General features: G+C 43.1%; 46 protein-coding genes and 1 tRNA gene (1 of these 47 running past the window's edge). 32 read left to right on the forward strand and 15 right to left on the reverse strand.

Translation table 11 applies throughout. From position 1 onward, the window contains the following. Positions 1-708: 708 nt before the first annotated feature. The 7 genes from AX660_RS12095 to AX660_RS12125 all read right to left on the reverse strand — a co-directional run bounded on the left by AX660_RS12095 (position 709) and on the right by AX660_RS12125 (position 12,060). Complete coding sequence (locus AX660_RS12095; protein ID WP_068377186.1) at positions 709-1,443, reverse strand: DUF6090 family protein; 735 nt, start codon at positions 1,441-1,443, stop codon at positions 709-711. 753 nt (positions 1,444-2,196) lie between these two features. Next, positions 2,197-2,871 (reverse strand): hypothetical protein, encoded by a 675-nt coding sequence (locus AX660_RS12100; RefSeq protein WP_068377189.1) that lies wholly within the window; start codon positions 2,869-2,871, stop codon positions 2,197-2,199. A 119-nt stretch (positions 2,872-2,990) separates the two neighbouring features. Continuing rightward, the gene (locus AX660_RS12105) at positions 2,991-4,373 is read right to left on the reverse strand and encodes a metallophosphoesterase (protein WP_068377192.1); all 1,383 of its coding nucleotides are present in this window, start codon (positions 4,371-4,373) and stop codon (positions 2,991-2,993) included. 293 nt (positions 4,374-4,666) lie between these two features. Further along, the gene (locus AX660_RS12110; protein ID WP_068377195.1) at positions 4,667-6,535 is read right to left on the reverse strand and encodes a TonB-dependent receptor plug domain-containing protein; all 1,869 of its coding nucleotides are present in this window, start codon (positions 6,533-6,535) and stop codon (positions 4,667-4,669) included. A 62-nt stretch (positions 6,536-6,597) separates the two neighbouring features. After that, positions 6,598-9,825 (reverse strand): c-type cytochrome, encoded by a 3,228-nt coding sequence (locus AX660_RS12115; RefSeq protein WP_068377198.1) that lies wholly within the window; start codon positions 9,823-9,825, stop codon positions 6,598-6,600. Between the two features lie 404 nt (positions 9,826-10,229). Beyond that, on the reverse strand, positions 10,230-11,189 hold the full coding sequence (locus tag AX660_RS12120) for a GGDEF domain-containing protein (protein ID WP_068377885.1): 960 nt from the start codon (positions 11,187-11,189) through the stop codon (positions 10,230-10,232). Between the two features lie 217 nt (positions 11,190-11,406). Next, positions 11,407-12,060 (reverse strand): carbonic anhydrase, encoded by a 654-nt coding sequence (locus AX660_RS12125; RefSeq protein WP_068377201.1) that lies wholly within the window; start codon positions 12,058-12,060, stop codon positions 11,407-11,409. Between the two features lie 211 nt (positions 12,061-12,271). On the opposite strand from AX660_RS12125, the gene AX660_RS12130 reads away from it, so the two are divergent. The 8 genes from AX660_RS12130 to AX660_RS12165 all read left to right on the forward strand — a co-directional run bounded on the left by AX660_RS12130 (position 12,272) and on the right by AX660_RS12165 (position 23,172). Beyond that, complete coding sequence (locus tag AX660_RS12130; protein ID WP_068377203.1) at positions 12,272-12,679, forward strand: hypothetical protein; 408 nt, start codon at positions 12,272-12,274, stop codon at positions 12,677-12,679. 202 nt (positions 12,680-12,881) lie between these two features. Then, complete coding sequence (locus AX660_RS12135) at positions 12,882-14,378, forward strand: efflux RND transporter periplasmic adaptor subunit (protein WP_068377207.1); 1,497 nt, start codon at positions 12,882-12,884, stop codon at positions 14,376-14,378. Then, entirely contained in the window at positions 14,378-15,097 is a 720-nt protein-coding gene (locus tag AX660_RS12140) for an ABC transporter ATP-binding protein (RefSeq protein ID WP_068377210.1), read from the forward strand. The genes AX660_RS12135 and AX660_RS12140 overlap by 1 nt, the downstream gene beginning before the upstream one ends. After that, a complete protein-coding gene (locus tag AX660_RS12145; RefSeq protein WP_068377213.1) occupies positions 15,094-16,323 on the forward strand; it encodes an ABC transporter permease in 1,230 nt (409 codons plus the stop codon). The genes AX660_RS12140 and AX660_RS12145 overlap by 4 nt, the downstream gene beginning before the upstream one ends. Before the next feature lie 240 nt (positions 16,324-16,563). Next, complete coding sequence (locus tag AX660_RS12150; protein WP_068377216.1) at positions 16,564-17,445, forward strand: hypothetical protein; 882 nt, start codon at positions 16,564-16,566, stop codon at positions 17,443-17,445. Continuing rightward, positions 17,442-18,359: a hypothetical protein gene (locus AX660_RS12155; RefSeq protein WP_068377220.1), complete on the forward strand. Its 918-nt coding sequence runs from the start codon at positions 17,442-17,444 to the stop codon at positions 18,357-18,359. Before AX660_RS12150 ends, AX660_RS12155 begins: the two co-directional genes overlap by 4 nt. Before the next feature lie 96 nt (positions 18,360-18,455). Further along, positions 18,456-20,225: a cell envelope integrity protein TolA gene (locus AX660_RS12160; RefSeq protein ID WP_068377222.1), complete on the forward strand. Its 1,770-nt coding sequence runs from the start codon at positions 18,456-18,458 to the stop codon at positions 20,223-20,225. Positions 20,226-20,454: 229 nt separating this feature from the next. Continuing rightward, positions 20,455-23,172 carry a M14 family zinc carboxypeptidase gene (locus AX660_RS12165; protein ID WP_068377225.1) on the forward strand — a complete coding sequence of 906 codons (2,718 nt, stop codon included), beginning with the start codon at positions 20,455-20,457 and terminating at the stop codon, positions 23,170-23,172. Between the two features lie 207 nt (positions 23,173-23,379). Here the strand turns inward: AX660_RS12165 and AX660_RS12170 are convergent, their stop codons facing one another. Next, positions 23,380-25,209, reverse strand: coding sequence for a hypothetical protein (locus AX660_RS12170; RefSeq protein WP_068377235.1), 1,830 nt, complete (start codon positions 25,207-25,209; stop codon positions 23,380-23,382). 608 nt (positions 25,210-25,817) lie between these two features. On the opposite strand from AX660_RS12170, the gene AX660_RS12175 reads away from it, so the two are divergent. The 14 genes from AX660_RS12175 to AX660_RS12240 all read left to right on the forward strand — a co-directional run bounded on the left by AX660_RS12175 (position 25,818) and on the right by AX660_RS12240 (position 41,439). After that, complete coding sequence (locus AX660_RS12175; protein WP_068377237.1) at positions 25,818-26,219, forward strand: hypothetical protein; 402 nt, start codon at positions 25,818-25,820, stop codon at positions 26,217-26,219. A 199-nt stretch (positions 26,220-26,418) separates the two neighbouring features. Beyond that, positions 26,419-27,495 carry a DUF5924 family protein gene (locus AX660_RS12180; protein ID WP_082768886.1) on the forward strand — a complete coding sequence of 359 codons (1,077 nt, stop codon included), beginning with the start codon at positions 26,419-26,421 and terminating at the stop codon, positions 27,493-27,495. A gap of 72 nt (positions 27,496-27,567) precedes the next feature. Then, positions 27,568-29,787, forward strand: a complete 2,220-nt coding sequence (locus tag AX660_RS12185) for a glycoside hydrolase (protein WP_106404078.1) — start codon at positions 27,568-27,570, stop codon at positions 29,785-29,787. A 323-nt stretch (positions 29,788-30,110) separates the two neighbouring features. After that, positions 30,111-31,154: a serine hydrolase domain-containing protein gene (locus AX660_RS12190; RefSeq protein WP_082768911.1), complete on the forward strand. Its 1,044-nt coding sequence runs from the start codon at positions 30,111-30,113 to the stop codon at positions 31,152-31,154. 216 nt (positions 31,155-31,370) lie between these two features. Beyond that, entirely contained in the window at positions 31,371-32,213 is an 843-nt protein-coding gene (locus AX660_RS12195; RefSeq protein WP_068377246.1) for a hypothetical protein, read from the forward strand. 243 nt (positions 32,214-32,456) lie between these two features. Then, complete coding sequence (locus tag AX660_RS12200) at positions 32,457-33,044, forward strand: glutathione S-transferase family protein (protein ID WP_068377253.1); 588 nt, start codon at positions 32,457-32,459, stop codon at positions 33,042-33,044. 22 nt (positions 33,045-33,066) lie between these two features. After that, the gene (locus AX660_RS12205) at positions 33,067-33,372 is read left to right on the forward strand and encodes a DUF1244 domain-containing protein (protein ID WP_068377256.1); all 306 of its coding nucleotides are present in this window, start codon (positions 33,067-33,069) and stop codon (positions 33,370-33,372) included. 186 nt (positions 33,373-33,558) lie between these two features. Continuing rightward, entirely contained in the window at positions 33,559-34,236 is a 678-nt protein-coding gene (locus AX660_RS12210) for an ABC transporter ATP-binding protein (protein WP_068377889.1), read from the forward strand. A 2-nt stretch (positions 34,237-34,238) separates the two neighbouring features. After that, the gene (locus AX660_RS12215) at positions 34,239-35,207 is read left to right on the forward strand and encodes an HlyD family efflux transporter periplasmic adaptor subunit (RefSeq protein ID WP_068377262.1); all 969 of its coding nucleotides are present in this window, start codon (positions 34,239-34,241) and stop codon (positions 35,205-35,207) included. A 10-nt stretch (positions 35,208-35,217) separates the two neighbouring features. After that, positions 35,218-36,207: an HlyD family secretion protein gene (locus AX660_RS12220; protein ID WP_068377266.1), complete on the forward strand. Its 990-nt coding sequence runs from the start codon at positions 35,218-35,220 to the stop codon at positions 36,205-36,207. Continuing rightward, on the forward strand, positions 36,204-37,388 hold the full coding sequence (locus tag AX660_RS12225; RefSeq protein ID WP_068377269.1) for an efflux RND transporter periplasmic adaptor subunit: 1,185 nt from the start codon (positions 36,204-36,206) through the stop codon (positions 37,386-37,388). The genes AX660_RS12220 and AX660_RS12225 overlap by 4 nt, the downstream gene beginning before the upstream one ends. A 5-nt stretch (positions 37,389-37,393) precedes the next feature. Next, a complete protein-coding gene (locus AX660_RS12230; RefSeq protein WP_068377271.1) occupies positions 37,394-38,635 on the forward strand; it encodes an ABC transporter permease in 1,242 nt (413 codons plus the stop codon). 114 nt (positions 38,636-38,749) lie between these two features. Then, positions 38,750-39,232: a (2Fe-2S)-binding protein gene (locus tag AX660_RS12235; protein WP_068377273.1), complete on the forward strand. Its 483-nt coding sequence runs from the start codon at positions 38,750-38,752 to the stop codon at positions 39,230-39,232. Further along, positions 39,232-41,439, forward strand: a complete 2,208-nt coding sequence (locus AX660_RS12240) for a xanthine dehydrogenase family protein molybdopterin-binding subunit (protein ID WP_068377281.1) — start codon at positions 39,232-39,234, stop codon at positions 41,437-41,439. The genes AX660_RS12235 and AX660_RS12240 overlap by 1 nt, the downstream gene beginning before the upstream one ends. Positions 41,440-41,545: 106 nt before the next feature. Here the strand turns inward: AX660_RS12240 and cdd are convergent, their stop codons facing one another. Continuing rightward, entirely contained in the window at positions 41,546-41,956 is a 411-nt protein-coding gene (gene cdd, locus AX660_RS12245) for a cytidine deaminase (RefSeq protein ID WP_068377891.1), read from the reverse strand. Between the two features lie 295 nt (positions 41,957-42,251). On the opposite strand from cdd, the gene nlpI reads away from it, so the two are divergent. The 5 genes from nlpI to AX660_RS12270 all read left to right on the forward strand — a co-directional run bounded on the left by nlpI (position 42,252) and on the right by AX660_RS12270 (position 46,686). Continuing rightward, complete coding sequence (gene nlpI / locus AX660_RS12250; protein ID WP_068377282.1) at positions 42,252-43,157, forward strand: lipoprotein NlpI; 906 nt, start codon at positions 42,252-42,254, stop codon at positions 43,155-43,157. 12 nt (positions 43,158-43,169) lie between these two features. Next, on the forward strand, positions 43,170-44,273 hold the full coding sequence (locus AX660_RS12255; RefSeq protein ID WP_068377283.1) for a hypothetical protein: 1,104 nt from the start codon (positions 43,170-43,172) through the stop codon (positions 44,271-44,273). 140 nt (positions 44,274-44,413) lie between these two features. Next, entirely contained in the window at positions 44,414-45,472 is a 1,059-nt protein-coding gene (gene nadA, locus AX660_RS12260; RefSeq protein WP_068377285.1) for a quinolinate synthase NadA, read from the forward strand. Positions 45,473-45,585: 113 nt separating this feature from the next. Next, a complete protein-coding gene (locus tag AX660_RS12265) occupies positions 45,586-46,185 on the forward strand; it encodes an HAD family hydrolase (RefSeq protein ID WP_068377286.1) in 600 nt (199 codons plus the stop codon). Between the two features lie 411 nt (positions 46,186-46,596). Then, positions 46,597-46,686: transfer RNA gene (locus AX660_RS12270), tRNA-Ser, on the forward strand. A 77-nt stretch (positions 46,687-46,763) separates the two neighbouring features. Here the strand turns inward: AX660_RS12270 and AX660_RS12275 are convergent. The 3 genes from AX660_RS12275 to AX660_RS12285 all read right to left on the reverse strand — a co-directional run bounded on the left by AX660_RS12275 (position 46,764) and on the right by AX660_RS12285 (position 50,290). Continuing rightward, positions 46,764-47,567 carry a hypothetical protein gene (locus AX660_RS12275; protein ID WP_068377287.1) on the reverse strand — a complete coding sequence of 268 codons (804 nt, stop codon included), beginning with the start codon at positions 47,565-47,567 and terminating at the stop codon, positions 46,764-46,766. Positions 47,568-48,229: 662 nt separating this feature from the next. Continuing rightward, positions 48,230-49,288, reverse strand: a complete 1,059-nt coding sequence (locus tag AX660_RS12280) for an alpha/beta hydrolase (protein ID WP_068377289.1) — start codon at positions 49,286-49,288, stop codon at positions 48,230-48,232. Between the two features lie 54 nt (positions 49,289-49,342). Beyond that, positions 49,343-50,290 carry a helix-turn-helix domain-containing protein gene (locus AX660_RS12285; protein ID WP_068377291.1) on the reverse strand — a complete coding sequence of 316 codons (948 nt, stop codon included), beginning with the start codon at positions 50,288-50,290 and terminating at the stop codon, positions 49,343-49,345. A gap of 39 nt (positions 50,291-50,329) precedes the next feature. Between AX660_RS12285 and AX660_RS23210 the strand changes: the two genes are divergently transcribed. Then, positions 50,330-50,470: a hypothetical protein gene (locus AX660_RS23210; protein ID WP_157884333.1), complete on the forward strand. Its 141-nt coding sequence runs from the start codon at positions 50,330-50,332 to the stop codon at positions 50,468-50,470. Between the two features lie 271 nt (positions 50,471-50,741). Here AX660_RS23210 and AX660_RS12290 read toward each other — a convergent pair whose 3' ends face one another. Beyond that, on the reverse strand, positions 50,742-51,242 hold the full coding sequence (locus AX660_RS12290; protein WP_068377294.1) for a hypothetical protein: 501 nt from the start codon (positions 51,240-51,242) through the stop codon (positions 50,742-50,744). A gap of 75 nt (positions 51,243-51,317) precedes the next feature. Beyond that, positions 51,318-51,947 carry a 3'-5' exonuclease gene (locus AX660_RS12295; protein ID WP_082768888.1) on the reverse strand — a complete coding sequence of 210 codons (630 nt, stop codon included), beginning with the start codon at positions 51,945-51,947 and terminating at the stop codon, positions 51,318-51,320. Between the two features lie 645 nt (positions 51,948-52,592). Between AX660_RS12295 and AX660_RS12300 the strand changes: the two genes are divergently transcribed. Then, positions 52,593-53,009: a hypothetical protein gene (locus AX660_RS12300; RefSeq protein WP_068377297.1), complete on the forward strand. Its 417-nt coding sequence runs from the start codon at positions 52,593-52,595 to the stop codon at positions 53,007-53,009. Between the two features lie 282 nt (positions 53,010-53,291). After that, a complete protein-coding gene (locus AX660_RS12305) occupies positions 53,292-53,771 on the forward strand; it encodes an FKBP-type peptidyl-prolyl cis-trans isomerase (RefSeq protein WP_068377299.1) in 480 nt (159 codons plus the stop codon). 157 nt (positions 53,772-53,928) lie between these two features. Here the strand turns inward: AX660_RS12305 and AX660_RS12310 are convergent, their stop codons facing one another. Beyond that, positions 53,929-54,285, reverse strand: coding sequence for an FHA domain-containing protein (locus AX660_RS12310; protein ID WP_068377301.1), 357 nt, complete (start codon positions 54,283-54,285; stop codon positions 53,929-53,931). A gap of 279 nt (positions 54,286-54,564) precedes the next feature. Here AX660_RS12310 and AX660_RS12315 point away from each other — a divergent pair, with 279 nt between their 5' ends. Further along, a complete protein-coding gene (locus AX660_RS12315; protein ID WP_068377304.1) occupies positions 54,565-56,814 on the forward strand; it encodes a cyclic nucleotide-binding domain-containing protein in 2,250 nt (749 codons plus the stop codon). A 1-nt stretch (position 56,815) separates the two neighbouring features. Continuing rightward, positions 56,816-57,671, forward strand: the 5' portion of a protein-coding gene (locus tag AX660_RS12320; RefSeq protein WP_068377309.1) for an efflux RND transporter periplasmic adaptor subunit. It continues 62 nt past the right edge of the window; only the first 856 of its 918 coding nucleotides appear in the window; its start codon is at positions 56,816-56,818; its stop codon lies off the right edge, out of view.

A 57,671-nucleotide genomic window follows, 5' to 3' on the forward strand; every position in this document is an offset into this window, starting at 1 on the left:
TTCCTCCCTCGGATATTATCCGCTAGCTGTCCCAGCCTAGCAGGGCGAAGGCAGTTTAGTGTGGCCGACAGCTAACTGATAATCTAAACATTTGCAGAAGTTGAAAAGGGCTGGGTTGACAGGTAGCTTCGAGCCTAAAAGCGGTCAGTCGAGCGCTAAACCTGATGGGGAAGTTTTTGCCAATTGGAGTCATTTGATATTGGATATGACACTATTGCTTTTGTCACTAAATAGTTGTTTATTCGAGTTGAATTCAACCCAATAATTGTTCCGCTTCGTCACCAAAGCGGACTAAATAACTTAACGGGTTGAACGGTAAACTTGGTGCAGAATGATACATTTCAGCGAACCTAACCCCGCAGATTGATTTATGGGCGCCAACCGCGTTGCCGTTCCAAATGAATCACTCCAACTTCCACTCAAATGGCATCCTTGCCATTCGCCCTTAAAATAAGCCTTTTTTGTGCTGAAACTATATATGCGGGAAAGGTATTGGCGGTGCCACCAAAGCAGTTTTAGGCAAAGTCCATTTTCTTGTTCTCTTACGATGTGTGTCTTGTCAGCTACTTTTTGAAATTATCTCTGGATTAACAGGAATAACCGTCTCTTCTCTCTCGTGCGGGTTTGGATATTTTGATCGTGCTGTTCAAAGTATATTTCAAGTATTTATGGGTGATACTTTCCATAAGTATCGCTTTACAAAACGACCTAAATACCTTGATCATATTCCATTATTGTTTTGTCCAGAATAGGAATAAGCTCTTGTATGTCCGACGCTCCTCTTTCCAAGGCTTGCACTGTGCTTTCTTGGTTCATACGGTTTATTTTTAAGGAAGTAAGAAAATAATGATCTTCCTTAATTTGTTCATAATTTGCTAAGTGCCCATACTTACCCCAACTCCAATCGAGAAAATGGTTGCGTACATAAGGGAGGAATACTGTCTGGAATTCGAGGTCATCGTCTAAGGTGTCGTCGTAGATTCCCTTTACTGAAACGGTGTAGTAGTTGATCAAAGCATTCCTAAACACTTCGTCCTTTATGCGCTCCAAGCCGAATTTCTTCATTAGTTGATAGCCGTTGTCCACAAGAACGATTCGTCTGACAATCATTACCCTTCCCATATGATACTCAATTGAGTCGTATGGAATATTTCCACTTTCTAGTGCTTCGATAAGCACCGACTGAATTCTGATATCCTCAGCTTTCAACTTATAGGTTTGTTGGATCTGCAGATTATCGGTGATCAAATTGGTGCGGATTTCCTTGAGCACCTTTACTATTTCTGTGTCGACCTTCCTCTGCTCGTTCCAATTGTTGATTTGCAAGGCGATCAGTATCCCGATAACCACAAGAACTATTTCGCCGATGGCATAAAACAGATATTTTGAAAACCTACTTTCTTTAATCATTCGTTGGCGGATACGGCGGAAGAACTTGATCATTTTCTCTTTTCAATTTCTCTGTTAGTCAGATGGAGTATAGGTAAAATAAAACGTCATTTTTCCTAAAATCAAAATACATGATGCCTCATGTTTTACATATTTACCTCTCTTTAATATACTTTAGGGAGTGAAAGTAGGCTATTTTTCGTCTATTACTCACCTGCTTCCACGTAATTCAGAATTCAAAACAAGCACCTCCCACTGTTGTGAAAACCAGCATTGCCGACTGGGCAGGAAAAAACACGGACACAAAAGCACTAGTCGATGACCTGGGCGCAAAGACTTAAACGGTTTTTTAACATCGACATTGAAACCTGTGAGTGATGCGGTGGTGTGGTTAAGGTTATAGCGAGCATCGAAGGCCCATTGGTGCTCCAAAAGATACTTAGTCACCTGAATACAAAGAATGATGATGTCATCGACTGGCAGCTATCTTGGGCATAGCTGGAGTTCGTCTACGATAACTTCAATGTCTCTTGATCGCTCAAAGCCGTCTATCTATATAGAAATTAGCTCAAGCATTAAGTTAAATAGCTCTGCCCATTGCCCATTTATATTACCTATCATATTTTCTCTGTGTTCTCTGTGTTCTCTGTGTTCTCTGTGTTCTCTGTGTTCTCTGTGTTCTCTGTGGTTAAAACGCTTCTGTCTTTTAGCTAGTCACTAGTCTCTATTTGCTAGCTGCTGCTTTGAAGGGCATATCTTTGCCTGGGCTGGCAATTTATTGACCAACTATTTAAGCTAGGTATGTGCTCAAACCGAACTGTTGTTATCACTCAAACCTAAAGTATTTTTCACTTCTGCAAAAAAGTTTTCTGCTTCGCCTTGGGAAGTCGGTGTTAGGTGTTTACTGGATAAACTAAAACTATCAATACTAAACAGATATTCACGGGCTTTGGTGAGGTAAGTGACTACATCTGGCTCACTTACATCGGCTTCTTGTAGTTGTTTGGCAAATTCTTGCGATTTACCTAACTCGAGCATTTCTGACAATTGGTTGATGGTGTCTAATTTACCCTGCAAAGCTTTATTGCGATCCAAATAGTTTTGCAATTGTTGCAGGGCTTTGTTGTTGCTGCCATCCTCGTTTGTAAGGCCCTGTACCTGCCATTTACCATCAACCTGAGCGAGATTAATCTCGCTGTTTATGCCCAGATCGTTGGCGACTTGTTGTAGATCCTTGGATACCGAAATCATATTGAAGTTGAGCATGTTGTCGATAGTTTGCAGGCTTAGGCTGCTGTCACCATTTTGTAAACGCTCTAGGGTGGCATCGACATTTTCTTGGGATATGTCGCTTTGCAAACTGCGAATTTCACTGGCGATATTAGAGTTTTGTCGCGCAATAGCTTTTTCAAAGCCTGTGTCAGTATTGCTTGAATTACCAATGTAATTGAATAGTGATAAAGGTGATTTTTCAACTTGCATGCTAGTTCTTAATATTGCTAGTCCGTAGGACGTACTAACAGCAAAACATGCGCCAAGTTGGTTTTTGCGCCTAACTAGCCACTATTTACTAGCCTCTATGTACAGCAACTTACTGGCATCTAGTTACTGTTTAACGCCTCTTTTAATAATGTTTTAACCGTTGTTCCTTCGAACTCAGTAAAGCTTAACTGTGTACCCAGATAGTTAAGTTGGTTATCTGGCAACGTTACCCAATCTGGGGTGACTATTTTATAAGTTTGGCTGTCTTGTACATCGATAGTATTGGCATATACAAAGTCACCACTGAGCAAGTTGATATCAGTTTGTAGATGTTGATTGGCTTTTGCCAGTATGGCTTTTAAGGTCATTCCATCTACTGTTGCGATCATCAATTTGTTTTCAAAACGCATAAACTGATTAAAACGGTAATTGGCGAGTGGCCCTTGGTGTAAACCTGAGCCAAAAGATGAATGGTTAAACAAGGCCGCGTCGGCGCCAGTTTTATCGCGCATGGTTTGAAGTGTCCAATCGACTACTTCGTTTAAGCCCATATCTTTAGGTACTGACCCTACAATAGCCAGATCGTCAGCGCTCAACACTTCTGCGCGCGTTACGGCAATTTCAGCGGCAAAGCTTGGTTCACCCACTTGGCTAAAGTCAGTCATCAGGTTTTCGATATCGAGTTGTGGCTTAGTTGCGTTAGTTAGCAAATTGACGACCACCAAACGTTGGCCTTTAAAGGTGGTATGCAAATAAGGCATGTTGCTGATTGTGGTCTGTAAATTCAGATGATCATGGGCCCCTAGGATGTACAAGGGTTTAGTATCTTGGCTGGCTAAAAACGTCAGTATGGCTTTGTCGGCCATTAAGCCAGCATGGGATAACACCACATTATAATCGCTGTTTTTGGCTAATTCGGCATAATGTTGTGTTAGCCAATCTTGCGGCACAGGGATGGTTAAACTGTCACGCATAGCCGCGGGAAACGTGCGGCTATGGTCGGTATCCACCCCAATAAAACGGAGTGTTTTATCGCCAAAATCAATATCTGTAAAAGTAGGCAGGGCAGTGCTTAATTCACTGCTGGCAAAAGTGCCTATCACCCTTACCCTTAAGGCTGTGGCCTGTGCGATAAAGTCATTCATATCGATAATATCAAAATCGTGATTACCAATATTAAACACCACTTCGCCACGGTGGGTTAGCTGCGCTAAAAACGCCATATCCAGTTTACCTTTAGACTTTTGTGCCACTACACTGCCGGCTTCAAAATAGTCACCGTTGATCACAAAAACGCTGGTGGCCTTAGGTTGTTGCGCCATACGTTGGTCAATATTACTCAGTAAAATAGGGTAGGCGTCATAGCCAGAGTGCATGTCGGCCATGTTGAATATCAGCAGCGAAGTTGACGTTTCAACTTGAACGACTGCAGGGGTTTGCGGCTGACAGGCGCTGATAAAACAGATAAAAACCAACAGCATGCTATTTAAGAATTTTTGCATAAAACAATGCCCAGATTAATTTATTGAAACGGCGTCAAGGTAGTGACAAAAGGTTATTACAGCAGATAGCAGAAGATAGCAAATAGATGATAGTAAAAGAAAAGGCTAAAGCAAAAAATCAAGATATAAGGGATTTACCACAGAATTTATCGAGCTTTTTAGGTGCAAAATCAATAGATAACCACAGAGCTGTATATCTCCCTCGGGTGAGGGAGTCCATACATCTCTGTGGTTAATGCTTTTGGCTTTTCCTAGCCACTATTTACTAGCAGCTAGTATCTGCTCTCTTATTATTACAGCGAATAAATCAGGTTGAGGTAAAACGCTCGTCCATTGGCGGCAAAACCGATGTCATTTTGATAATCAGCGTCGGTCAAGTTGGTTAGATTGAGCGAAGCTTGCCAATGTTGATCGTAGGTATAACGGACATTGGCATCAAAACGTAAGTAACTATCAAGCGCTTGTTGCACTGCTTCACCGGTATGTAAGCTGGTGGCATAACGCTCATCCACCCACAGGGCTTGTAGGTTGTAGCTTAAACTCGTGTTTTGCACATAGTTTACACTGCTACCCAAAGTCAATTTGGGACGACCATTTAAGAGGTTTTCTGAGTCGATATCGCTGTAATTAAACTGGCTGCTGACTTGCCATTGTTGGTTGAGCGATTGCCAGGCTAAATGACCGTCTAGGCCTTTAATATCAATTTTGGCACGGTTTACGTTAGTGAATAACTCAGCATCAAAGTCGATTAAGTCACGAAACTCATTAGCAAAATAGTTAAGACTGGCAGTCAGTTGGGAGTCTTGCCATTCAATACCCGTTTCAAGGGTAATTGAGGTTTCGGGTTGCAGTTCAGCGTTGCCTACTAAGGGATGACCGAGGGCAAAAAAGCTTGGCAATTTAAAGCCTTCACCACGGTTGATGAAGATATTTAGCTCGTTGCTTAACGCATAACGTAGACCAACAGAGGTACTTTGATTCGACGAGAAACCATCAGGATCGTCGTGACGTAAACTTGCTTGTAACAATAATTTTTCGGCCAATACGCCGTTAACATTTACAAAAGCACTGTTGACTGTGCGTGACAAACTAAAGTTAGTGGGCAGTAAAAAACCAATGTTGAGATAACCGTCACTGTCGCCATTCTCTTTTTTGGTTTCTAAACCAACGTTAGCCCACAGCTCTTTTTGCTCACCGAGGGTATTAACCCACGCCGCACTGGTGCGGGTAAAGTCACTCTTAGCACCATTAGCTGGTACCGCGTCATAAGGCACTATACCAGGTGATTGGCTATCATCTTGGCGATTAAACCAAGTTGAAGTTACCTTGCTCAACCACAGTGGAGTTACCTGCCATGCCCAACTGGCTGCTGCATGTTGGTCACGATAGTCGCTACTATCAAGCTCATCACTTTGGGCAAACTCAGGGCCACCACTTTGTTCTGGATAGGTGGTTTTATTGCCATCAAAATAACGATAAAACAAGTCAAGCTCATGCTCATCGCCCTGCCAATTAAGCTTAGCTAATAGGTCGGTGTTTTCTGCTGTGCTGCCTTTAAGTGGCTCTCCGGCGTCTTTTTTCTGGGCCTTGATGGCATAACCTAGCTTATCAATGGTGCCAGATGCCGAGGCGCCAAAAGTTAAATAGTCATCGCTGCCAATGGTCGTAAACCCATTAAACTCAGCTTTGCCACTGGGCTCCATGGTGATGATATGAATAACACCGGCTAAAGCATCAGAGCCATAAATCGAGGACTGTGCACCTCGAATAATCTCTATGCGTTTAATCGAATTAATATTAACGTTATTTAAATCAAACGAGCCACCACGGGTATTGGTGGGGTCGTTTAACTGCACACCATCCACCAGTACCAAAGTATGGTTACTTTCTGCACCACGCATCACGATGGAGGTTAATCCACCTGGGCCACCTTGGGATTCAACCCACAGGCCTGGCACTTGGCGCAGGGCATCTACTAAGCTGGTTGAGCTGAGATTTAATAGGGTTTCACTGTCGATGATCACGGAAGATGAGGTGATCTGAGATTTTTCTACGGCACTGTAACTGCCGGTTACCACGATGTTTTCAATGGAGTCTTGTGCGGCTAAGACAGGCGCAGAAATAGCCAACAACGTGGCTAAATAAAGGGGGTGTAATTTCAAACTTTACCTCTACAACTTGAATGCCTGCTTGCGCAGGCATGGATTTCACAGGAAAACGCTGATTATTTAAATGAATATAGGCTGTAATAGGCCGTCATTTTAGCTGGGCTAGCAACTGAAAATAAAGACTCCGACTGTAACACCATGTGATAAACCCGTGCAGTTTGCTGGGGATGGACAACAGGGTGCGTTAGGGTTTCCAACTCAATGCTAAAGGACAAACGATCGTCACTTATCTGAATCGATTTAGCGGCTTCTTGCTGATGACCTAATTCATCTGAGCCATAACTGGGTGAATCTTGATAAACCCATGAATCCAATGTTAGGGCATTTTTCAAGTCTGCAAGTGTCACTGACTCAGCCAAGGCTTGAGTAAGTTGTACCTCAAAACCTTTGTCGTTCACCACGATTTGTTTTATGCCCGGCGCTACGGTAAGGCCATCCCAACTCACTCGTTGTAAAGCCGCTACATAACCGCCTTTAGCCTGCCAACCACGACCGGTTTGGCCTAATAACAAACTCCCATCAGCCAAAAACAGTGGGCGCATTACGCCCGATTCCAAACCATCAAAAAAGGGCATAATGCTACCTTGGGTTTGCCCATTTACAACTTCAGTCGCCACGCGGAACACGTTAGATTTGGTTTGATCCCCCATTAACATTTGACCAGCAAAAGGACCAAATTTACCCTCTGAGGTATCCCATGCCGGATTACCCGGTGAGTTAGCCACTCGATTATGGGGTAACAAAATGGCGGGTTTAACCCGTGTATCCAGCACATTTTTCCATAAAATCTCTGGGGAATCGGGTGTCATACCGGGTAAATCGACCAAGCTTGAGGGGTGACCATAAAAACCGTCTTTTTCAAGAATGAATATTTTGGATGTGCCCATGTATTCACCTTGGTTGTCTGAATACCATATTTGGCCGTCGGGAGCTGTGCCCATACCGGCAGGGCTGCGCATGCCATTACCCCAAGCTTGGGCCTTACCTTGTGCATCGACGCGGAAATTCCAGCCAGCAAAACCACCAGCCGAGCCCATGTAAGGACCACCGGCATTATAAGCACCACCATCACCACCATCAGCTAGATTGATGTTGAGGTAATAAGCGCCATCAGCCCCACGCACTGGACCATGCATGTAAGAATGGTAATTACCGTGATAACTAAATTGATCAAAAAGGGTTTTATAACTATCCGCTATGCCGTCACCATTGGTATCGGAAATACGGGTTAATTCTGCTTTTTGCCCCACCACTAAAACTAAGCCCTGTTTATCTTCAATTTGCACACCTAGGCTATCAAAAGTGCCTTCAGCAAAACGTGTCCATTTATTGTCTTTTAAACGCCAAATACCTGCGGTACGAGTGGCCACGACAATGGTGCCATCTTCGGCCAGTGCCAAACCTAAGGCTTCAAATAATTGCTCACGGCCAAAATTATCGCGAGGCGAATAATAACTTTCTACACTGTAACCCGCTGGCATATTAGCTGTTGATGCTTTGACTTTTAAGTCTTGAGCATTAAATGCAAAATCGGCTTTGGGGGCATGCCATACATTGGCAGACAAAGGCATGGTGGCGCTAAGGGTGGCGTTAACCTTACCTTTAGCCAGTTGCCATAGGTTGTTTTGATAGCTACCCGCAGAGACTTTTAAAGCCTTGAGTAGTTCACCGTTGACTTTAAATGTTTGTGCTGTGCTTAAGTCACCACTTACACGAATACTGACTTTACCTGTTTTATCGATGTCAGTTTTTACCGAGAGTTGATTATCACCCACACGATAGTGAAACACTGGAGCCGCATCAGGTTTAGAAGAATCGAGATCATAGCCTTTAAACTGGGCGTTCACTTTTGCCAATTTTTCCGCATGATCTTCTAAGGTGTTTAATTCGGCGAGAATACGTTTTTTATCGCCAAACTTAGCGCTTTGAAAAGTGAAGTCAAGGGGCTCACCAGCGTGGTTGAGCGGTGCCATTAAAACACCCATGTCACCTAAGTTTATTTCCATACTTTGGTAACCGGTTTTTAAACCTTTGCCTCCACGATTTTGGAATTCACCGGCCATATCCAAATAGCCACCTTGCCAGATTTTACTGATGGCCAGTACGCGGGGATCAAAACTGTAGTTAACGCTGTTGGGCAGTCCAACATGGATGGCGCGACCGGACGTACCTTGCAACGGACCACGTTGAATGCGAGTACGCTGATCAACCAATAGTTGTAGATCATCTTTGAGCGGATCGTAATTTTCTTGGCCAGTTTGTGGCATCAGTTGCACCACGGGACCTTGTTGCCAAGGGGTATTAAGGCTTGCCAGATAAGCGCCAATGGCATCAACTTGTTGATCGCTGAGTACCTGTTTGCTAAAAGTCGGCATGATAGGCATATAGGTTTGACCTACGTTACTGCCGTTTTCAGCGATGGCCAGTTGCGCCGCAGGAGTACGAATACTACTGTGCAAATAGTTACGATCAGCTTTGATGGTAAAATGATGATTTTCGCCACCTTCAACTATGGTTCTATCGCGGGGAGTTAATGCAAATAAACCGAATAAATTGGGGCCAGTGGTAGTTTGGCTATTTGCCTCATCAACACTGTGGCACACATTGCAACCAACCGACTCAAAGCTGTCTTTACCCAAGGCGACAAAATCGATTAATTCAGCTTCGTTGGTTTCGCCGCCTGATTCTTGTGGGATCTTAATGGCAGAAAAATCTGCGCGTTTAACACTGACATTACGCAGGGCAATCCGCCCTTTAATTGACTTGATGGCCGTGCCATCCATGGGGTTATCCCAATTGGTTAAAGCGTGTTTACCCACTTCTGGAAACACGATGTTTTTGGCGACCACATCACCATTCACCTTAACCTCAATTATCGTAGCCGCTTCGGTTTTGTTGCTCGCTTCGTCATAACGACTGGTGCGGTATTTAACATCCATATGCTGCCATTCATTATTGTTGGCTGGCATGTCTACGTCATAACGACGTTGCACCAATAATACGGCTTGGCCGTCTTTTGCTAACAAATAATCGAGGCTGATGACCGCATCACCTATATATGAGTTGTGCTCTAAGGGGCTGGCGTTTTCGTCACTGACCACAATAGTATCTGTCGAGTCGGTAGTGCTATTAATTTGCAATTTGTTATCGATTGCGCTGACAGCGCCGGCGGTTTTCCAAGTAAGATTGTCTTTAAATTCGCTAAGTGGATTAGCGTTTGCCACTGGGCTAAAACACAAAATAGCTAATCCAATACCGCCATAAACTCGTTTAACTATGCTCATTTGTTCATTCTCGAAAGTGATTGGCTTAGGCAGCTTTAAAATTAAATGCTGAGGTATTAAAAGCCTAAGTCTAACATATTGTTAACATGCAATTAGTGTATAAGTTATTTGTGATTTAAGTGTACGAAAAATTCGGCAAACACTAAGAAGAACTAGGCGTTATTGTATTTGGTTAAATTGTTTTATTAGTAAAACAATTTAGAAGGTTTACTTTGTTTGCAAGCAATACATACCTATTGAACCAAGCCAAGGAACGAATGAGTTGGACTAAAATTGTGATTTTTTCAGCATATTGCACCCTTATTCAACCGCTATGTAAATTGCCATTTTTCATGGTGCAATAGGCTTAGTATTTCAGGCGTTCATTAATAAAAATGTAATGAAATTGTAAGCAGGCTAGGATGTTAATACACACAATTACGACCATTGGATTTAGCTTTATACAACAATTCATCCGCCTGATTGATCAATTGTTGTAGCGTCATGCCAAGTGACCATTGCACAACACCAATACTCACTGTGCAACCCTTTGGAATATCGGTGACAACGAGATTTTTTTCTATCGCCATACGACATCTTTCGGCCAAGGGTTTGGCTTCTTCATAGTTAGTATCTGGCAGAAGGATTAAAAACTCTTCACCACCCAATCGACCAATAAAATCGATATTCCGACTGGTCAGCCTAAATTGCTCTGCACAGGCAATTAACAACTTGTCACCTGCATGATGACCATAGGTATCGTTGATCTGTTTAAATTCATCTAGGTCTAACATCAATATGGATAATGGAATGTTGTGTCGTTCAGCGCGAGTGATCTCAAGACTAAGGATGCGCATTATTTCACGGCGGTTTAGCAAGCCTGTTAGATCGTCGGTGTTAGCCATTTTTTCTAACTGAGCGGTGCGCTTAGCGACTTCTTGTTCTAGTGTTTGGTTGGCATTAGCTAGGCGCTGTTCGGCCTGTTGCAACTGTAAAATTTTATCAGTTAATGCCTGCTTGCTGGGATGTGCAATGGCTTGGGGCAACAAGCGCCACAATAAAATCGCCGTAGCAATTGAGATAACACCGGTCAGGGTTTTTATCAGGCCATGGATGTAATAATAACCATGCCAGACATTGATTATGCCCAAGATGTGGGTTGCCCCACAAAAGAAAATAAAACCTGCAAATAGCATAATCATCCAATCTAAATGCAAATCCGTTCGGGCTTTAACCAGTTTGAGTAGAGCAAGGGGGATTAATAAATAAGCGATTGAGGTAAGTGCATCGCCACCGACATGTAAAAGCAGTAAATCTTCACGCCACAGCAGGCAATGTCCATGTGGCATAAAATCACCGTTTAAAAATTCCTTGAAAAAATCCATAGTTACCATTAATCCGACGGCTAATAGTTAATTATCTTAGTCAGGTTTATGGATATTTGGTAAAGATTGAAAATTAATTTGAAAAACGCAGGTTAATATTGCTGATTTAGGATGTTGACAAAAAACTAGCGATGAAAAGTGCTAGGTATATCGCCGTAAAATCCCTTCGATATACCTAGCATGGTATTACTTAATAGATAACATGAGCGTGATGTTTTTACTTCTTAGCCGGTGTTTGGCTGTTTTGTTTGGCATAGGCTTGTTTCATGGGCACAAACGCTTGTTTTTGTTCGTCGTAACATTCCACTGCACCCGTGCCTATGTTGTAGACCCAGCCATGTAGCTTAATGTTGCCCTCTTTTAATCCCGCAGCAACACTGGGATGAGAGCGCAAATGTTCTAGCTGTAATAGCACGTTTTCTCGAGTGACTTCTTCCATATGCTCATGGTTCAACTCACCACATTTCTGTCTGACTTTATCGACTGCTCCCCAGCAATAGCCTAACCATTGTTTAACATGTGGCATGCTATCAAGTGAGTCGGGATCAATTGCCCCCTTCATAGCACCACAATCAGTATGGCCGCATAACACTATATGACTGACACCAAGCGCCGCCACGGCAAATTCGATAGACGCCGTCATACCTCCTGTATGTTCAGTATGGGGTGGTATTACATTGCCTGCATTGCGACAAATAAACAGTTCGCCTGGTTCGGTTTGGGTGACTAAACAGGGATCAATACGTGAATCGGCACAGGTAATAAACAATACTTCTGGGTTTTGTTCGTTGGCGAGTTTTTTAAAAACCGCCCGTTTGTTAGGAAAGACTTCACGCTGAAATTTAGCAACCCCGGATATGACATGGTCCATCGTTTATTCTCATTTTAAAAAGTAATTATTGGCTTTATGTAAGCAGGCTTACAGTGATACCCGATAGCATTTTGTGCGTCAAGGTATAGTGGATGTTGGGGGCTTGAATGGGGATAAAATGTGCAATTTCAATTACCATTATAAATAGCTTGTAATGGCTGGCACATTATTTTAAAACACACACTATGAGTTGTGATTACAGTGAGAAAAAATGAATTTTAAACCGTTTTTAATTTTGGTTTTTGGCATGTTGATAGCGAGTCAATCTATTGCCGCCACAGCACTTGAAGGAACATGGCAGTTAATTTCAGGAGAATATATTGATGCTAACGGTGATACACTCAGTTATGCCAGCGCGGATATGCAGTCCTTAAAAGTTTTGTCGACTAAGCACTTTAGTTTTACCTCGATGAAAGGTGAACAATTTTGGGCTGCGGGCACAGGTACTTATGAGTTCAAAGACGGTCAGTATGTGGAGTCATTGTTGTTAAATTCGTTTGGTGAAAAAGTGGGCGCCACCTTTGCATTTCAAGCTCAATTGGATGGTGATAAGTGGTACAACTCCCGTTGGAAGGATGGCAAACGTGTTGAGTATGAAGTGTGGCAAAAGGTAAATTAAGTTTGCGACTTTCAATTCCATAAATCTTAGTGCCTTGTAAAAACCACTGCAGTTACTTTTTAAACCTGCAAGCTTAACAATCTCAATTTTTTGACACAGTCTGAGCTGTTTTCTTTACACAACGCTGACAGTTTTTTTATCGTTTTCATGCTTTAATTCTGCATCACATTCTTAAACAGATCTCACAGATATTAAGCCACTTATGAAAAATCTATCTTTTAGCAAAATCATTCTTGTATTACTGGTGATTGCCCTGGGGACTTGGTGGTTATTTAAACCAGCGGCCAACACTGAACAAATAAAGTATCACACCCAAGGGGTATCGCTGGGCAAAATTGAAAGTATGGTGAATTCGTCCGGCTCTATATCCCCCGTGCTCACTGTGGATGTGGGCTCTGAACTATCCGGCTTAATTTCTCAATTGAATGTGGATTTTAATGACGTTGTCACCAGTGGTCAGGTGATCGCCCGTATTGATGATCGTACTGTCCAGTCAAAATTACGCCAGAGTGAAGCCGATTTAGCCTCATCTAAGGCTTCATTGTCCCAGTTACAAGCGGCGTTAATTAAAGCGCAAGCCGAAGAATCCCTCGCTCAACGTGAATTTAAACGTACCCGTGAGTTGCGTAGCAAAAACTTACTCAGCGAATCCGAGTTGGATATCAGTGAAACTAAATATGAATTAAGCAAAATAGCCATTGATACCGCCAAGGCTGCGATTTTGGTAGGTGAGTCACGAGTATTGCAGTCCCAATCTAGCCTAGAACAGGCCAAATTAGACGTGGATCGCACTTTTATTCGCTCACCGGTCGATGGCGTGGTTATCGATCGCCAGGTAGATAAAGGCCAGGCGGTGTCGGCCAGTTTGTCGGCACCCACATTGTTTTCTATCGCCCAAGACTTAGTCAAAATGCAGATTGAAGCCGCCGTGGATGAGGCTGATATTGGTCGGATTAAACAAGGTCAGGATGTTAGGTTTACCGTTGATGCTTTTCCTGAGCGCAAGTTTAGTGGTGTGGTATCCCAAGTCAGAAAATCCGCCACGGTGACCAGTAATGTGGTGACCTATAAAGTGATTATCAGTTTAGAAAACCGTGACTTAATCCTGCTGCCAGGAATGACAGCCAATATTGATATTATTCTTGGTCAGCGTGACAAGGTATTAAGGGTGGCAAATTCAGCCTTACGATTTAGCTTGGATAATCAAACCACAGGCTCTGCGAGTCAGGGTAATGATGGCTCAGAACGAGCTAAACAAATGGCTGAGCAGTTAGGCTTAAATGACAAACAACAAAGCCAAATGGCCGATGCCATGAACAACATGCGTAAAGCGATGCAGGAGATGCGTAATGCTGGGCCAAGTATGGCAGGTGGTCCACCTCAGGGCGGTTCTTCATCAGGAGGCGATGCAATGAAAAAATTACGTAGTCAGATGGAAATTGAACTGTCGTCGTTTTTAAGCCCAGAGCAAATGGAAAAGTATAAAGGCCTTAATCAACAACAACGACGTAAACCCCAGGCCAGCGAAGGCGACGAAGTGCAATATCAGCGTGGCAGCGTGTGGGTATTACGTGATGGTGAGCCGCAAAAACTCAATATTCGGACGGGCATTAGTGATCTGGAATATACCGAGATTGTCACCCCCGATCTTAAAGATGGCGACCAAGTCATTGTGCGTGCACAAAAGGTCGGTGGCTAGTGTCGCAGGCATTAATCAAAGTCCGCCAGGCTAAAAAAGTCTATCAAATGGGCGAAGAACAGGTTTGGGCGCTCAAGGGCGTGGATCTTGACATTCAACAAGGTGAATTTGTCGCCATTATGGGCTCCTCTGGTTCAGGTAAATCTACCATGATGAACCTACTCGGCTGTTTGGATATCGCCAGCGAAGGTAGTATTTCCTTGGATGGCGTTGAGCTATCTAAGCTCAGTAAAAATGAGCTGGCGACTATTCGCAATCAACGTATTGGTTTTGTTTTCCAGCAGTTTAATTTGTTACCGCGTACCACGGCTTTGGACAATGTCACTTTGCCACTACTTTACAGCCAAGTGCCAGAGTCAGAATGGCCCGCCAGAGCGTCTTCCTGTTTGCAAAAAGTGGGTTTGGGCAGCCGTATGGATCACCATCCTTCGCAGTTGTCTGGTGGTCAGCAACAAAGGGTGGCCATTGCCCGTGCTTTGGTTAACGAGCCGGTGATGATCTTAGCCGATGAACCCACTGGTGCCTTAGATACCCAAACGGGCCTTGAAGTTATGACCTTGTTTCAAGAGCTAAACCAGCAAGGTAAAACCATTATTTTGGTTACCCATGAACCGGATATTGCGCAGTTTGCCAGCCGTAAGTTGATTTTTCGTGATGGTGAATTGGTGGCAGATGAAGTGAACCCTTCGCCCAAATTAGCGAGTCAGATGCAACTATGAAAATATTTATTCTGCTTAGAACCGCGATCACAGCTCTGAGAGTCAACTTATTACGCAGCTTTTTAACCATGCTTGGCATTATTATTGGCGTGTCAGCAGTGATCATCATGGTGGCCATGGGCGCCGGCGCTCAGCAACAAGTGGATGAACAAATTAAGTCCTTGGGTGGCAACGTCTTTTTTGTCACGGGCTCATTTCGTTCCAGTGGTGGGGCTCGTGCCTCGTCGGTGGTAAAAATTAACGAAGATGACGCCAACTTAATTGAAAAACAAGTAAGTGGTGTTGAAGCCGCAGCGCCTTATTTATCGGCCAATGGCCAAGTGGTCTATGGCAACCTTAATTGGTCAACCGAAATCGTAGGTATCGATAATCGTTATTTTGTGGTGCGTGATTGGGACATCAATAGTGGCCGTGAGTTTAGCACTCAAGAAATCAATAGTGGTGCCAAAGTCGCTATTATTGGCGAGCGTATTAAAACAGAATTGTTTGGTGCCAGTGAGCCAATTGGTCAAACCGTGAGGGTTAAAAACTTCAATGTCACTGTGGTGGGTGTATTAAGTGAAAAAGGTCAGGATGCCCGCGGTGAAGATCAAGACGACGTGATTTTGATGCCGATTAAAACCGTACGTAATAAAATCACCGGCATAGATTCAACGAATCCCAAATCGGTGCGATTTATTCAGGTCAGCGCCTATGATGGCGAAGATATGGATTATATCGAAGAAGAAATGACCTTGTTGTTACGTCAACGCATGCGCATACCGGTTGGCAGTGATGATTTGTTCCGCATTCGTAATGTCTCTGAAATGATCGCCACCCGCGCCGAGACCATGCAGGTATTTAATACTTTATTAGCGTGGGTTGCTTCAGTAAGTTTAGTGGTGGGCGGCATCGGCATTATGAACATTATGTTGGTCTCGGTAACCGAACGTACCCGTGAGATAGGTTTGCGCATGGCGGTGGGCGCTAAACCTGCTGACATCCTGCGCCAGTTTTTAATCGAATCCATCGTACTTTGTGGTTTGGGTGGGGCTATAGGCGTATTAATCGCATACGGCTTTGTCTACTTAGGTAACAACTACGGCATAGGCGCAGGCGGTGTAATCAATACTGATGTGGTACTACTGAGCATTGGTTTCTCGGCCCTGATCGGCATATTTTTTGGATATTACCCCGCACTAAAGGCCTCACGTTTAGAGCCGATTGATGCACTGAGGTACGAGTAAACTCATAAGCAGTAAAAAGAAAAAAGCATTTTCACTACAGAGATGTAAATCCCCCTCGGGCGAGGGAGTTCATACATCTCTTTGGTTAATCACTTGTATCTTGGCTTTGCTAGTTTCATCCTCTCAAAACATCACAACAGTGATGCCAAAAAAAGACATGTTTGTTTTGCGAAAACTCGGTAAACAGCAGCATAATGTGGACAAATTTCGCTCGTGTAGTTTGATCTCATAGGAGATGCTGTGCCACGTATTGTGTTTGGTTTATTTGCCCCGTTTATTATCACTGTGGTGGTATGGTTTATTGGCAGCCCACCGGCTTTATCGCTTTTGTGGGATACCGCGGATGCCGTTGTTGTTGGTCATGAGACTTATGAGGCTGAAACCGGCTATGGTCTTTTTCCGTTTAATGTGCCGCTGGTGAAAGTGGCAAGCTCTGGTCAAACCCTGCGCATGAATCTGCCAGATGTGCCCACCATGGATGAACTAAAAATCGCTTGGCCGCTGGGCAAGCTAGTCAGCGTCAAACTCAATCCCCTCAGTACAGCCGCCTTTGCCGTTGACGACCCACGCCGCAGCTACATTGCGCCAATAACTGTGTTAGTTATCGCATTCGTCGTAATGGGGCTCACTCTCGCATCTTATTTTATTGCATTAGATACCATATCCTTGGCCTGTGGGGCATTTGGTTTAATTTTTATAAGCCTTCCTTTGGTCGTTATGGGAGTTCGTTGGCAAATTGGTAATCCGCCTCCTACTGCCCACTTTTTTTGGCCTACTGAGATGGCCCAAATTGTGAGCCAAGAAATCATATCCAAACGCATCGGAAACGGCACAATCCGCCATACCCCTATTATTAAAGTCAAACGAGAGCATTTCATCGAACAATTCGAAGTGGCAGGATATCTGGGCGGTTTTAGAAATGACGCTGAGCAGGTCTTAGCCCGTGGCGGTGTGGGAACAATAATGGAAGTTAATATATCGCCGGCAGGCATACCGTTTGAAGCACGTTGGAATATTCAACAAATTCTCACTGTCATTTTTACCCTACTGCTCCCCATTTTTTTAATCATCGGCTTGTTATGCTTGCGTATAGCATGGCCTAGTAAGAGACAAAGATCATGATCAAATATCTGCTACGTGGCCTGTTCAGTTTAGTGGTAACGCCAGTCATCTGTGTTGCTTTATATACGGGGTGGTACATCGGCATGCCGCCTGCTGCTTCGCTGTTTTGGCCCGCAGTACAAGGAGAGATTATTGCTTATAGCAGCACACCATTAATCGACGACTCGGCTAATGTCTGGACTTATCCCATGGTGCAAGTACTTGGTGTAAGCGAGCCCGTGCGACTTATTACCTCACAGCAAGACGACGCTAAATTAATAGAGTCTTTGTGGCCAATCGGGCGCAGCGAATACTTTAAAGTCAGCACAAAATTACAAGAGGCATTTTGGGGGGATGATCCAGCAGGTGGCGATTATTTGGTCCCATTTGGACTAAGCCTTTTAGCAATAGGCTTGTTGGTCATGATAAATGCGTGGCTTGCCCCTTTTATCTTTGGCGCAATTGGCAGCATAAAGGTGGCGTATATGCTGGTCGGCCTTGGAATGCTAACATTGCCCACCTTGGTTACTTATGCGTTTTGGATATTAGATAGCCCGCCAGCGACGTCAATCTTCTGGCCCCATGAAACCGTTACTGTTAAGGGCTTCGATGCCGATATTCCGCTAGACGCTGACGACAAAACGTATGTACAACCTAGCGTTACCCTTATCCGTGACAACGGAGATTCAGTAAAACTAGCGGGCGTATTTAGCATGACGCTGGCTGAGATAAATGACCTGAGTCAAGAATTTCCAATAGGTGAAAAGGTGCAGGTCAAACGTGGCCCAGATGAGCAAATTTATCAGGCTAGCTTGTTGAATTATTGGGCGACGTTTATGGCTACATTATTCCTGCCGCTCTTTTTGTTTTCTGGGCTGGTGACCTTCTGGCGTGGTCTTACTGCCCCTTGGAGAGCGACGGATTCAGACAGCTAATTGCATGGCTTTTGGACTGTAACTCTATAGATTTGCTTGTGTCTTACTTTATTATCGTTACTATTTTGAGCTTCTATTTTTGGTGAGGGATACCCAATGAAAATATTAAGTGCATTAACCCGCGCGATACCCGTTTTAGCTATTGGTATTTTATCGGGCGGAGCTGCCCATGCCGATGGCCCTTTTGCCCCGCAATTCATTCCTCATGCAGAACCAGGTCAATGTATACCGATTAAGCGTAGTAAGGCTTGCCAACGCACTGATCAGAATTATTTGGTTAATAAAGCCGACGGTTCGGGCACTACTTATGTGTCGATTATCGACGACAATACCCTTTCATATTCAACTATTTCGAAAACGGCCAGCATGTTAGGCGAGCCTCTATATCCAAAAGATGATTCCTATACCAAAAAGACCCTTGCGGCGAGATTTTATCGCGGACTAATGTTGAAAGATGAGGCTAAGATCATCGAGCCGGCCATTTATTCTTATATTTTGCCAGTATCAGACAAGGTGGCTCTGGCAACAGCCAATGAATCCACCCGATTCTATGGTAAAAATAACCCCTACCGCACCGAAACCAACAAGTTTTACTTTGTTAATCTTGACGGTAAGTTGACCAAACCTGAGCGACCAGGCATGGTGCCAAACAGTTTTTATTATATTGGCGGCTATTATAGCGGCATGCCAGCGCACGTTTTCGAAAGGGTCCAGATTAATGAAGCCCGCGGTACCCTTACCGTCCGTCAATTTGATGGCTATGGCAACGAACGTGCGGTGTTTGACAATATCCTTATACACAAACGCAAAGATAATTATGATTCTTTTGAGCTGAGTTTCTACGTCAACAGTGACACTAAAACCTTTACTGTTTCTGCCCTTCACCCTGAAACCGGCGAACCGGCTTCGCTGTGGTTTGCATCTGATGGTTCGGTGATTGGTTACAGACCGCCGGTAGAACCTCGTAGCATATTAATAAATGATAAAGAATCGATTAATACTGGCTTAGTAAGTATTGTCGGCCAGCTTCCCGTGCTCACTGATCTGAAGGATGACAGGCTCTACCATCCTGTAGATGGCAACGGTGAAAAAATCCCTGCCCCCGATAATTTTATCGGTATGGCGCGTTTGTTTCATAAACAAGGCAAGGTAGGCAGTGTCTCTACAGCACATAACTATTACTCAAAATGGGTGCTGGTTTACGCCCTGCCAACGGGTTACGGTTTTAAGACTGACTATGGTTCAGATTTTGATTCGCAAGGCATCCGCAGCGCTTACGGTGTGCTTTCGGCGGAGAACAAACTAAAAATGTTCTCAGGTTTTGGTTACCGTAGGGTTGCGGATGGCTCTTTCGCTACTATCTTAAGGCCTTTTGATCAATACCAAGAAGATGGTGTAACACCTGTTGAACGTGCTTTGCCTACGGTATGGAGTCAAGTTTGGAGCTCTTCAGAGCACGGAATGAGTCTGGTGGCGACTACGGATGACAAGGATCCAGAAAAAACCTTCACGTCATCAACTGAGGCATTCGAAGCCATCGGTAGAGCTAGAGTCGCTCACGACCGAGCCTATGCTGCACGAGTAGCTGCTTCTCGCAAAGCACAGGCCGAACAGCAGGCATTTTACGAGGCCGAACGAGCCCGCCGTCAGGCCGAACTCCAAGCTCATTTTGCCAAAGAGGCACAACGAAAAGCAGAGTTAATGGCTAAAAATAAGTACCGACCTAAGACAGGCGCCGAAGAGTTTGAAGAGCGCATGAAACTGATGCAAAACCACTGGAGTCAAAAAAACAAACCTAATTTGGCCCCAGGTACCAAAATTTGTTATGACATGGGTGATGGTTCGGATTTTTGTTTTGCGTATTGATGCACTGAGCTAAAACAGCACTTGCTAGAGACTAGTCACTAGACGCTAGTAAAAATGCAGGAAAGACTGGAGTGGGGAAGCGTCGACTAACAAGCACTCCGGGTGTTGATAGGTGAGTAAGCTCAACTGCTCTATAACTGCGATGAATTAACTTTGAAAAATGCCGCGAGTCACTGATAGTATCAGGCTTTTATGTCACGACATTTAATCTGATAATTGGAAACCATGCATGTTTAAAGTTAAGTCAGCCCTGTTAGGCTTTGCAAGTTTGCTGGCTGTTGCCACCTTGGCACCAGTAAATGCCCAAACGGTCGCCCAAACTAATATCCAAAAAAGTGATAGCTATGATATGTGGCCGGGTGCCACGTATGATTCAGCAATTCCGACCCATGCTCAAGTATTAGGGTATGCAGTGGGAGAGCGCATCACCAATCATGGTGACATGTTAAGTTTTTTTGAGGCCCTTGAACGTGCCGCTCCCGATCGTATTAAAGTCTTTGAGTATGCCCGCTCTTGGGAAGGTCGCAAACTGATTTATGTGGCCATAGGCACCCCTGACAGAATTGCTCATTTAGATGACTTTGCTGTCAATATGCAAAAGCTATCCGATCCTCGCCAAACTAACGAAAAAGCCGCTAAACAAATCATCAACGATTTGCCGGTATCTGTATGGTTAGAGCATGGCGTGCACGGTAACGAAATTAGCAGCACCGATGCAGCCATGATGACAGCCTATCATTTACTCGCGGCGCCCAATGAGCCAACCAACAAAAAAATTCTCGCTAATACACTCGTGTTTATCGACCCTCTGCAAAATCCTGATGGTCGTACGCGTTTTACCAGTCGTTATTATGCCTCTGTGGGATTAGAGCATAGTGGTGACCGTTTAAGTGCTGAACAAAATGAACCCTGGCCCAATGGCCGTAGTAACCATTATTTGTTTGATATGAACCGCGATTGGTTGGCGATTACTCAGCCCGAAACAGCCGGCAGAATCAAAGTCTTAAATCACTTTAAACCCACTGTGGTGATTGATTTACATGAAATGGGCGGTGACGAAAGTTACTTTTTCTCGCCAGCGGCTGAGCCTATCAACCCTTTTATGAACAAAGCACAGATTGAAAATACTGGGCTAATTGGTAAAAATATTGGCAAAAATTTTGATGCTTTTGGTTTCGACTATTTTACTCGTGAAGTGTTTGATGCTTTTTATCCGGGTTATGGTGACAGTTGGCCGACATTTTACGGCGCATCGGCTTCGACTTATGAAGTGGCCTCTAGCCGAGGTGAAGTTTATCGCACCAAAACAGGTAAAATGCTGCAATACAAAGATACTGTAAAACGCCATTTTGTCGCTTCAATTGCCACAGCTGAAGGCGCTGCCGACAACCGTGAAAAAATCCTGCACGATTTTTATCGTTATCAAGAAGATGCGATCATCTCGGGTAAAAACGATAAAAATGAGCGAGTTTTCATCCTGCCTAATACTCGTGATAAAGCCGCGACTCATCGATTAGCCACCTTAATGGCACAACATGGTGCTGAGGTTAAACAGGCTGAAAAAGACTTTAAGGCCTGTGGTGTGAGCTATCAGGCAGGTGCTTATTTTATTGATACCGCCCAGCCGCGCGGTAAATTTGTAAAAACCACTTTTACTCAACAAGTCGATATGTCGGCCGCTTTTCTTAAAGAGCAAGAGCGTTTACGGGCACGCAACTTGAGTGATCAAATATACGACATCACGGGTTGGTCGCTACCTTTAATGTTTAATGTGGATACCGATAGCTGTGGTAAAGAAATAGATGTTGATAGCCTTAATGTTAAAGCAGACAGTCCGTTAGTAGGCTCCGTAACTAACCCACAAGCCAAAGTCGCTTATTTAGTGCCATGGGGCGACATGGCCGCAGGACGTTTTTTAAGCGCGGCTTTGCGAGCGGGACTCAGTATTAAAAGCGCGGATCAAGCTTTTGTGCTTGAGAAAAAAACCTCTTTTCCAGCAGGTACCTTAGTCATCGAAACCAAAGCTAATGGCGCAGATCTGGCCGCTGTGGTGCAAAAACTAGCCCAACAAAGTGGTGCTCAGGTAGTCGGCGTGGATAGCTCGTGGGTTACCGATGGCCCCAGTTTTGGCAGCGAGCATACCGCCCATATGCTAGCGCCTAAAATCGCCTTGGCTTGGGATGAGCCAGTAAGTTCACTGAGTGCAGGCAGCACTCGTTTTGTGATTGAACGCCAGTTTAACTATCCCGTTACTGCGATACGTTCTGACCGTTTAGCTCGCTCTGATTTAAGTGCTTATCAAGTGTTGATTTTACCGGCTGGTAACTATGCCGATGCCTTAGGCTCCAGCGGTATTAGCAATATTAAAGAATGGATTAAAAAAGGTGGAGTGTTGCTAACTCTAGGCAGTGCTACACGTTTTGCGGCAGATGCTGATTTGTTGGCGGTGCAACGTGAACTTGCTTACAAAGATGAAAAAGCCACAAAAGAAAGTGATAAAAAAGAGTCAAAAGTCGCAGGGCAATTATTTAAGGATAAAACCGCACTGGTAAAAGCCTCTATTGATGCCAAAGAAAGCCCAGACTACGTTGCAGGTGTATTAGCTAACGTGGAAGTCGACCAAGAGCATTGGTTAACGGCCGGCGTTAACCCTAACCTAGTGGCTATGGTGTCGGGTAACGATATTTATACACCGATTAAATTGTCTTCAGGTAAAAACCTTGCTTGGTTTGCGGATGCTAAAAACGTATTGGCCAGCGGCTATTTATGGCAAGAAAATAAACAGCAATTAGCGTATAAACCCTTTTTAATTCATCAACCTATGGGCAGAGGTATGATAGTGGCCTTTACTCAAGAGCCAACCAGTCGCGCTTATCTGGATGGTTTAAATGTGTTATTAATGAACAGCATTTTCAGAGCTGCCGCGCACGCTGAACCATTGCGCTAAAAGTTAAGCATGAGTCAAAAGCCACGGCATGTACCGTGGCTTGTTTATGGGCAAAAATTGTTAAATTCATGACTATATTTAGAAACTATTAATTACCTAAAATCACAAACAACATAGAAAATTATTGAATAAAAGTGGGCACTAAAATAATTAAGAAATACCATAAATTATATCAATCTCAGGTTTAAATTCCTTAGCTAGCAATTTTTAAGGTATGTAATTCCAACCAGACAAATTCATTACATCTTTATCAAAATAAACAGACTCGGTTTTTCTTTCACCGGATTTTTTATGTTTCATATAAAGGGTCATTTTTTCGTGTAGTTGATTATCGGCCCAGTTCATATCAACTTGTTCAATAACGTAAGGCATACATTCCATAAAGTCTTGTATTGAGCCTCGGCACTTTCCACCAACCATGTTCCAAATTTGTCTTGGGAAAAATTTATCTTCAAAATATTCTAGAAGTTTTAACCTAGATTTCATCAACTTGGCATATCGGTCAAATTTTACGACAGCATTACCAGAAAGCTGATTATTTTTTATCATTGCAGTAATCATAAAATCTTTTTTGTTACTCAGGAATGATTCCAAATTAGATAAATATAATTGGCTGGGAAGTTCATCTTTGGTTTCACTATCAAATTTAACTAGACTGACCTTGTCTTGTTCATCGTATTCAAAAGAATGTACTTGAAGCATAATTACTTTTAGCTGCGGATTAAATTCAGCATAGTAGTAATCAGTAAAACCCATTAAGTAACCGAAATTTCTAGTACTTGCCCAATATTCTGGTGTTTTATTACAAGTCAGACCGTTCTGAGACGGCAGAGACCTAGTGAATGGTGGCTTCTTAATCGCAACATCTTTTAAATTATCAGGTTCAACCGTCGCTCTGGCTGTCATTATTATTCTTGCTTGGGGATCGACTACCGCAACATCTACCCAGCACTTGGGATCATTTAAATTGGTACTACAACGCATAAACTGCGAACTGTTGTAACCACTTTCAGTGGGGATCATGTGATCAATTTCAATCCGACTATAAGTCATGCTATTTAATTGATTTTTACTTTCTTTATATATAAGTTCTTTGGGGGTGGTTGTCGAAAACCCAGCATATTTACGTAAAGCGAACTCCCGTTTATTTTGTCCTGCCCAAAATGGTTCCAACAAATTCTCTCGGTCAACGTAGGGTTGAAATACAAATGAATTTTCTTGCCCATAGGGCAGATTTTCACAGTTGGTCCGTGTAACTTCTTCTTTTACAGCACTTTTTGTGAGGTTAGTTAAAAGGATATCCATCGCTTGTAATGTCATGTCATTAGTGCCATTTTGTCCGATACCGTATTTGCCTAATTGTTGAATAAATTTTTCACAATAACAGTTGCTACCGCTAATAAAAGCATTAGGGAAAACCTCTTGGGCATATTGGGCGTAAACATCGTCAAGATACTCAGGTTTAAGCATATTACGTTGTTCGTTAACTTTATAACGGACATCAAATAAGTTTAAAAACTTGATTCGTTTAGTGTTCTGAGTAACCCAAAGTTTTAGCTGTTCTTTATTAAACTTCTCTCTTTTTATTTTATACGCAGCTTCTAGTTGATTGATTTTTTTACTTATTAGACTGCGTTGACTCATAGTAAGTGAAAGATGCTCAAGACCTTTTTCTTTACCATGAATTATTAAACGAATATATGGTAAGCTAAAAGCCTCATAATCTTCAGCACTCTCACAATTTTGACAAGTGACTCCTATAAGGTCTTTAAGAACGTTTGCTATGCTTTGTTGTAAAGGGAGATATGCTGAGTAAGGTAAATATCCGCCAGACTCAATATTAGCGATGTACCATAAGGCATTCATCATCCCTTTGTCGGTATCGAATACAACAGATTTATCCTTACTGTAATATTGATACGTTAAAGGATATGAGTCTTTTAAGCCATCGAGCAACTCTTGTACTTGATCCTTTCCGCCAGCATACGCAAATGGTGCGAACATTATTAATAATGTAAATAACTTCAACCAATTCATTTGTATTCCTCACAAACTTTTTATTTTTGGGTAGGTTAAATTTATTACATTTTTTAAGCAACTTAGGATTGAGTGTACGGGTCTAGGTAAATTAAATTTTGTTATTTTAGCTAAATGTTTTGGGAAACGTCATTAAGGTGGTATTTGTCGCTGATTTTTATACGTCTATCTTCGATGAATTTTATTAATAGTGGATTAATTATTAGGTTTAACAAGCTAACAATTAGTCACTCTTGTTCAACCGAATAATTCAAAAATCAAAATCCACAGTTAAAACGATGACTTAGTTGCGGCATTGGAATTGCTTTTAGTCAAAGAGTACAAGATGAGGGCAAGCCAAAGGAAAACGTCACATGTCGTGAGTTTCGTCGTCGCTGCAAAGGAGAGTATGTCGGGTCTTAGGCAGTGCAGGCATCAGCAATATTAAAGAGTGGGTAAAACAAGGTGGGGTATTACTGACAATTGGTAGTGCCACGCGTTTTGCGGCTGATAATGACTTACTCGCCGTACAACGTGAGCTGGCTTACAAAGATGAAAAAGCGGCTAAAGACAGTGATAGTCAAAAAGAACCAAGAGTTGCTGGGCAGTTATTTAAAGATAAGGCCGAGTTGGTCAGAGCCTCTATCGATGGCAAAGAAAGTCCTGACTATGTGGCCGGAGTATTAGCTAACGTGGAAGTCGACCAAGAACATTGGCTTACCGCAGGGGTTAATCCCGCGTTAATCGCCATGTTGGTGGGCAATGATATTTATTCGCCCATTCAACTCTCGTCGGGTAGTAACTTAGCGTGGTTTGCAGATGCTAAAAACGTCTTAGCCAGTGGTTATTTATGGCAAGAAAACAAAGAGCAATTGGCCTATAAACCCTTTTTAATACATCAACCATCTGGCAAAGGCATGATCGTCGCCTTTACTCAAGAGCCCACTAGCCGTGCTTATTTAGATGGTTTAAACGTGTTATTGATGAACAGTATCTTTAGAGCTGCTGCTCATGCCGAACCTTTGCGTTAATGTGTAAGATATAGCCAAAAGCCACGACATCTGTTCGTGGCTTTTTTATGAGAAGCAAAAACTCAATAGTGGCTCAAGTCAGTGTCTGTTATTCTACGTCGGCTGAGACGTAGTTTGCTCAAAAATATTTTTTACTACTGCTTATTATCCCGTTCTTAACCCGCCTTTTTTGTCAGTATTATCGTGGAGTCTAACCAGAATGCCCTTGCTTAAAAGACTGCTGCTGCAGTTTATCACCCTAATGCAGCGTTATCCTGGGGTCTTGGCCGTTCTGGCCTTTAGCTCCGGCATAGCCAGTTATATTTTGGTCGAGCGTAAGGAATCATTGGCGCAATTTATCGCCATATTGTTATTAGTTAGTTGGCTGTGGCTGTTAATGGATAATTGGCTGCGGGAGCGTATTGAACGGCACTTTGGCCTCGCCTTGTCACCCAACCTAATGCGTTTTGCCCTACAGTTAGTGCATCAGGAAAGCTTGTTTTTTGCACTGCCGTTTTTTCTGGCGGTAACCACATGGGATCATGGCCAGGCTGTGTTTACCCTACTGATTATGATCTGTGCATTGTTGTCGCTGATCGATCCACTGTATTACAAAAAACTAGCACCAAGACGCACCTTATTTGTGGTGTTTCATGCTTTTTCACTGTTTGTCGTATTGCTGGTGATCCTACCGATTTTACTCAATTTGACCACCAGTCAAAGCCTGGAAGCGGCGCTTTACGTCGCCGTGTTGCTTAGCATACCTAGCTTGAGTACCTTAATGCCAAATGGCCACTGGTGGCGCTTTCCTTTACTGGTGCTGCTGCTAAGTGGGCTTGGTGCAGGCTTGTGGCAACTGCGCAGTTATGTACCACCGGCTGCATTGCGTTTAACCGGCATTACCTTGTCACAAGAGGTTGATTATCAGCAGCGAAAACCAGGCAAAAGCATTGGTACACTAGATGTTAATCAGTTACGGCAAGGTCTCTTCAGCTGGACAGCGGTAAAAGCCCCGCGTGGACTGAATGAGAAGATTTTTCATGTGTGGCTACTTAATGGAAAAGAAGTCGATCGTATTACGCTAGATATAAAAGGTGGCAGTGAGCAAGGTTATCGCGCGTGGACACATAAGATGAATTTTCCGCCCAATCCAACAGGACGCTGGCAAGTAAAAGTGGTGACTGAATCTGAGCAACTAATTGGTCTAACTCGATTTACTGTTACTGCGGCTGCATCTAAACCAGAGCTTGAGTCATCGTCTGAGCCAGAGCTAAACGAGCAAGCGACTTATCCTTAATCGGCTGTTGGTAACGACCTTGCAATAAACAGTCTTACTCTGCATATTATTGTGCAAGGGGGATTACCAAACATGATGTCATTCGCAAAATTGAAAATAGTTGTTCTGCTTTATCTATTTGCCAGTACATGCCAAGTGTGGGCAGTTACCCTAGAATTCGAGGATCAGCAATATCAGATTGATCCCGCCACATTACAAATTAGTATGTTGCTTGACGATAAATTGGTAGAGATCAATGCTGGGGTTGCGGTTCAGCCAGTCGAAAATCTCAAGCACTCATCAAACGAGTTGCAATGGTATTGGCCGACATCAGGCAGTCACATCACCATCACTGTGCAGCACAATGACTTATATTTGCGCATAATTAACGAACAGGACGGAAATTTACATTGGTATAGCTTGCCAGCTAGCAGTCAATTTCTATTGATGCCACTTTCGGAAGGCATGCGCATCGATATTAACAATCCACAGTGGCTTGATTATTTGGTCAATAGCTTTGGTGAGGTGAATACCACCTATGATTTGAAAATGCCCTTTTGGAGCCAACAACAGGGTGACAAGGTTTTTAGTTGGGTAATTCCGCCTTATTATAACACCTTAGCTTTTAGTCAAGTTCAGCAGCGCCTAGTGTTAACGGCCTCTCACCAATTTAAAGCCAAGGAAAGCTATGAAGTCATATTGCATACTGGCACAGATGAACTCAGTGGGGCGCGGCGTTATCGCCAATATTTGCAAGATCACAAACAATTTATCCCCTTAAGTGAAAAATTTGCCGCCAACCCTCAAGGCAAAAAACTAATCGGTGCGCTACACACTTATCTTTTTGGTGATGCTTTGTTGGATAAAGATGACATTCAAGATTGGAGTGGGCTGATTACGTATTTAACTCAGCCAGAGGGTAAAACCTTGACTCAGTATTTTGATAAAGAGGCATCAACGGTATTAGTTGAGCTCAATCAACACAATACCAAGCCTTTTGGCTATCAGCAGTGGCAACTCACAAGCGCTATTAATCTTGCCATGGATAAACTTTACCCAGCCTATGGCGATGCCAATAGTCAGGCTGTGATTGAGCAACAATATCAGGCAATTCAACAGCAACAGCGTTGGCTAGAGCAACATCTTGGGCCATTTTTACAGGCGCAAAACCGCCGTGGACAAGGGGTATCTGTGCCGGTGATTGAGGCACTGACAAAAGCAGGATTAAACAATTTATGGTTAGGGGTGAATAAGTGGACGTCGGCTTTTGCCAATCCGCAAGCCATTGAAGCCGCTAAACACGCTGGTTATTTAATTGGCCCTTACGATTCTTACAATACCGCTATCCCCAAAGGTTTAAATGATACTTGGCTAAGCGCACGTTTACCCGATGACATGCGAGAACAATGCGCAGTAATCCTAGCCGATGGCAGCAAGCAAAAGGGTTTTCAAAAAAGTGGTCACTATTTAAATCCCAATTGCCATACCGCTACTATATATAAACGTATTGGTGACATTTTACGCTTAGGTAAATTTAATAGTTATTTTATTGATGTGGATGCGACCGGCATGGTGCGCGATGATTTTAATAGCAAAAATCCCAGTAGCGCCGAGCAAATGACAGAACATTACAATCAGCGTATGCAGTGGATTGCTGAAAAACAGCACAGTGTTTTAGGCTCGGAAGATGGTAACGCGATCACCCAACAGGGAGTTATGTTTGCTCATGGCATGGAAACGGTTGGCTTTGGCTGGGGTGACCAGGATATGCGTAAAAATCGCCAATCGCCCTATTATTTAGGCCCTTGGTATCCAGATCATAAACCGGAGTTTTTCTTTCGCCCTGCGCAGGTAAAAGCGCCCTATAAATACCTGCTGTTTGCGCCAGAAAATAGACTGCCACTTTACCAAAGCGTTTATCATGATTCGTTGATTAATAGCCATCACTGGACCATGGATAACCTGAAATTCAGCGATGTAAAAGCCCAACGGGATTTAATTGGCATGTTATACAACACCCCTCCAATGGTGAATTTAAGCCGCGATGATATGCAGCAACGTATAAAAGCACTACAGCATTACCAGCAAGGTTTTAGTCCTGCTCACCAGCAACTATGGGATAAAGCCTTAGTTAAATTGTTGTATTTAACCGAGGATAAACAAGTTCAGCAAACCCACTTCAGTGACGGGAGCAAAATTACCGGTAATTTTAGTCAGCATGCATTTGTAATTGGTGATGCTACCTTAGCAGCACAGAGCGCACTGGTTGAACTAGTCAATAAACCACCTTTTACTTGGTTTAGTGAGCCTTAACTGAAAAGTGATAGGTGGGGTAGAGCACACTAAAATTTGAGTTTTTGATACGCCTTACTTTTATAGAGTGGGTACCTTCGATCTTTAAAAGTGAACAAAATGGTAATTTAATAGGTTGATATGGCTAATTGTTGGCGTAGTTTACTTAAGGGCTTATTTTAGAAGGTGGTTTTTATATTAAAATCAGTGGCTTAGTTGTGGCATTTGAATTGCTTTTGGAAATTGCTATAGCATACGCGAAAGAAGTGCGTGAGCAAGATAAAGGTTTACCCATTTTGTGGGTTTCATCAAAGTTTCAAAGGAGAGTCACCATTAAAATTTCAATGTTCAGATCACTAATTATTACATGCATGTGCCTTATCGCTTCCGTTTCATTCGCTCAAGAAAATACTTTATTCGACCATGATGATGACATTGAGCGTTGGTTAAAATCTAACAATGTTCCTACTTTAGGCTTAGGCATAATCAAACAAGGTCAATTACAACAAATCAGAGTGTTTGGTGAATTTGAACCAGGTAAAAGCGCCCCTTATAATACTATTTTTAACGTTGCCTCTTTAGCCAAGCCAGTAACAGCCATGGTGGCGTTGAAACTAGTGAGTGCCGGCAAGTGGAATTTGAATGAGCCATTATTTAACTATTGGACAGATCCCGATGTTGCCCAAGATTCAAGAAGCAAACTACTCACTACTCGCCATGTATTAAGTCATCAAAGTGGTTTTCCAAATTGGCGTTATATGAATGAGTCTAACAAATTAGATTTTAAATTTTCCCCCGGTGAGCAGTATCATTATTCTGGCGAAGGCATGGAATATCTAAGGAAGGCCTTAGAAAATAAGTTTGATAAAACCTTAAATGAGTTGGCCAATGAACTCATCTTTGTGCCCTTGGCAATGACAGACACGCAGTTTGTGTTTAACTCGTCTATCGATTCAAGTCGTGTCATCCAAGGTTATGATAATCAGGGCAAGGCCTACGAAACCCACCAACATCAAAGCGCCAATGCAGCTGATGACTTACTCACCACTATTGAAGATTACGGCAGGTTTTTGGTTAGTGTGTTAAATGGAGGTGGATTGTCGGCAGAGGTCTACAAAGACATGAACTCTCATCAGGTCGCCAGCACCAAGGGCAAACATTTTGGCCTAGGTTTTGAGATATACGACTTTGAGCAAGGTGACTATGCATTATCTCATGGTGGTGCAGACAGAGGCGTACAAACTATCGTATTTATCTTTCCAAAAACTAAAGACGGTTTGCTTATCTTTACCAACGTAGACGATGGTTACAAAGTTTATGAAACACTTTTGTTACATTACTTAGGTAAAAAAGGACAGCAAATTATGCAAATCGAGATGTCTGAATAAGGGCTGATTCTTCCTATACGCTAGGTAAAAGTGATAGGCCTTACACTATGCAAAGTAGTGCTTTTTTGGCATGTGAGATAGGGTTTTAACTTTACAACTTGTTTGTCTCTATATCTTCTGCGATAAAACATGTTCTGATGGGGAGTTAATATTCTACACTCCCTTATTAATACAAATTGGTATAAACATATGAGTCAATGTTGTGAACAGTAACTTATGCAACTAGTTTATTTGTATGCAGTTAAATTTCTGCAATGGCCGATAACCCTGTTTGGTCTATTGGCGTTGGTTGTATTATTGCTAAACTCTTTGCTTGCACATGCTGGGCAAAATATCAAAGTCTATGTTTACCACAATCAGCCCCCCTTTGTTTTACAAAACGGCGATCAAATACAGGCAGGTTTGAGTGTCACATTAGTTGAACAATTAAATTTATTGTACTGGCCAGAATATTTATTTAAGCCCGAGATACGGCCCAGAATGCGTTTAAACCATGAGCTGCAACCTTGGATAGATGCTCAATGTCCAAATTCACAAACAAAGTGTGACGATAACTGGATTGTTTTGTGGGTAACCCCCCAATGGGGATGGGGAGCCGATGCCGAGAGTCGGTATTTGTGGGTCGATTTTTTTCAGGATCATGATTACCTGATTTCTGCACAACAAAAACCTATTGATGTTTGGTCAGCAGAAAATATGCAGGGCAAAATTTTTGCGAGCTTACGTGGGCATGTATACCCTCCCGAGATAAACCAGTTTTTTGACAGCGGCGTGATGCTGCGTGCCGATAGCGACAATGAGTTAACCTTATTGCAGCGTATCCACAGGGGCAGAGCCGATTTGAGCTTGATGCAGCTATCAACCTTAAATTATCTGTTTCAACATAATCACGAACTAAGTCTGATAAAAAACGAACTACATATTGCCAATGAGCCACTGAAAAGTTTTATGTTACAGGCCATGATACCCGCCGGTAGGCAAGATCTTAAAGACGCTTTAGAGCAGCTTAAATCTCAGCAAACTTGGATAGCATCGTTAAAAGAATTTGGTATTCAGTAATACTACCCTCAAGCAAACACAAATTTATACCCCTACCATTAGAGTGGTAGCTAGGCGGTAAAAGCACATTGCCCCACGAGCTGAGTTCACTAAGTGCCAAGCAAGTTACAAATCACGGTGAGTGAGAGCCGCCAATAAATTTGCAGTTTCAAGAGGGAAGGGGATAGCAGCATTTTTGCACCGTCAGATTAATTTGGTTTATGATGTTTTACGGTTTTTATTTCACTTAAAAAAGGCTTAATAATGCTCACACTTTATGGTTCAACCACTTCTCCCTACGTTCGCCGTTTGCGTATCTGGTTAGCCAATACACAACATGACTTTGTGAATTGGAAAATCTTTGAAAAACAAGATCGCGCAAAATTAATGGCAAAAAATCCCACGCTCAAAGTGCCTATGCTAGAAGACAGTACAGCAGATGAAGTACAAACCATATTCGACTCAAGAGTGATTTATCGCTATTTAAGCGAAAAACTCAAACATCCCGCCTTAACCTGGCAGCAAGAAAATCAGCTGACCATAATTGATGCGGCCAATGATTCGTTAGTGCAAATGTTTATTTTGGCACAATCAGGTATTAAGGCCGATGAAGATTTGTTATTTTTTAAATTACAAAAAGAGCGAGTTAATGGGGTTTTAGTCTATTTAAATGAGCTGGTGGCAGAGGGACAATTTGTTAATTGGAATTACCCCGCCATGAGTTTGTTTAGCTTGATTGACTGGGTTGAATTTCGCAGTTTACACAACTTAAAGGGTTTGACTGATTTATTGGCCTTTCATGAAGATAACGCCCAGCGTATTGAAGTGACCGCCACTGATCCTAGAACCTAATATTAAAAATATTGGAAATACCATGAACCAACAGCAACAAACTGAAGCACAAGCCGCGGCGTTTAGACAACTAGTGAAACATCTCGACGAAAACAAAGATGTGCAAAATATTGATCTGATGAATCTCGCCGATTTCTGCCGTAACTGCTTAGCTAAATGGTATATGGCAGGTGTGCAAGAACAAGGCCTTGAGATGGACTATGACCAAGCTCGTGAGGCCATTTACGGCATGCCTTTTGCGGATTGGAAAAAACAATATCAACAACCTGCTACAGAAGAACAACTGGCACTTTTTGCCGCCAGAGAAGCGCAAAAAAAACAAAAATAATATGAGGGTAACGCTAAAAAGTAATTGTTACTTTTTAGCGTATGACATCGTTAACATCACATTGTGCAAAATGACATATTTTGAAACAGATTATGTATTCGATATGGGATTGCATGATGCTGGATTTGTTGATCCAAGCTAGGCATCCAAGTAAGGTTGGGCTTACGCCATCTGTTAGTTAATCATATGTTAGAATTACGCCATATTTCCAAATCTTTTGTTAATGGCACTGAGCAAGTGCATGCCCTTAATGATATTTCCTTATCCATCCAAACCAATGAGTTTGTTGCCTTTATGGGCAGTTCTGGCTCGGGTAAATCGACCTTGATGAACATCATGGGCTGTTTGGATGCGCCTAATGGGGGGCAGTATTTATTAGATGGGCAGGATGTGGCCAAATTAGATGACGATACCTTGTCATCTATTCGTAATAAACACATAGGTTTTATCTTTCAAACTTTTCACTTACTGCCCAAATTGACTGCACTGGAAAACGTTAAGTTACCTTTGCGTTATACCGATGTATCAAGCGAAGAAGCCGATAAACGCGCCCATGCTTTGTTGGATAAGGTAGGATTAAGCCATCGTAAAAGTCATCGCCCTAATGAGATGTCGGGTGGTCAACGCCAACGGGTGGCCATAGCTCGAGCTTTGATCAATAACCCCACAGTGGTATTGGCCGACGAACCGACGGGTAACTTAGACAGTAAGACCTCGGTCGAAATCATGGCCTTGTTAACCGATTTGCATAAACAAGGGCAAACCATCGTAATGGTAACCCATGAAGATGACATAGCCGCCCACGCCCAGCGCATCGTCATGATGCGTGACGGTAAAGTGCTTGATCTCGATTATAAGGTGTAAACATGGCTAGATTATTCAGTAAGTTAATCATTCTTGCTGCTTTAGGCAGTGTAACAACGTGGGCCAACGAGGGTGTTAACAAAGCCCCTTTGTTATTGACTGGTGAAGTATCCTCGGTACAAAGTCAAACCGTGACAGCGCCTAAAAGTGAAGGGTGGCAGATTCAAATTCAGTGGTTGGCTGAAGAAGGTGCCATAGTGCAAGAGGGGGATTTAATCGCTGTATTTGACTCAGGTGGTATTCAATCTCAACTAGAAGAAAACGAAGAAAATCTGCAAACCCAACAGTTAGAATTGATTAAGGCCGAAATGGATTTAAATCAAGCCGTGACTGAAGCTGAAGGCCGTCTCAAATTAGCAGTAATTTCGGTAAACAAAGCCCGCATTGAAGCGAATATTCCTGATGGTGAAATCAGTCACTACGAAAAAGGTAAGTTTGTTATTGCCTTTGAAAAAGCCCTGTTAGAAAAGGTTAAATCTGAGGAAAACCTAAAACTCAAAGAGGCTGAACGTGATGTGGGTATTCAAAAGCAACAGATTGAAATTATCAAACTAGAAGAAAAAATTGCCTATCAAAAAGGCCAAATTGAAAAACTCAGTGTTAAGGCTCTGGTGAGTGGTCCTGTCTCCCACGTCATGCACCCTTATATGCAACAAAAAATTGCCGCGGGCACTAACGTTGAGCCCGCCTGGGAAGTGGTCAGAGTGCAAGCGCAGTCCTCTTATCAAGTCACCTCATGGGTGCATGAAATTGATGCGGCTAAACTCGATATACAACATAGCAGTCTCGATTTGATCTTAGATGCTTACCCCAATCAGACCTACAAAGGCAGAATATTAAGCATGACCAGTCAAGCAGAACAGCGCAACCAGTGGAGTGATAGTGCCTATTACCGTCTTGAAATCGCCTTTGATGAAGCAGTACAACAGAAAATTTTTCCGGGCATGAGTGTTCGAATTGAACAGTTATAAGGAGCTTTGCATGTATCACAAACTTAAAACTGCCTTAATTGCTGCATTTGGCTCGGCGGTATTGTTTGCTTGTCAAACCGAAACTGTCGATGTGTCTGTCCAACAAAGCGCTAGTGTTACCGCCTCGGCCGAGCTTATTTCGCTCAAAAATGCCACTATCGGGCCGCCCAGTGTAGCGCGCATGTGGCAGTATAAAATTGAGTTTATGGCCAAAGAAAATCAAGTGGTTAAAAAAGGCGATAAAATTTTGGTCTTTGATGGCCAACGTTTAAAAACCGACTTAATTAGTCATAGCAGTCGTTTGGCGGCCGAGATTAAAAAAGCCGAAAATCAAAAATTAAAAGATGAGGCTACTGAACAAGATTTAAAACTCTCTTTGGCTGAAGCCGAAATGAACTACGAAAAAGCCAAACGTAAGGCAGAAATTACCGATGCGTCACGCTCAAAAATAGAGCGCGACAAACAGCAAGCGGAATACGAATATCAAACTGAAAATTTGGCGCAGGCCAAACAACGACTGGCTCACCATATTAAAGCCATGGACATTAACCGCCAAGTTGACCAAGGCGGCATCAAAATGCGCCAAGGTCGAGTCAACAGCATTGAGCGTGACATCGCAAAACTGACCATTTGGGCACCCAAAGATGGCTTAGTGATGTACACCGCCGATTGGAATGGCGAAAAAGCAGCTGTGGGCCAAACCGTCTATATGGGACGCAGTTTATTGCAATTACCTTCCTTAGACGAAGTGGCGATCAAAGCCGAATTTGCTGAGCCGGATACCGCCAAACTGCATACTGGCCAAGCCGTTAAAGTTATTTTTGAAGCCTATCCGGAGAATGCGTACGTGGGTAAAATTTCTGAATTGGGCCAAGCCTATTACCCCAAATCCAATACCAATTCTAAGGTGGTATTTGATGCCTTAATTGAACTCGACGGTAACCAACCCGACGTGATGCGCCCCGGTATGAAAGCCAAAGTGGAGGTATTGGGCTCATGATCAAAGCTTTTAGTTGTTGTTTTACTGCTATGTTTTTACTGGGTGCCTGCGCCGATCCTGAGGTTGCAACCATTCCTACCTTTGAAGTCACTTCCCGTCCTTTTGCTATCGTTATTCCGGCCTTTGGCGAACTGGAATCGGCCGAAGCGCAAAATATCTCCGCCCCTGGCAGACGGCCTATGATGATTGACTGGCTGGCTGAGGAAAATACTCGAGTAACTAAAGGCCAAGTGGTGGCACGTTTTGACGCTGAGTTGTTATTACTTGATAGCCGCGAAGAAGAACTGGAAATGATGTTGCTCGATAAGGACTTACATAAAACCTATGCGGAAAAGATCAAACAAGAAAACGAGTTAAATTCTGAAGAAGTGTTTGTAGGCAAAGAGTTTAATTTTGTGGATACTTTTGCCATTGATGATATGCGTCTCTATTCAAAAATCGAAATTATCGACACTCTGTCTAATCGTGATTATTTAGGTGCTAAAGAGGAATTTATCGATTGGAAACAAGACAGCATAGGAGAGCGTAATCAAAGTTCGGTGCAAATTTTAGATATTCGTAAACAGGGTCATGAAGCTAAATATGTGCAACATCAAGAAGCCTTATCCCAGTTAGAAATTTATGCTCCCTATGATGGTTTGTTAGTGTACGAAAAAAACTTTAGGGGCGACAAACCCAGCATAGGTCAAACGGTTTTCCCTGGCAGCACCATAGCTAAAATTCCCAACTTAGAAAAAATGCAGGCCAAAATCTTTGTATTAGATAAAGATGCCATTGGCCTTAAAGACGGCCAAGAGGTTGAACTCACACTCGAAGCCTTACCTGAACATACTTTGCTTGGGCACTTGACCAGTGTATCGGGATATTCACGCACTATTAAACGGGGCAACCCAACTAAGTATTTTGAGTTAACCGTGGCTATTCCCAGCAGCGATATAAAATTACAACCAGCACAAAAAGTGGTGGCGCATATTAAAGCCAGTGAAGCGGTCGATAAAATCACTATACCGCTACAAGCTATCTTCAATGAAAAAGGTGAGAACTTTGTCTATCTGCAACAGGGCAGTGACTTTGTTAAACAAGTAGTAGCTACCGCAGAAAAAAATCTGCATTTTGTAGAAATAGTAGCCGGGCTTAGCGCTGGTGATGTTATCGCACTCAGTGTGCCAGCGGGAGTATAAGTCAGATGATTGCTACCTTTAAACCCTTGATATTCGACGCCCTAAGCGAAATGGCTGCCCACAAATTACGCACCTTATTAACTTTGTTAGGTATGATTTTTGGTGTGGGCGCAGTGATTGCTATGTTAAATATTGGCGAAGGCGCCGAGCGTCAGGCCTTAAAACTCATTGATTCCATGGGCCTACGTAACTTGATTGTAGAGTCTAAGCAGTTTGCCAATGATGAGTTGATGGAAATTCGTGAAGAGTCCTTAGGATTAACCTTGGCTGATGTGGAAGCTGCGGCTATTACCTTACCCTTTGTGGAAGATTACAGCGCAGAACGGCGTATTAAAACCCAGTCTATTTATAGTGATGAAGGACGTAGTGATGCCAATGTAGTAGGGGTAACTGCGAGTCATTTTTCCTTGGCGAATATGAAAACCGCCAGTGGCCGTTTGCTCAGTGAAGACGATAATCGCGATGTGGCTCAGGTCGTAGTACTAGGTTCGTCGGCTGCTGAAGAACTGTTTCCACAAGGTGGGGCTGTAGGCAAGTTTGTTAAAGTAAACCACTTGTGGCTGGAAGTTGTTGGGGTGTTATTTAATCCCTATCTAGGCAAAGATGAGTTTCAAGGAGTTAAAATTGGCGGTGACAGCGCACGACTTTTTGTACCACTATCTACCAGTATGAAAAAGCTCAATGCTCCTGCACTAGCCAGTGAACTTGACGTAATCAAACTGAAAATTTCAGAAGAGGTTGATCCCAGTGTGGCAGCCAAAGCGGTAGCCCAGTTATTTAAACTGCGCCATGGTGAAACCGAAGACTATCAATTGATTATTCCGGCAGCGTTGTTAGCTCAGCAAAAACAAACTCAGCAAATATTTAATATCGTGATGGCTTGTGTGGCAGGTATCTCCTTGTTAGTGGGTGGTATTGGCATCATGAATATCATGCTGGCCAACGTATTAGAGCGCACCAAAGAAATAGGTTTGTTGCGCGCCGTTGGCGCTACCCAGAAAGACATCAAGTTACAGTTTATCGCCGAGAGTTTTACCATTTCGGTATTGGGCGGTTTGTTAGGTATAGTATTTGGGTTGGCACTGTCTGAAATCATCGGCTTTTATTCAGGCTGGGCGGTGAGCTGGTCTATGGTGGCAATCTTTTTGTCTTTGGGTATTTGTATTGCTGTGGGTGTTGGTTTTGGCGTGTTTCCAGCCATTAAAGCCTCTCAGCTTAATCCCATTGAAGCCCTACATAGTGATTAATACCAAATCAGGCTACTCTATTTAGCTAGTAAATAAACAATATGTAATTTAAGCCCCATACAACAAAGACGACAACAGGTACAACTACTTGTTAGGGTCTAAGAGGAAGATGTGATGAGTAAATCCATAGTCATTAATGCTAAAAGTTATGCCATTGATGTACCTGACGACATGCCTTTATTGTGGTTTTTGCGCGACAAATTGGAGCTTACCGGCACCAAATTTGGTTGTGGTATGGGCTTATGTGGTGCCTGTACTGTATTACTCGACGGCCAAGCAACTCGTTCCTGTGTAATGCCGGTATCTGCTGTAGCAGGAAAATCTATCACTACCATCGAAGGTCTATCTGCAAAAGGTGATCATCCGCTGCAAATCGCCTGGATAGAAAATAAAGTCCCACAATGTGGTTATTGTCAGGCTGGGCAAATCATGAATGCAGCAGGCTTTTTGGCCACTAATAAAACCCCTAGCAGCGACGATATCGACAATGCGATGCAAGGGAATATTTGTCGTTGTGGTACTTATCAACGTATAAAACAAGCCGTTGCTGATGCGGCGATTGTGATGAATGAAGGCATGTATAAGGAGGTCAAATAATGAACCTTTTTAATGAAAGCACAGCACAACTGATTAACGAAAGTCGTCGTCGTTTCCTCAAACAATCTGGCGTTGCCGCTGGTGGTTTGGTTATTGGTGTGGTTATTCCTCAGCATGCTATGGCCAAGTTTACGCAAGGTGCTGAAGACGCCACATTTAACCCGAATGCCTTTATTCATATCGCTGAAAACGGCGATACCCTAATTTATTGTGGTCGTTGTGAAATGGGCCAAGGTATTAGTACTGCTTTACCTGCCGCTGTCGCAGATGAGCTTGAAGCCGACTGGTCACGAGTGACGGTATTGCAAGCCGATGGCAACGAAGAAAAGTTTGGCTCACAAGCTACCGGCGGCTCGGCCAGTATTCGTACTATGTATATTCCAATGCGTGAAGCAGGTGCGGCAGCCAAAGAAATGCTGATCGCGGCTGCCGCCAAGGTATGGGCAACATCAGCGGCAAACTGCAAAGCGGATAATCATTTTGTCATTAATACCCTGAATCAACAAAAACTCTCTTACGGTGAGTTAGCTAGTTTGGCAGCAAATAGCCCAGTGCCAGCTAAGCCGGTTCTAAAAACCAAAGCACAATTCAAATATATCGGTAAAGATTTAGCTCGTCACAACCAAGGCGACATAGTGCAAGGTAAATTGACTTATGGGGTTGATACCAAGTTACCCGGTTTAAAATACGCGGCCATTACTCACTGTCCGGTACTCGGTGGCAAGTTAAAGTCTTGTGATAAAAGCGCTGCCTTAAAAATGGCAGGTGTGCTGGATGTTGTTGAGATCCCACGTTTTGATATTCCCTTTGGTTCTATTGGCGGAGTGGCCGTGGTGGCCGACAATACCTGGACAGCGCAACAAGCGCTGAAACTGCTCAAAATAGAATGGGATCTGGGTGCTAATCAAAGCTACGACACGAATGCTTACAAAGCCATGTTGGTGAAAAATGTCGAAAATCCAGCCGAAGTGATGGTTGAGCGTGGTGATGTGCAAAAAGCCTTTACCGATGCTGCCCATGTAGTAAAAGCCACTTATACCGGTGGACATTTGTCCCATTCACCCATGGAGCCCAATGCCAGTGTGGTGTGGGTGCAAAAAGACAGTTGTGAAGTCTGGGCTGCTACTCAAAGCCCAGCCGATATTCAAAAGGTCTTAGGCCAATATCTTAAACGTGAGCCCAAGGATATCTTGGTGCACGTGACCATGGCTGGCGGTGCTTTTGGGCGTAAATTTAAGTGTGACTATGTGCACGAAGCCACTGTGTTGTCGCAAAAGGTCAATGCGCCAGTGCAGCTTACGTGGTCTCGTGAAGAAGACATGCGTACCGGTTATTACCATTCTATTAACGCCCAGCATATCGAGGCCTCCTTAGATAAATCCGGTAATGTGACAGGTTGGATGCATCGTATTGCCTTTCCACCAATCGCGTCTTTGTTTAACCCTGCTCAGGGCAAAGCCACTAAGGATGATGTGGCCGAAATCGCCAATCATCCCTTTGGTATAGCCAATTTGCGTAGCGAAAACGGTGATGCTCCAGCCCATACCCGTATAGGTTGGTATCGTGCTGTATACGCCATTTTTTATGGTTTTGCCTACGGTGCTTTTGCCGACGAACTCGCTCACCAAGCTAAACAAGATACGCTTAGCTTTTTGAATAAGGTTTACGACAATAACAAAGATCCCAAAGACGCTGAAAAAGTAAGGCGCTCTAAAGGCGTGTTGGCCTTGGCTGCAAAGCAAGCTAACTGGGACAAACGTGGAGCTCTGCCTAAAAACCAAGGTTTGGGTATAGCGGTGCATTACAGTTTTAATACCTACGTGGCCATGGCGGTATTGGTAGAAGTCAACGGCGACGACATCAAAGTGCTAGAAGTAAACGCCGCAGTGGATTGTGGTCAAGTGCTTAACCTTGATGGTGCTACCGCGCAAATGGAAGGCGCGGTAGTCATGGGCATGTCTTACTCTTTACGCACTGAAATTGTGTTTAAAAACGGTGCAGTGGTGAATAGCAATTTCCATCAATATCCGGTATTACGTATTAACGAAATGCCCGTGGTTAAAGTACATTTTGTCGAAAATGACGAAAAAGCCACCGGCTTAGGTGAACCTGGACTTGGACCTTTTGCCCCAGCCTTAAGTAATGCGGTATTTGCCGCCTCAGGTAAACGTTATCGCGATTTACCTTTTACACCTCTAGCGATTTAATTCTGCGTAAATAGGCAAGATGCCGCTGCATACTCTTATAGGTTGCAGCGGCATTTTTATACCCTTCATAATTGAAACTGCAGGTTGCTTGGGTATATATGGGGTTTTAGTCTTTATTAAACCCAAAAGCTAAAGGCAATAAATCACTGAAAACGACAGTTTTGATTTCGCCTTGTTGAGTGGCCATGTGCACTAAGGTATTTTTATCAGCAAATTCCGCTATTTTTTGCCGGCATCCACCACAGGGCGAGCAGAATTCATCGTTTGGACTAGCAATTAGGATTTCACGAATTCGTTTACCACCGTTAACCACCATCATACCTATGGCAGTGGCCTCGGCACATTGGCCTAAAGGGTAAGCGGCATTTTCGACATTACAGCCAAAATGGGTTTGCGAATTATCATCGATAATGGCGGCACCTACCTTAAATTGCGAGTAGGGCGCGTGAGCGTGTGTTTGTGCCTGCTGGGCTTTAGCTAATAGTTGTTGGTGTTGTGCGCTAAGCATTGTTTGCATTAGATCCTCATTTATACCCATGCCACTATAATTAGAGTATTTTTTAGACAGTAAGGGTACATAACAAAAACTCGGCCGCGCAGTGTGTCTTATTTTCACGCTTTGATACAAGTTATATTGATAAATTTGCCTCATAGTTCAGTGCTTAACTTTACTTTTTAGCCTATTTGCGAGACTCTAAGGCTAATTCGACTTCTCTTTTAAATGGCTTTTTTTGCAGCACAAGTCGTAACTAAATTTGTTCAACTTGCGCTGCTGATAGTCTCAACCAGGTTAAATCAGTCTCTTCTTAATTATGTATAAACATCTTGTTAGCTTGGTTTTATGTAGTACTTTTTTGGGCGGTTGTGCGATGAATACGGCAACTCAGCAAAGCTCTACGCAAATGAGTAATTTATTGTTAGCTGAGCCTGCGCCTATGAGTGTGCGCTCGCAAATGGCTATTGCTCGTTATAATCAGATTTTGGCGCAGGTGAGTCTCAAAGATGAAGAGCGTGCACAATTACTGCACCAGCGCGGCATGCTTTACGACAGTGTGGGTTTAGCTGGTTTAGCCCAGTTTGATTTTAATCAGGCTATTCAACTGAAACCTGATTTGGCCGAAGCCTATAACTCTATTGGCGTGCACTTCACCCAACAAATGGAGTTTATCCAAGCTTACGAAGCTTTTGATGCCACTCTAGATATTAACCCTGATTACGAATTTGCTTTTTTGAATCGTGGCATCGCGCTTTATTATGGTGGTCGTCCTGATTTAGCAATGCAGGATCTTGGCGCGTTTTATACTAAAGATTCGAGTGATCCTTATCGCGCCTTATGGAGTTACTTGGCAGCCAGCGAAATTAACAAAGAGCAGGCGTTAAAAGACTTAGCCATCGCCCGTAAAAATTTAGACAAGGACAACTGGGCGACTAATCTGGTTGACTTATATCTGGATAAAATTAGCGAAAATAAACTGTTAAATGCCTTAATTTCAGGTGTGAGTAGTCAGCAGCAACTCACTGACAGATTATGTGAAGCCTACTTTTATTTAGGTAAATACCATTCAGCCAAAGGGGAGCGTGGTATAGCCTCTAATTATTTTAAACTCGCCCTAAGTACCAATGTATTTGAATACGTTGAACATCGTTATGCCCGTCTTGAGTTAAATATGTTGCGCGAGGATGCCAGTAAAGCGCAGTCTGAAATTCAAGCACACTAGTTAGATAACTTGATGAACAAGGGCTTTTGGCTGGCACTGGCCCTTTTACTAGCGCTGTTATTAGCAATAATGCCAGCTTTGTTAATCGCTCAGTATTGGCTGAGCTCTCCCTGCTCTGATTTTAAACACTGTAATGCTTCGCCCAACCTGCAAACAAAACACAATGTTAAATTGGCAAAAGTTAAGCTCAATCAAGGCTTAACACTTTGGCAGCAAGGTCTCTATGACGAGGCTTTGTTGAGCTTGGTTGACGCCTCTGAATTGGGCTCACAACCTGCCGAATTGTATCGACAATATGCTCAAGATTGGCTCGACTCACATCAAAACGCAGCATTATATTCAAGTGATTTGCCAAATTGGGCAGGTGCAGGTTGTTTACAGCAAGTCTTGTTTGTTACCAGTGAATTACCCTCTTTAGGCCAAGCTAGTGATTTTATTAGGCGCTTTAATACGGATTTAAGGCTACAAAGCCTGCCAATTTGTATCGCCCCTAAAGTGGTGTTTGTGCCCCAATTATTAGAGTGTGATGATGTTGACTCCAATACCCGTATTAGTTGTGATATTGCACCTTTGGCTGCACACCTTAAAGATCGCCAATTTACCCATTTAGTGATTTTTACCCGCCAGGGTAAAGCCAATGTGCACAACGGTATTATGTACTTGGATCTGCAAGATACTTACGATGTGTTGATACACGAGATGGCACACTTTGCCGGTTTTATTGATGAATATCCCTTAAGCAAAGAATTAGCTGAGCGAGTATGCAGTGGTATCGCTGCGCCAAATTTGGTGTTTCAACAGGCTGGGCAAAAACAGCCTGATTTGCATTATTGGCAAGGGCTTGGACGCACCGACATCCCCTTGCTCAGTAAGGCGCGCACTTGTAATAATCACAGTGCTCAAGCTTTTAAAACCAGCAAAGAGATGACCTTTATGGAATACCATGATTTAAGGCGTATTCCCGCGACTTATCTGGCAGCGTGGCAGGCTTCTTTGCAGCAGAACAAACATATCACCCCAGCTTTTATCAACTTTGCCCAATTGTATGAGCAACAAAACGATGTCAGCGCAGTGTATTGGCGAGCGCGTTATGAAGCCTTTCATCAACCCCCTTAGCCCTATTTTTACTGTCTCGAGTATTAGTAATAACTTAGCGTAAACAGGCTCTGTAGCTAATATGTCATTTTTGTTTCATTCGAGTATAATGCCCGGACCACATTTCCTCGTTTGATCTTATTCAGTATTTCAGGTTGTCTATGTCTCAGCTAATTGCAGTCGAAAAAGTCGACTATCCGTTTCCAGCTAAACCCAAGGTACTCACTGTTGATCAGCAGCAATTTTATGTGCAAGAAATAAAAAGCCTGTTAAAACAGAAAAATGCCAAACTGATTGCCCATTATTATACCGATCCTGAAATCCAAGCCTTGGCCGAAGCCACCGGCGGTTGTATTTCAGACTCGCTAGAAATGGCCCGTTTTGGCCGCGATTGCGACGCGGATACACTGATCATCGCCGGTGTTAAGTTTATGGGTGAAACCGCTAAAATTTTGAGCCCTGAAAAAACCGTATTAATGCCCACTTTAGAGGCTACCTGCTCATTAGACATAGGTTGCCCTGAAGATAAATTTGCTGCTTTTTGTGATGCCCATCCTGATCACACAGTTGTGGTCTATGCCAATACCTCGGCGGCAGTGAAAGCCCGTGCCGATTGGGTGGTGACCTCAAGCATTGCCTTAGAAATTGTCGAGCATTTAGACTCACTTGGTGAAAAAATCATTTGGGCACCTGACCGTCATTTAGGTGCGTATATCGCCAAAAAAACCGGCGCTGACATGTTGATGTGGCAAGGTGAATGTATAGTACACGACGAGTTTTCGGCTAAAGCTCTGCTTGATATGAAACATTTATATCCTGATGCAGCAATACTGGTGCATCCCGAATCACCAGCCAGCGTAGTGGCCTTAGCCGATGCGGTTGGCTCAACCACCCAGTTGATTAAAGCCGCGCAAACCTTGCCCAATAGTCATTTTATTGTAGCTACCGATCGCGGTATCTTTTATAAAATGCAACAAGCCGCGCCGGGTAAAATATTGTTAGAAGCCCCCACAGCTGGCAACGGTGCCACTTGTAAAAGTTGCGCCCACTGCCCGTGGATGGCCATGAATGGTTTACAAGCCATCTATCAATCACTGACTGATAACAGCGGCCACGAGATTAAGGTAGACGAAGCCCTGCGCCAACGAGCGTTAGTACCACTCGATCGTATGTTGGCTTTTTCAGCAGAGTTGAAAATGAAGATTAGTAGTAATATTTAAATCGTGTTTTTAGGCGATTCACCAAGATAAAAGCCAGCATCGCTGGCTTTTTCATATTTAGGCCACATAACCTCTGTAGGTTAAGTTTTTGTTTTAATAATTAGGAGCAGTACATGCCAGATTTAAGCCGTTACAAAGGGATAGTGTTTGATATGGACGGCACCCTAATAGATTCAATGGGCGCCCATGGTCTAGCCTGGCAACAAACCTGCGCACATTTTGGTTATCCCTATGACGGTGATTACATTCATGGCCTAGGCGGCGTACCCACTCGAGAAATCGTGGGCATGCTCAATGTAAAATATGGCCTTGCACATGATCAAGATGAAGTAACCGAACATAAACGCCAAGAATTTCTTAAGCTCGACGACAAACCTGTGGTGATTGCCGAAACCTTTGCCGTAATGCAAAAATACCAAGGCATACTTAAAATGGGCGTAGGCACAGGTTCTGAGCGCGGTAACGCCATCCGCATGTTAAGCGAGTCAGGTTTGCTAGCAAGAGTCGAAACTGTGGTGACCGCCAACGACGTGACTTATGGTAAACCCCACGGCGAAACCTTTTTAACGGTCGCCAAAAACATGGGTCTACAAGCCAAAGATTGCGTCGTATTTGAAGACACCGAAATAGGCCGCCAAGCCGCGCAAAATGCAGGTATGGATTGTATTATGGTGATCAATGGCAAGATATCCCTGGCACCCTTGAAACTGTAGCCTTGTTGGCTGCTCCCACTCTCCCCAATCAAATAGTACGGCTATGTTCATGGGGGAGAGTTCATTTGCCGCCTCGCGACAATTCCATCCTTAGGTTCGCGAAACAATACGTCCCTGTATTCGCTTTCCAATGGTATTGGGGATTGTTTTGGCTGAATTAGTAAACCAATAAATCGATGTTAAGGTCAGTTTTGTTGCGAACAGTCGCGTAACTGACCAATAAATCACCAACTCATATCTGTGTTAGCAGTTATTACTTGCGCGGAACCAAGGTTTTCCCTAACATACGCGCCTGCTAAAAATGCTCCTTTATAATTTGTATTATTTAAGCCTAAATACAACGGAGTTAAAGCACTGATTAAAAGGTTTTAGATAGATAATAAGTATGTCTAGCTGGGATCTAAAAGGTTTGGAGAGGTGGCTGAGTGGCTGAAGGCGCACGCCTGGAAAGTGTGTTTAGGGTTAAACCTAACGAGGGTTCGAATCCCTCTCTCTCCGCCAAATAATATAGAAAAACCAGTAACTTAGTTGCTGGTTTTTTTATTTGGGATCAGATAACCCAATATTTTGTTGATACCTCACTGCAAATAATCACCGAACCAGTAGTCAATACTTTCAGCATTAAGCCCATATTCAGGCTTCCACAAATCAGCTGGGAAAGGCCAATCAGATTTAGCATAGGTCGAATATTCTCTCTCGTTGCCAGTGGTGTAATGTTCGTGAAATGCTTTGATATTTGGTATCGATAAAATTCCACAATATCCAAGTGTTGATACGATTCCTTCTCGCTCATTTTTATTGCTCTTTAAGAAAGAAAGTGCGTTTTGTGCATCAGAGAGCTTGTTACTTCCGATATCCTTCAATGAATCGAATATGTCGCGCAGCAACTCAATATCATTTGGGGTAGGGGAACTCACTTCTAACTTCTTAAAGCAAGTTAAGTCAAGCCATATGTACAAGGGACTCAAGTGCCTCACACCGCCAAATTTAATCCTTTCGAAATTCAATATGTTCAAATCTATAGGCCCATTGGCCTCATACTCTGAGCAGATTGAGCATAACCTAGTAGTAGTAGTAGTAGGTAGGTGTGAATGCAATGGTAGTTTTTGACCACAAGCAAAACTTGCAAGAGCTGACCGATGTTCTAAGTCTCGATTGCTCAAGCTACTGATAAACGCATCAGTAACTGACTTCTTACTAATATTGTTGCAAGTCTTAATGACACTTTGGATTAATTGGTCATGAGTAAAACTTACTGGATCGAACATTAGCCCTTTTGATTTAGCATATTCAAAATCATTAGTGTCTATAGGTGTTTTTTTCCATCCAGAACTAGGCTTCCAATAACAATCAAACAATATTTTTTTAGCTTTGGAGTCCATAGCAGACACATGTCCTTGTTTTGAGATGAACTAGATTGAAATTAGAGTCTGTAATAGTCTAGCGGAGAGAAGGAATTTAGGCTGAACGTTGCAGCAAAGATTTCTTTTTGTACATGAAAAATTCATTGAAATCAATAGGTAAACACTCTGCGGCACCAAATGCATCTTTGTCTGAACTCCCAACCCCGCCCGCACATATTTCTCACTCTAAGTTACTAATAAATCGTTTTAACCGCGTTAGCGGATATTTTATTAATTTTATAAGGAGTTTGTTTCGTATCTATGCGTACGCATATATTTTAGGTGATGCATGAAAATTGAAATAAACCACTACCAAGACATCCAGTATAAATTACCTTAAATGACAATATGAATTTGGATTTATTGAACTGGGGGTCTGAATAATTGCGTTGTATAGATCAGCAGTCCGTTAACTTTTTTGATTTTCAACGCCTCTGCCCTGCAGTTACAAAACCCAAACCTGTTTCATAGAGAGTTTCGCCGTATAGCTTACGAAGTAAGCAAGGGCGGGGTCAGCCAGAGTACTAATAATTTGGAGTAAACAGCCCTTGCGCCCTTTTTTATTTTCATTGGCTCATGCCACGCAGATCTTGTAATTCTCAGCGCCTCTGTCTCTATTCTTAAGTCACAAGCACCATCCACTACTGCTGATGCAACACTCTTTGAATGAAAGGGAAAACTTCACTGCGCACTCTACCTTGCTCGCCCCACATTTTGTCAAATGGTCCACCGTTGTATTCTTCGGCCTCGTGGTCGACACCATAATCCATTAATATTTGGGTAAATTTTCGATTCCCATAGACATGGTCGGGATTGGTATCTAAGCGCCCCCAATCCATCTTAAAGGCTTTTAATTGTTTTAACGCCTCAGCCTTAAAGGGTACTTGCTCGAGTAACAAAAATCGGCTGCGCAGTAAACGCACATTTTCACTGTTAATGACTAACTTTCCTTGTTTTAGTTCAACCATCATATCGGCATAAAAAGGCGGTTTTTGGGGGTTCGGTAAGTAGGTTTGTGCCATCACCATAAATACAGTCGAGAATACATTGGCTTGTAACTCTTCCCAACTTGTGGCGGTGTTCATCGCATGCCAATCCGGTTTTGAGTGCAATAGGGTTTCTCCAGTGGCAGTGCCTACCGGATGCATCGAATATATCGCGCTAAATAATCCGGGATAATCCATAGCAAGTCGCAATGCCGCATACCCGCCAAAAAAATCGCCCAAGCCTATACGTTTATTGGGTAATGTTCGATATTGTTGGTCGATGTAGGGTATTAGCTCCTGAGTAATGTGATCTAACCAGCGACCACTGCTAGGGCTATTGCCATAAAAGGTACCGTTATTAGGAGCACGAAAATCACCAGCCACCACAATCACCTCATCGAGTTCGCCCTTTTGGATGGCAAAATCCAACAAAGATTTAAACTCATTACCCTCACCAAAAAGCTGCTTATTGCTCCAGAACATATTGTGAAAGTAGAAAACCACCGGATATCGCTGTTGACCTGATTGGTAAGACGTTGGTAAATACACCCGAATGTCTCTTTTTGGGTCAATACCGATGACATTCTCTTCCAAGGATTTAGCCTGCAAGCTTTTCACTTCCAAACTTCCGGCAAAACTCATACTTGCTGGTAACATAAAACCGATGAGTAAAACACGAAAGATTGATGTAAAAGACGATGTTATAACGCGCATGATGTTCCCCTATTAGATAGCAAAGAACATCAATCTAAGGGTGTTTATGTTAATTTACGCCCTAACCGTTCGGTTAGTACCTTTTTGCAATAGTTGGTTGCGATATTGGCTTGGCGTCACACCTGTATGTTTATAAAACGCGCTGTTAAACGTTGATTTGGCGTTAAAGCCCACTTGTTCGGCGACATCAATTATTTTTAGATCTGCGTTGCGCGCTAACAAAGCACAGGCGTCCTGAATGCGCTGACTATTTAGCCACGTATAAAAATTACAGCCTAACTCCTGATTTAACACCTGTGAAATATAGTGCGGACTTTCTCTAAAATGTTCACTCAGCTTTTTAAGACTCAAATCCGGCTGCCGATGGAGCCCATCATGTACGCAGGCATTTTCGAGCTTTTGCAAAATGCGTTTACAGGTGGGCGTATTTAAGCCAGAACTTTGATACTTTTGGTCCTTAGCGCTCTCGGTTTTGGTATTTTTCGATGGTAAGGGGTCAGTGTTCTTATATAAGCGCTTAAATATTTGTGACAATGCCCATAGGGTGACAACAATATCCAAGGTCATTATAATATTCAGTTCAAACCCTGGGTTCGCGCCCATTACCGCACAATGGATTACCCTTAAAAAACAACATAGCCATTTCACTGCCAACGCGAGAATGAGTAAATCAACCAGTTGCTTCTGCGGGATTGAAATTTTTGACAACAGCTCTTTACTCGCTGTTTTCGCACGCCAGAGTAAACAAGGGGTTAATGTGGCAAAAATCCCAGCACTCACAAACATTCCCACATGGATCGCAAAAGCTTGTCTGTCAGAAACGGGTGCCAAAGCATCATAAAAATCAGTGCCACTATGGGCAGCAAATATCAACGGTGCTATCAGTAATATGCCAAAGGTTGACCATATCCAAATGCCACGGTTGCGCGTTGAATACGGTAAGGCTAATAACACTCGAACACTTTGCCAGAAGAACGGTAACAGCAACAAAGCGGTGCTCATTACAAACCACAACCATAGACTCTTAAACGGAGTACTCGAATGAAGCATCAACCATTCGGCAATATAACCGATAGTCGATATTATCAGAAAACCGCTAAGGGGCTTAGAAGCGCCCCCTATTTGCATTCGGTAAAGGCGGTAACAGCAATGGAAGCCATAGCCAATAGCGATGGCAAGTAATGAGATCTGGACTGAATTCATAAGGCCGATTTCACCGGACAATTTAAATTACCCAAAGCATACACAATGTTTTCTTGCTTATGTAGCTTACGGTTTAGCTTATGGATTTGTTAAGCTTATTTTCAGAGATTTTCAGATTCTAAGTTCGCCTGAAACGTACTAACAAGACACCCACTGCAAATAATGACAACTGACATGCAACTTTGTTTTTTTTAGATAGGTGACTGCTACCCATAAGACCAGCGTCCTGGGCGGGGTTACTTTGCGATGTTTATTGGTGCTCAACCTTCTTAATTGAGTCGGCTTTGGTTGACTCAGATCCCACATTTCGCCACGCTTCATACTCTTCGCTATTTACCCAGGTGACGCCAATATATTGCTGCCAGTGGGTAAAATCTGCACTGCGAAAACGCTCGCCTGTCCATGCTCCGGCACCAAAGGTTTGTCGATCAACATGTAAAATAATAAATTCGCCATCATACTCGAGATAATTTCGTTTTAGCTCTCTTTGCGCACACGTTGTCATAAGCTGACTTGGCGCAGTAAATATAACCACTGCAGACTGAGCACCGGTAGTATCTTTACTTACTCGAGTAACAGTGCACGGGGCACCGTAAAATTGATCGCCATCAATAATAATAGGTGGGACATCTTCCCACCAAGGCGCTGGTAAATCGGGCTTGGCAGCAAGAAGCGGACTCTCACTGCACGCAATTAACTGAGTCGCTGCTATTAAGACAAAAATCACAACTCGCAAATTATGCAAAGCCATTTTTGATGATTCCAGCATATGATCCTATTCAAGTTATTGGGATTGTCTTTAGCTGACTTAGTTAGCCTGCCCCGTTTACACAAAATTAGTTCGCTTAGTAAACAAGCTACCCACCGCATTTTTTGGGGTTTTTGACAGTTTTTGAATGAAGGCAAAAGGAACATCTATTTGTTGGGTTGCGAGGGTAATGTCTTGCAGCATGACCATCCATAGTTTTGCGGTCATTTCTGAGTCGAATAAGGCTCGGTGAAAATCCCCAGGTGAAAGGATGTTTTTATAAGCGATAAGCGAACCTAACTTATGATTAGGCGCTTGTTGATATAAACGCCTAGCGACTAATAACGAACAAGCAAAAGTACCTGTATATGGCCTAGCGATACGACGTAATTCGGCATCTAAAAAACGTTTATCAAAGGAGGCGTTATGGGCAAGCAGATTACTGTTACCCATAAAGCTGGCAAATTGTTCCATCACTTCGTCACAGGGTGCAGCCTTGCTTAACATTTGGTTAGTAATGCCGGTGTAATTTTCGATAAAACTATTGATACGTTTGCCTGGATTCATCAGGGCTTGAAAGCGTTCTACAACTTGGCCTTTTTCAAGACGCACCGCACCTATTTCAATGGCTCTATCGCCCATGTCTGGAGACAAACCGGTGGTTTCAAAATCGAGCACTATAAGTGAGTCGGCGCAGTGTTGTGGCATAAATTTTTACCTGTAAATCAAAGCGATAAATCAGACCTGTGTCTAAGGCGCACATATTAGCAAAAAGTTTTTGCTTAGGTTTAGTTTTAACCTATCAACAAGCTCAAGGCTTTGCTTAGGTTTTTTAAAATCAAAATATAGTCGGTCTGAGCAAATAATTAACAGGACAGACATAATAACTATGCCACTACACACCTGTGTGGTTCACCTGCTTTGCAGGCCAACTAAAGTTGTTCTAAGTTGCTCCTTTATATAATCGTAACATGCCCCGCATGGCCTACTAAGCAGGCGAGAGCAGGGAAGGCCGCAGGCTGCCCGCAAGGTGAGTATCATGATGTTACTGCATGGAGTTGTTAGCAGTTTGATGAGAGTCTGGCACGGTTGAAAGTGAATTCTGCTTTTATTCCTTCGTTATCGGTTAAACCATTTTGTTGAATTAATGATGTTATTTTGTAATTTTATTACAGATTTATTTTGGCGCTTCGCCTGCAGGTCTTGTTTTTATTGGTTTGGTATGGATGCCAATACGTGTGTATGTAATTTTATTTCGTAATTTTATTACAGTTTGTTTGTTTATTGGTCATAATAGCAGCATGCTTTGAAAGCAACTGACTCTTAACTTTACTACTTAATAGGAATACCAATATGAAAACAGCTTTAATCGCTTTATCTTTATTCGCAGCATCTTCAAGTGTTACAGCAGCTACAGCTAAATATAATTTTGTTGGTCTGGACAATTCTGAACAAACTCAAGTATGTGTTGTTTCTGCCACACAAGGTCTAGCTGCTGCTAAAGCTTTTGGTAAAAATCTTTTTAGTCATGACACGCTTTGTAACGGTAAAAAAATCGCTGAGTTTGCCAAGCAATACCAACAAACAACGACACCCGCTAAAGTTAAATATTCTGTCGTAGCGAGTGATGAAAATGTCGCGTCACAAGCGTGTGCACAAGCTGCCGCCCATGGTGTTGATTCATTAAATCTGAGTGCTTTTGATTTGAGAGATATTACGTGTAACGGCCGTAGTATTAAGTCTTTTGCAAATTCATTTTCTAATCAGTAATTTTATCGTTTGAATGTGCAAGCCGCTTCCTAAAGGAGCGGCTTTTTTATTACTGCGTCAACTTATACCATTCTAGATAAATATGTTGTCATCATGACAAGTTGAGATGCAGAAAGCCTATCTATCAACTTAGTTTAAGACTTGAATTGAGTTAAAAAGCCCCCAGATTCAATAATCGAACAATTAGAATACGTTTGTGTGATTTGAATTCTGCTTTAGCTTTAATTTAATTTTGTCCACATTCGCTATAAAACTAACCGACTAAAAATGTAAGGACGAGCAATGATTGCAGATCAAAAAGTAGTATCGCTAAACTTCACCGTAAAAGATAGCGAAGGGCAAATTGTCGATAGCTCTGAAGGTGGTCAACCCTTAGTTTACCTACATGGCCACAAAAGCATTATCCCAGGCTTAGAAGCGGTACTTGTGGGCAAAGCCCCTGGTGATGAATTTGCCGTCACCATTGAACCGGCAGAAGGCTACGGTGATTATAATGAGGAGATGTTGCAAGTTGTGCCACGAGCGGCCTTTCAGGGTGTTGAACAAATTGAATTAGGCATGGTATTCACTGCGCAAACTCCAAATGGTCCTGTGCAGCTAACGGTCGCTAAGATTGAAGGTGATAACATTACGGTTGATCCTAATCATCCTTTGGCAGGTAAAACCTTGAACTTTACGGGTTCGGTTATCGATGTACGTGATGCAACGGAAGAAGAACTCGCTCATGGTCACGTACATGGCGCAGGCGGCCATCACCACTAAATCCAGCAAAATAGGGAGTTGGTATAAATATTGATGTTGTATTTACTCCCTGTCTTATTCTTAGCGGGCGTTCGCGTTAAAAAATAGACGCTCAAACGCGCAATTTGAGGTTGCTTGGGTATCACTAAAAATCTTGGTGAAACCAAGATATAGCGAATTACAATACAAGATGTTTGGGAGGAGAGCGGCTGATAATAGTGGTCGAGTCTAGATTGGTATTGTCATTATAATCAGTCTGAAAAACCAGAATATAGCTGCCAATAAAAATGGCGTCTCCGGCCTGGAGGATGTAATCACTGTCCAGCGCTTTACCATTAATCTTAGTGCCATTGACACCAAGGTTTTGAATGACTCTGTCATCACCAACCGACTTAATAACGGCGTGTTTACGGGACACTTTAGGGTCAGGAATGATCACAACACAATTTGGGTCGCGACCTAAAAGAAAATCGCTGTCATCCAGTTTAAACGACGCTTGCAATTCATAGTTAGCATACATGTCTAATCGAGCCATAACTTTCTATTTCCTTGTCGAACCCTAATAATAAATTGAATTATAAAATCAATATCTTACCGCTAGGCCAGCGCGCTAAAGGTTTCTCTGTATTGACGCGAGTAGTGTACTGTTTTGTATGGAATTCGTACAGTGGCTTGTATACAATCGTTCGAGAATCTAAATTAAATGTAAAGTCTGTTGTTATGCTCTGACCAATTGAAACAACTTGGTTTATCGCGTTTTGTTGTGTTCGAGAAAAGCAGCTTTCGGTTTTTAAATTGATGGAACGGTAAATAATTGGATACTCTCCCCACAAATGTTACAGCCGATTTGCGCGCTGGTTCAGTCCAAAGCATTAAACTTAATCAACAGGAACGTCAAATACTGGCTGACTATACGCAACTTAGTTACGTATCTGCCAAAGAATATTTAGTCACTGAAGGAAACGGCGATAACTGCTTTTATTTGTTGCTCAGTGGCAACATGGTTAAAGAGCAATCTGGCAAAACAATCACGTTGGGGATGTACGAACAACTGGAAGTGGGGGAGCTGATCGGTCTATTAAACTTTTTTACTGAGGAAAAACATCTTTCTCCCATTCTTGCCCGTACCGATAGCCAGGTGGCTATTGTCACCAGAGAAATTTACGATAGTTTGCTGTCTGAGCAACCCCTGTTGTGGCAAAAGCTACAGAATATTGGTCTGCAGATGATGCGTAAGCATCGGCTATCAATCCATCTTGACAAATTATTTGGCCCTTTTGGTGTCATGTTGCCTTTTGTGCTGGCTGATATAGACAATGAGCTGGAGTGGATTACGCTTCCCAGCGGACAGACCTTGTTCAGTCAGGGGGATTTGGCGGACGGTGCCTACATCCTGGTGGCGGGGCGTCTGCAAATGACAACGACTCTGCTGGACGGCAGGGAAGTCGTCAATAATGCCATTCTGGCCGGTGAAACAATAGGTGAAACAGCACTCTTAACTAACCAGCCGCAATCTCACACTGTGTATGCGGTAAGAGATAGCGAGTTAGTTAAATTGTCAAACTTCTGTTTTGAACTGATGTTAAAGAGAAACACCCAGGCCATACACAATATTGCTCAGATACTGGGCAAACGTCTCAGTAATTTACCGTTCGAAAAAGGTGCCTCGAAAGCGCCAGTACGCTGTATCAGTTTGCTGCCTGCAAATGACAGTATTCGACTCTCAGATTTTGCCCAACAGTTATGTAAATCCCTTGCTGAATATGGTTCTACCCGGCATCTAAGCAGCGACATTGTCAATACGGAGCTCTCTGCTGAGGGTATTGCTCAATGTCAGGAAAACGAAGCGTCTAGTTTACGATTGGTGGAGTGGCTGCATTTACAGGAAGATAATTGCCAGTTTTTAGTTTATCAGTCTGACCAGCAATGGACTGACTGGAGTGCCAGATGTGTTAGGCAAACCGATCAGGTGATTGTTGTCGCTGACGCAAATGCACAAGCCGATTTATCATCCTTGGCGCCGCATTTATCTGGTGAGCGACAACGCTGGAGTTTAGTCTTGTTGCATAATCACGATACCGACCGACCCAGAAACACGGCGGCGTGGTTTTCTTCTGTTGCACCTGATGCTATTTATCATGTGCGTCAGCAACATGCCGCAGATTTAGCAAGATTAACGAGGATCTTGTCAGGTAATGCCATTAGTCTGGTTTTGGGTGGAGGTGGAGCCCGCGGCTTTGCTCACTTGGGGGTTATAAAAGCCATGGAAGAATTAAATATCCCCATTGATATGGTGTGTGGCAGCAGTATGGGGGCTCCCATTGCAGGCATTATTGCCCAAGGCGCTAATGCAGATGAAGTTATACGCCGTGCTAAAAAGGCTTATCACAAAATTATCGATTTCACTTTTCCTTTGGTCTCGCTTATTGCCGGCAAACGTATTAGCCAAACGATAAAAGAGCAAACTCAGGGATGGGATATTGAAGATTACTGGTTACCATTTTTTTGTGTATCAACTAATTTGACAACCGCTTTACCTGTTGTTCATTACCGTGGGGACTCCTGGCTGGCTATTCGCAGCAGTGTCTCTATTCCAGGTGTTTTACCACCCGTGCCTCATCAAGGAGATTTGCTGGTCGATGGGGGTGTATTAAACAATTTGCCAGTGGATATCATGCGTGAAATTAACCCTTTTGGCGTAGTTATCGCTGTCGATGTCGCGCCTCCCCTCGGACTCAAAGCAAAATCTGACTATGGCACCGAGTTGTCTGGCTGGGGACTGTTAACCCAACGTTTTTTTCCGTGGTTAAAAGCACCTTCTGTACCGAGTATAGGCTCAACCATTATGCAGGCCATGGTGGCTGGGTCAGCCCTCAAACGTCAGCAAATAATTGACCAACAACAAGCTGATCTTTATCTTAATATTCATGTGAAGGGAGTAGGTATGCTGCAATTTGAAGCACAGGCGAAAGCAACTCAGATTGGCTATGAGGCCAGTAGAGAAAGGCTTAAGAGCTATTTTGAGACTGCCAGCGCCAAGACTACAATCAAGCAGGAGGGGTAATATGAAGTCTCCATTGCCCGTGATGATGTTTGGCATTTTTAGCCTATTCAGTCATCTACTGCTCGCCAGTGATATTACCGCAGTAGCTGCTCTTGGCAGAATTGAACCTGAAAATGGCATTATCATCATCAGCGCGTCCTCTACTCCAGATTCAACCGCAGGCTCATTGATTGCTAAATTGCACGTAGCCGAAGGAGACAGTGTAAGCGCTGGTCAGTTACTCGCTGAAACTGACTCAGCCCCGGTCGCTCGGGCACTCATTATCGAGACTGAAAAGGAACTTGAATTTGCACAGCGTCAATTTGACGCGGATAACAGTATTGCTGACGCCGCGTGTGTGCAGGCAGATACCGCTAAAAGTGAAGCTTTGAGGCGTGAAACATTACTCAACAAAGGGCTGGCTTCTGTTGAAGAAGTTGAGCAGACGCAAGGTTTTGCCAAATCACTTAGAGCATCTTGTCAGTCGGCTCGGGTATCAGCTACCGCAGGTGAGATGGCGATTGAAGTAGCGAGAGCCAGGTTAGAACGACGTAAAGCCGAATATCAACGGAAAATGATTTATTCGCCCATTAACGGCTTGGTTTTACAGGTGAATGCTTACCCAGGAGAGTTTGTGCAAGCGGATGGTATTTTAGAATTGGCGGCAGTAGAAAAAATGTATGCGGTGGCTGAAATATATGAAACAGATATAGGACGTGTTCATGTAGGGCAGAAAGCGACAGTCAGCAGTGCTGCTTTAAGTGAAAAACTGAGCGGAAAAGTGACCTATATTCATCCCAAAGTGAAAAAACATGATGCAATAGGCACCGATCCTGCTGCACGTAAGGATGCCCGAATAATTGAAGTTGATGTGCTGT

It is taken from the genome of Paraglaciecola hydrolytica, assembly GCF_001565895.1.
GTDB lineage: Bacteria > Pseudomonadota > Gammaproteobacteria > Enterobacterales > Alteromonadaceae > Paraglaciecola > Paraglaciecola hydrolytica.

Excerpts from the sequence above, each read along its gene's own strand:
- AX660_RS12095 (WP_068377186.1), bottom strand. The coding sequence starts at position 1,443 with ATGATCAAGTTCTTCCGCCGTATCCGCCAACGAATGATTAAAGAAAGT.
- AX660_RS12100 (WP_068377189.1), bottom strand. The coding sequence starts at position 2,871 with ATGCAAGTTGAAAAATCACCTTTATCACTATTCAATTACATTGGTAAT.
- AX660_RS12105 (WP_068377192.1), bottom strand. The coding sequence starts at position 4,373 with ATGCAAAAATTCTTAAATAGCATGCTGTTGGTTTTTATCTGTTTTATC.
- AX660_RS12115 (WP_068377198.1), bottom strand. The coding sequence starts at position 9,825 with ATGAGCATAGTTAAACGAGTTTATGGCGGTATTGGATTAGCTATTTTG.
- AX660_RS12120 (WP_068377885.1), bottom strand. The coding sequence starts at position 11,189 with ATGGATTTTTTCAAGGAATTTTTAAACGGTGATTTTATGCCACATGGA.
- AX660_RS12125 (WP_068377201.1), bottom strand. The coding sequence starts at position 12,060 with ATGGACCATGTCATATCCGGGGTTGCTAAATTTCAGCGTGAAGTCTTT.
- AX660_RS12130 (WP_068377203.1), top strand. The coding sequence starts at position 12,272 with ATGAATTTTAAACCGTTTTTAATTTTGGTTTTTGGCATGTTGATAGCG.
- AX660_RS12135 (WP_068377207.1), top strand. The coding sequence starts at position 12,882 with ATGAAAAATCTATCTTTTAGCAAAATCATTCTTGTATTACTGGTGATT.
- AX660_RS12145 (WP_068377213.1), top strand. The coding sequence starts at position 15,094 with ATGAAAATATTTATTCTGCTTAGAACCGCGATCACAGCTCTGAGAGTC.
- AX660_RS12155 (WP_068377220.1), top strand. The coding sequence starts at position 17,442 with ATGATCAAATATCTGCTACGTGGCCTGTTCAGTTTAGTGGTAACGCCA.
- AX660_RS12160 (WP_068377222.1), top strand. The coding sequence starts at position 18,456 with ATGAAAATATTAAGTGCATTAACCCGCGCGATACCCGTTTTAGCTATT.
- AX660_RS12165 (WP_068377225.1), top strand. The coding sequence starts at position 20,455 with ATGTTTAAAGTTAAGTCAGCCCTGTTAGGCTTTGCAAGTTTGCTGGCT.
- AX660_RS12170 (WP_068377235.1), bottom strand. The coding sequence starts at position 25,209 with ATGAATTGGTTGAAGTTATTTACATTATTAATAATGTTCGCACCATTT.
- AX660_RS12180 (WP_082768886.1), top strand. The coding sequence starts at position 26,419 with ATGCCCTTGCTTAAAAGACTGCTGCTGCAGTTTATCACCCTAATGCAG.
- AX660_RS12185 (WP_106404078.1), top strand. The coding sequence starts at position 27,568 with ATGATGTCATTCGCAAAATTGAAAATAGTTGTTCTGCTTTATCTATTT.
- AX660_RS12190 (WP_082768911.1), top strand. The coding sequence starts at position 30,111 with ATGTTCAGATCACTAATTATTACATGCATGTGCCTTATCGCTTCCGTT.
- AX660_RS12195 (WP_068377246.1), top strand. The coding sequence starts at position 31,371 with ATGCAACTAGTTTATTTGTATGCAGTTAAATTTCTGCAATGGCCGATA.
- AX660_RS12200 (WP_068377253.1), top strand. The coding sequence starts at position 32,457 with ATGCTCACACTTTATGGTTCAACCACTTCTCCCTACGTTCGCCGTTTG.
- AX660_RS12205 (WP_068377256.1), top strand. The coding sequence starts at position 33,067 with ATGAACCAACAGCAACAAACTGAAGCACAAGCCGCGGCGTTTAGACAA.
- AX660_RS12210 (WP_068377889.1), top strand. The coding sequence starts at position 33,559 with ATGTTAGAATTACGCCATATTTCCAAATCTTTTGTTAATGGCACTGAG.
- AX660_RS12215 (WP_068377262.1), top strand. The coding sequence starts at position 34,239 with ATGGCTAGATTATTCAGTAAGTTAATCATTCTTGCTGCTTTAGGCAGT.
- AX660_RS12220 (WP_068377266.1), top strand. The coding sequence starts at position 35,218 with ATGTATCACAAACTTAAAACTGCCTTAATTGCTGCATTTGGCTCGGCG.
- AX660_RS12225 (WP_068377269.1), top strand. The coding sequence starts at position 36,204 with ATGATCAAAGCTTTTAGTTGTTGTTTTACTGCTATGTTTTTACTGGGT.
- AX660_RS12230 (WP_068377271.1), top strand. The coding sequence starts at position 37,394 with ATGATTGCTACCTTTAAACCCTTGATATTCGACGCCCTAAGCGAAATG.
- AX660_RS12235 (WP_068377273.1), top strand. The coding sequence starts at position 38,750 with ATGAGTAAATCCATAGTCATTAATGCTAAAAGTTATGCCATTGATGTA.
- AX660_RS12240 (WP_068377281.1), top strand. The coding sequence starts at position 39,232 with ATGAACCTTTTTAATGAAAGCACAGCACAACTGATTAACGAAAGTCGT.
- cdd (WP_068377891.1), bottom strand. The coding sequence starts at position 41,956 with ATGCAAACAATGCTTAGCGCACAACACCAACAACTATTAGCTAAAGCC.
- nlpI (WP_068377282.1), top strand. The coding sequence starts at position 42,252 with ATGTATAAACATCTTGTTAGCTTGGTTTTATGTAGTACTTTTTTGGGC.
- AX660_RS12255 (WP_068377283.1), top strand. The coding sequence starts at position 43,170 with ATGAACAAGGGCTTTTGGCTGGCACTGGCCCTTTTACTAGCGCTGTTA.
- nadA (WP_068377285.1), top strand. The coding sequence starts at position 44,414 with ATGTCTCAGCTAATTGCAGTCGAAAAAGTCGACTATCCGTTTCCAGCT.
- AX660_RS12265 (WP_068377286.1), top strand. The coding sequence starts at position 45,586 with ATGCCAGATTTAAGCCGTTACAAAGGGATAGTGTTTGATATGGACGGC.
- AX660_RS12275 (WP_068377287.1), bottom strand. The coding sequence starts at position 47,567 with ATGGACTCCAAAGCTAAAAAAATATTGTTTGATTGTTATTGGAAGCCT.
- AX660_RS12280 (WP_068377289.1), bottom strand. The coding sequence starts at position 49,288 with ATGCGCGTTATAACATCGTCTTTTACATCAATCTTTCGTGTTTTACTC.
- AX660_RS12285 (WP_068377291.1), bottom strand. The coding sequence starts at position 50,290 with ATGAGCACCGCTTTGTTGCTGTTACCGTTCTTCTGGCAAAGTGTTCGA.
- AX660_RS23210 (WP_157884333.1), top strand. The coding sequence starts at position 50,330 with ATGAAGCATCAACCATTCGGCAATATAACCGATAGTCGATATTATCAG.
- AX660_RS12290 (WP_068377294.1), bottom strand. The coding sequence starts at position 51,242 with ATGGCTTTGCATAATTTGCGAGTTGTGATTTTTGTCTTAATAGCAGCG.
- AX660_RS12295 (WP_082768888.1), bottom strand. The coding sequence starts at position 51,947 with ATGCCACAACACTGCGCCGACTCACTTATAGTGCTCGATTTTGAAACC.
- AX660_RS12300 (WP_068377297.1), top strand. The coding sequence starts at position 52,593 with ATGAAAACAGCTTTAATCGCTTTATCTTTATTCGCAGCATCTTCAAGT.
- AX660_RS12305 (WP_068377299.1), top strand. The coding sequence starts at position 53,292 with ATGATTGCAGATCAAAAAGTAGTATCGCTAAACTTCACCGTAAAAGAT.
- AX660_RS12310 (WP_068377301.1), bottom strand. The coding sequence starts at position 54,285 with ATGGCTCGATTAGACATGTATGCTAACTATGAATTGCAAGCGTCGTTT.